The sequence below is a fragment of the Duganella fentianensis genome, from assembly GCF_964031615.1.
In the GTDB taxonomy this organism is placed as follows: Bacteria; Pseudomonadota; Gammaproteobacteria; order Burkholderiales; family Burkholderiaceae_D; genus Rugamonas; species Rugamonas fentianensis_A.
Genome location: NZ_CAXIQN010000002.1, coordinates 1 through 57,671, shown reverse-complemented (window position 1 = coordinate 57,671; position 57,671 = coordinate 1). Strand labels below are relative to the sequence as shown.

Annotated in this window: 42 protein-coding genes, 2 tRNA genes and 1 pseudogene (1 of these 45 running past the window's edge); 32 read left to right on the top strand and 13 right to left on the bottom strand. The window is 61.3% G+C overall.

All coding sequences use genetic code 11. The features are described 5' to 3' along the window. From ABNT42_RS00285 to ABNT42_RS00270, 4 genes are all read left to right on the top strand, one after another. Nucleotides 1–41, top strand: partial view of an EAL domain-containing protein gene (locus ABNT42_RS00285; protein WP_348692472.1) — the 3' portion only. Its footprint begins 2,776 nt before the window's first position; only the last 41 of its 2,817 coding nucleotides appear in the window; the start codon falls outside the window, past its left edge; its stop codon occupies nucleotides 39–41. 194 nt (nucleotides 42–235) lie between these two features. Continuing rightward, nucleotides 236–799, top strand: coding sequence for an alkyl hydroperoxide reductase subunit C (ahpC, locus tag ABNT42_RS00280; protein ID WP_155435771.1), 564 nt, complete (start codon nucleotides 236–238; stop codon nucleotides 797–799). A gap of 94 nt (nucleotides 800–893) precedes the next feature. Next, entirely contained in the window at nucleotides 894–2,483 is a 1,590-nt protein-coding gene (ahpF, locus tag ABNT42_RS00275) for an alkyl hydroperoxide reductase subunit F (protein ID WP_348692469.1), read from the top strand. Nucleotides 2,484–2,629: 146 nt separating this feature from the next. Beyond that, the gene (locus tag ABNT42_RS00270) at nucleotides 2,630–4,309 is read left to right on the top strand and encodes a methyl-accepting chemotaxis protein (RefSeq protein WP_348692466.1); all 1,680 of its coding nucleotides are present in this window, start codon (nucleotides 2,630–2,632) and stop codon (nucleotides 4,307–4,309) included. 24 nt (nucleotides 4,310–4,333) lie between these two features. Here the strand turns inward: ABNT42_RS00270 and ABNT42_RS00265 are convergent, their stop codons facing one another. The 5 genes from ABNT42_RS00265 to ABNT42_RS00245 form a co-directional block, all read right to left on the bottom strand. Further along, a complete protein-coding gene (locus ABNT42_RS00265) occupies nucleotides 4,334–5,461 on the bottom strand; it encodes an AI-2E family transporter (protein WP_348692464.1) in 1,128 nt (375 codons plus the stop codon). Continuing rightward, complete coding sequence (locus ABNT42_RS00260) at nucleotides 5,458–5,940, bottom strand: cyclic nucleotide-binding domain-containing protein (RefSeq protein ID WP_348692461.1); 483 nt, start codon at nucleotides 5,938–5,940, stop codon at nucleotides 5,458–5,460. The genes ABNT42_RS00265 and ABNT42_RS00260 overlap by 4 nt, the downstream gene beginning before the upstream one ends. 181 nt (nucleotides 5,941–6,121) lie before the next feature. After that, nucleotides 6,122–6,198: transfer RNA gene (locus ABNT42_RS00255), tRNA-Asp, on the bottom strand. A 23-nt stretch (nucleotides 6,199–6,221) separates the two neighbouring features. Beyond that, nucleotides 6,222–6,297: transfer RNA gene (locus tag ABNT42_RS00250), tRNA-Val, on the bottom strand. 142 nt (nucleotides 6,298–6,439) lie between these two features. Beyond that, the gene (locus ABNT42_RS00245; RefSeq protein WP_348692459.1) at nucleotides 6,440–7,258 is read right to left on the bottom strand and encodes a transporter substrate-binding domain-containing protein; all 819 of its coding nucleotides are present in this window, start codon (nucleotides 7,256–7,258) and stop codon (nucleotides 6,440–6,442) included. 144 nt (nucleotides 7,259–7,402) lie between these two features. Here ABNT42_RS00245 and dinB point away from each other — a divergent pair, with 144 nt between their 5' ends. The 3 genes from dinB to ABNT42_RS00230 all read left to right on the top strand — a co-directional run bounded on the left by dinB (nucleotide 7,403) and on the right by ABNT42_RS00230 (nucleotide 17,374). Further along, nucleotides 7,403–8,554 carry a DNA polymerase IV gene (dinB, locus tag ABNT42_RS00240; protein ID WP_348692456.1) on the top strand — a complete coding sequence of 384 codons (1,152 nt, stop codon included), beginning with the start codon at nucleotides 7,403–7,405 and terminating at the stop codon, nucleotides 8,552–8,554. Between the two features lie 69 nt (nucleotides 8,555–8,623). After that, on the top strand, nucleotides 8,624–9,520 hold the full coding sequence (locus tag ABNT42_RS00235) for a recombination-associated protein RdgC (RefSeq protein ID WP_348692453.1): 897 nt from the start codon (nucleotides 8,624–8,626) through the stop codon (nucleotides 9,518–9,520). Between the two features lie 177 nt (nucleotides 9,521–9,697). Continuing rightward, nucleotides 9,698–17,374: a hypothetical protein gene (locus ABNT42_RS00230; RefSeq protein WP_348692451.1), complete on the top strand. Its 7,677-nt coding sequence runs from the start codon at nucleotides 9,698–9,700 to the stop codon at nucleotides 17,372–17,374. Between the two features lie 46 nt (nucleotides 17,375–17,420). Here ABNT42_RS00230 and ABNT42_RS00225 read toward each other — a convergent pair whose 3' ends face one another. After that, complete coding sequence (locus ABNT42_RS00225) at nucleotides 17,421–17,906, bottom strand: asparaginase domain-containing protein (RefSeq protein ID WP_348692448.1); 486 nt, start codon at nucleotides 17,904–17,906, stop codon at nucleotides 17,421–17,423. Between the two features lie 128 nt (nucleotides 17,907–18,034). Here ABNT42_RS00225 and ABNT42_RS00220 point away from each other — a divergent pair, with 128 nt between their 5' ends. Then, nucleotides 18,035–18,859 carry an L-asparaginase gene (locus ABNT42_RS00220; protein ID WP_348692445.1) on the top strand — a complete coding sequence of 275 codons (825 nt, stop codon included), beginning with the start codon at nucleotides 18,035–18,037 and terminating at the stop codon, nucleotides 18,857–18,859. Nucleotides 18,860–18,882: 23 nt separating this feature from the next. Here ABNT42_RS00220 and ABNT42_RS00215 read toward each other — a convergent pair whose 3' ends face one another. Then, the gene (locus ABNT42_RS00215) at nucleotides 18,883–19,887 is read right to left on the bottom strand and encodes a D-2-hydroxyacid dehydrogenase family protein (RefSeq protein WP_348692442.1); all 1,005 of its coding nucleotides are present in this window, start codon (nucleotides 19,885–19,887) and stop codon (nucleotides 18,883–18,885) included. 314 nt (nucleotides 19,888–20,201) lie between these two features. Here ABNT42_RS00215 and ABNT42_RS00210 point away from each other — a divergent pair, with 314 nt between their 5' ends. Both ABNT42_RS00210 and ABNT42_RS00205 read left to right on the top strand, forming a co-directional pair. Next, entirely contained in the window at nucleotides 20,202–22,067 is a 1,866-nt protein-coding gene (locus tag ABNT42_RS00210; RefSeq protein WP_348692439.1) for a phosphoenolpyruvate carboxykinase (GTP), read from the top strand. A gap of 253 nt (nucleotides 22,068–22,320) precedes the next feature. After that, nucleotides 22,321–24,123: a DUF885 family protein gene (locus tag ABNT42_RS00205; protein WP_348692436.1), complete on the top strand. Its 1,803-nt coding sequence runs from the start codon at nucleotides 22,321–22,323 to the stop codon at nucleotides 24,121–24,123. A 69-nt stretch (nucleotides 24,124–24,192) separates the two neighbouring features. Here ABNT42_RS00205 and uvrA read toward each other — a convergent pair whose 3' ends face one another. Beyond that, entirely contained in the window at nucleotides 24,193–27,039 is a 2,847-nt protein-coding gene (uvrA, locus tag ABNT42_RS00200) for an excinuclease ABC subunit UvrA (RefSeq protein WP_348692434.1), read from the bottom strand. A 235-nt stretch (nucleotides 27,040–27,274) separates the two neighbouring features. On the opposite strand from uvrA, the gene ssb reads away from it, so the two are divergent. The 5 genes from ssb (at nucleotide 27,275) to hmpA (ending at nucleotide 32,049) form a co-directional block, all read left to right on the top strand. Beyond that, complete coding sequence (gene ssb / locus ABNT42_RS00195; RefSeq protein WP_348692432.1) at nucleotides 27,275–27,778, top strand: single-stranded DNA-binding protein; 504 nt, start codon at nucleotides 27,275–27,277, stop codon at nucleotides 27,776–27,778. Nucleotides 27,779–27,845: 67 nt separating this feature from the next. Beyond that, nucleotides 27,846–28,583 carry a DUF6088 family protein gene (locus ABNT42_RS00190; RefSeq protein WP_348692429.1) on the top strand — a complete coding sequence of 246 codons (738 nt, stop codon included), beginning with the start codon at nucleotides 27,846–27,848 and terminating at the stop codon, nucleotides 28,581–28,583. Beyond that, on the top strand, nucleotides 28,580–29,620 hold the full coding sequence (locus ABNT42_RS00185; RefSeq protein WP_348692427.1) for a nucleotidyl transferase AbiEii/AbiGii toxin family protein: 1,041 nt from the start codon (nucleotides 28,580–28,582) through the stop codon (nucleotides 29,618–29,620). The genes ABNT42_RS00190 and ABNT42_RS00185 overlap by 4 nt, the downstream gene beginning before the upstream one ends. Before the next feature lie 213 nt (nucleotides 29,621–29,833). Further along, nucleotides 29,834–30,781: a polysaccharide deacetylase family protein gene (locus ABNT42_RS00180; RefSeq protein WP_348692424.1), complete on the top strand. Its 948-nt coding sequence runs from the start codon at nucleotides 29,834–29,836 to the stop codon at nucleotides 30,779–30,781. 89 nt (nucleotides 30,782–30,870) lie between these two features. Continuing rightward, on the top strand, nucleotides 30,871–32,049 hold the full coding sequence (gene hmpA, locus ABNT42_RS00175) for an NO-inducible flavohemoprotein (protein ID WP_348692422.1): 1,179 nt from the start codon (nucleotides 30,871–30,873) through the stop codon (nucleotides 32,047–32,049). 83 nt (nucleotides 32,050–32,132) lie between these two features. Here hmpA and ABNT42_RS00170 read toward each other — a convergent pair whose 3' ends face one another. The 3 genes from ABNT42_RS00170 to ABNT42_RS00160 form a co-directional block, all read right to left on the bottom strand. Then, nucleotides 32,133–33,767 (bottom strand): PQQ-binding-like beta-propeller repeat protein, encoded by a 1,635-nt coding sequence (locus ABNT42_RS00170; protein ID WP_348692420.1) that lies wholly within the window; start codon nucleotides 33,765–33,767, stop codon nucleotides 32,133–32,135. Between the two features lie 119 nt (nucleotides 33,768–33,886). Then, on the bottom strand, nucleotides 33,887–34,444 hold the full coding sequence (locus ABNT42_RS00165) for a TMEM175 family protein (RefSeq protein WP_348692418.1): 558 nt from the start codon (nucleotides 34,442–34,444) through the stop codon (nucleotides 33,887–33,889). 2 nt (nucleotides 34,445–34,446) lie between these two features. Next, nucleotides 34,447–35,313 carry a helix-turn-helix transcriptional regulator gene (locus ABNT42_RS00160; RefSeq protein WP_348692772.1) on the bottom strand — a complete coding sequence of 289 codons (867 nt, stop codon included), beginning with the start codon at nucleotides 35,311–35,313 and terminating at the stop codon, nucleotides 34,447–34,449. A 93-nt stretch (nucleotides 35,314–35,406) separates the two neighbouring features. On the opposite strand from ABNT42_RS00160, the gene ABNT42_RS00155 reads away from it, so the two are divergent. After that, the gene (locus tag ABNT42_RS00155) at nucleotides 35,407–36,285 is read left to right on the top strand and encodes an SDR family oxidoreductase (RefSeq protein WP_348692415.1); all 879 of its coding nucleotides are present in this window, start codon (nucleotides 35,407–35,409) and stop codon (nucleotides 36,283–36,285) included. Nucleotides 36,286–36,314: 29 nt separating this feature from the next. Here the strand turns inward: ABNT42_RS00155 and ABNT42_RS00150 are convergent, their stop codons facing one another. After that, on the bottom strand, nucleotides 36,315–39,773 hold the full coding sequence (locus ABNT42_RS00150; protein WP_348692413.1) for an EAL domain-containing protein: 3,459 nt from the start codon (nucleotides 39,771–39,773) through the stop codon (nucleotides 36,315–36,317). A 261-nt stretch (nucleotides 39,774–40,034) separates the two neighbouring features. Here ABNT42_RS00150 and ABNT42_RS00145 point away from each other — a divergent pair, with 261 nt between their 5' ends. The 15 genes from ABNT42_RS00145 (at nucleotide 40,035) to ABNT42_RS00075 (ending at nucleotide 54,240) form a co-directional block, all read left to right on the top strand. Next, a complete protein-coding gene (locus ABNT42_RS00145) occupies nucleotides 40,035–40,787 on the top strand; it encodes a transporter substrate-binding domain-containing protein (RefSeq protein ID WP_348692411.1) in 753 nt (250 codons plus the stop codon). 134 nt (nucleotides 40,788–40,921) lie between these two features. Beyond that, the gene (locus ABNT42_RS00140; RefSeq protein ID WP_348692408.1) at nucleotides 40,922–42,979 is read left to right on the top strand and encodes an ATP-binding protein; all 2,058 of its coding nucleotides are present in this window, start codon (nucleotides 40,922–40,924) and stop codon (nucleotides 42,977–42,979) included. 77 nt (nucleotides 42,980–43,056) lie between these two features. Then, nucleotides 43,057–43,452 carry a hypothetical protein gene (locus ABNT42_RS00135; protein ID WP_348692405.1) on the top strand — a complete coding sequence of 132 codons (396 nt, stop codon included), beginning with the start codon at nucleotides 43,057–43,059 and terminating at the stop codon, nucleotides 43,450–43,452. Between the two features lie 168 nt (nucleotides 43,453–43,620). Further along, nucleotides 43,621–45,003 (top strand): AMP-binding protein, encoded by a 1,383-nt coding sequence (locus tag ABNT42_RS00130; RefSeq protein WP_348692402.1) that lies wholly within the window; start codon nucleotides 43,621–43,623, stop codon nucleotides 45,001–45,003. A 32-nt stretch (nucleotides 45,004–45,035) separates the two neighbouring features. After that, nucleotides 45,036–45,809 carry an SDR family oxidoreductase gene (locus ABNT42_RS00125; RefSeq protein ID WP_348692399.1) on the top strand — a complete coding sequence of 258 codons (774 nt, stop codon included), beginning with the start codon at nucleotides 45,036–45,038 and terminating at the stop codon, nucleotides 45,807–45,809. A 1-nt stretch (nucleotide 45,810) separates the two neighbouring features. After that, nucleotides 45,811–46,941, top strand: coding sequence for a ketoacyl-ACP synthase III (locus tag ABNT42_RS00120; protein WP_348692396.1), 1,131 nt, complete (start codon nucleotides 45,811–45,813; stop codon nucleotides 46,939–46,941). Nucleotides 46,942–46,957: 16 nt separating this feature from the next. Beyond that, entirely contained in the window at nucleotides 46,958–47,590 is a 633-nt protein-coding gene (locus ABNT42_RS00115) for a NeuD/PglB/VioB family sugar acetyltransferase (RefSeq protein ID WP_348692393.1), read from the top strand. A gap of 12 nt (nucleotides 47,591–47,602) precedes the next feature. Beyond that, a complete protein-coding gene (locus ABNT42_RS00110) occupies nucleotides 47,603–47,827 on the top strand; it encodes an acyl carrier protein (RefSeq protein WP_348692391.1) in 225 nt (74 codons plus the stop codon). 1 nt (nucleotide 47,828) lies between these two features. Continuing rightward, the gene (locus tag ABNT42_RS00105) at nucleotides 47,829–48,062 is read left to right on the top strand and encodes an acyl carrier protein (protein ID WP_348692388.1); all 234 of its coding nucleotides are present in this window, start codon (nucleotides 47,829–47,831) and stop codon (nucleotides 48,060–48,062) included. 2 nt (nucleotides 48,063–48,064) lie between these two features. Next, nucleotides 48,065–48,538: a 3-hydroxyacyl-ACP dehydratase FabZ family protein gene (locus ABNT42_RS00100; protein WP_348692385.1), complete on the top strand. Its 474-nt coding sequence runs from the start codon at nucleotides 48,065–48,067 to the stop codon at nucleotides 48,536–48,538. Then, complete coding sequence (locus ABNT42_RS00095) at nucleotides 48,535–50,307, top strand: thiamine pyrophosphate-binding protein (RefSeq protein WP_348692383.1); 1,773 nt, start codon at nucleotides 48,535–48,537, stop codon at nucleotides 50,305–50,307. The genes ABNT42_RS00100 and ABNT42_RS00095 overlap by 4 nt, the downstream gene beginning before the upstream one ends. 9 nt (nucleotides 50,308–50,316) lie before the next feature. Next, complete coding sequence (locus ABNT42_RS00090) at nucleotides 50,317–51,342, top strand: N-acetylneuraminate synthase family protein (protein WP_348692380.1); 1,026 nt, start codon at nucleotides 50,317–50,319, stop codon at nucleotides 51,340–51,342. After that, entirely contained in the window at nucleotides 51,339–51,935 is a 597-nt protein-coding gene (locus tag ABNT42_RS00085) for an alpha/beta hydrolase (RefSeq protein WP_348692377.1), read from the top strand. The genes ABNT42_RS00090 and ABNT42_RS00085 overlap by 4 nt, the downstream gene beginning before the upstream one ends. Next, on the top strand, nucleotides 51,935–53,020 hold the full coding sequence (locus ABNT42_RS00080) for an acyl-protein synthetase (protein ID WP_348692375.1): 1,086 nt from the start codon (nucleotides 51,935–51,937) through the stop codon (nucleotides 53,018–53,020). The genes ABNT42_RS00085 and ABNT42_RS00080 overlap by 1 nt, the downstream gene beginning before the upstream one ends. Continuing rightward, complete coding sequence (locus tag ABNT42_RS00075; protein ID WP_348692372.1) at nucleotides 53,020–54,240, top strand: acyl-CoA reductase; 1,221 nt, start codon at nucleotides 53,020–53,022, stop codon at nucleotides 54,238–54,240. The genes ABNT42_RS00080 and ABNT42_RS00075 overlap by 1 nt, the downstream gene beginning before the upstream one ends. A 30-nt stretch (nucleotides 54,241–54,270) precedes the next feature. Here the strand turns inward: ABNT42_RS00075 and ABNT42_RS00070 are convergent, their stop codons facing one another. Then, complete coding sequence (locus tag ABNT42_RS00070; RefSeq protein WP_348692370.1) at nucleotides 54,271–55,386, bottom strand: DegT/DnrJ/EryC1/StrS family aminotransferase; 1,116 nt, start codon at nucleotides 55,384–55,386, stop codon at nucleotides 54,271–54,273. Between the two features lie 822 nt (nucleotides 55,387–56,208). On the opposite strand from ABNT42_RS00070, the pseudogene ABNT42_RS00065 reads away from it, so the two are divergent. Next, nucleotides 56,209–57,671, top strand: a pseudogene (locus tag ABNT42_RS00065) (heme utilization protein); the annotation flags it as partial.

Below are 57,671 nucleotides of genomic sequence, written 5' to 3'. Positions count from 1 at the left end.
CGGAATTCGATACCATGCTGCGCCTGCAGCGCCTGGCCTGAATCGGATCTGTCCCGTCTGATCCGCCCCGTAGCGGGCGTCATGCAGTTGTCGCTTGAAACAGTGATAATGGCTATCCGCTATGACGGCTTGATAGCTAAAACAAATTGATTGTATTGGAACAATCAATTTTCCTAATAGCCGGAAAACCCGTACACTGGCGTCTCAATGATTCACAACCCAAGAGGAAACCACCATGTCTCTGATTAATACCCAAATCAAACCATTCAAAGCAACCGCCTACGTCAACGGCAAATTCATCGACGTTAGCGATGAATCCCTGAAAGGCAAATGGTCGGTTCTGATGTTCTACCCAGCCGACTTCACCTTCGTCTGCCCAACCGAACTGGAAGATCTGGCGGATCACCAGCCTGAATTCGCCAAGCTGGGCGTGGACGTGTACGGCGTTTCGACCGACACCCACTTCGCCCACAAAGCCTGGCACGACACCTCGGACGCGATCAAGAAAGTGAACTACCCACTGATCGGCGACCCAACCGGTACCCTGTCGCGCAACTTCGAAGTGATGATCGAAGAAGAAGGCCTGGCACTGCGCGGTACCTTCGTGATCAACCCAGAAGGCCAGATCAAAGTGATGGAAGTGCACGACAACGGCATCGGCCGCGACGCTTCCGAACTGCTGCGTAAAGTCAAAGCCGCCCTGTACGTGGCTTCCCACCCAGGCGAAGTTTGCCCAGCTAAATGGACCGAAGGCGCTGCGACGCTGACCCCATCGCTGGACCTGGTCGGCAAGATCTAAGTCTTGAAGACTGCAGCACCATTACAGTAATACCGCGATGCCGGTCCGGGCGTCCGGCCCGGCATACGCCTAAATATTTGTAAGGAAAAGAATCATGTTAGATGCATCGCTCAAAACCCAGTTGAAAGCCTACCTCGAAAAAGTCGTGCAACCGATCGAACTGGTCGCCGCGCTCGATAGCAGCGCCAAGGCGCAAGAGATGGAAGCACTGCTGCAGGACATCGTCTCGCTGAGCGACAAGATTACGCTGGTCAAGCGTGCCGATCCCGGCGTGCGCCTGCCTTCGTTCAGCATCAACCGTGCTGGCAGCGATATCGGCGTACGTTTCGCCGGCGTGCCCATGGGCCATGAATTTACTTCGCTGGTACTGGCCCTGCTGCAGGTAGGCGGCCACACCATCAAATTTGACGACGCCGTGATCGAGCAGATCCGCAACCTCGACGGCGATTACGAATTCGAAACCTTCATCTCGCTGAGCTGCCACAACTGCCCTGAAGTGGTGCAGGCCCTCAATGCGATGGCGGTGATTAATCCACGCATCAAAGTGACCACCATCGACGGCGGCGTGTTCCCGCAGGAAGTGGAAGCACGCCAGATCATGGCCGTGCCCATGATGTTCCTGAACGGCGAGCATTTCGGTCAGGGCCGTAGCAGCGTGGAAGAGATTCTGGCCAAGCTGGACACCAATGCCGGTGCCCGTCAGGCCGCAGAAATGAACAAGAAAGAGGTGTTCGATGTGCTGATCGTGGGCGGTGGCCCGGCCGGTGCCGCCGCCGCCGTGTACGCTGCCCGTAAAGGCATCCGTACCGGTGTGGTGGCGGAACGCTTCGGTGGTCAGGTACTGGACACGCTGGCGATCGAAAACTTCATTTCCGTGAAAGAGACGGAAGGGCCGAAGTTTGCCGTGGCACTGGAACAGCACGTCAAGGAATACGCCGTCGACATCATGAATACCCAGCGCGCCGCCAAACTGGTGCCCGGTAAACTGATCGAGGTGCAGACGGCCAGCGGCGCCACGCTGAAAGCCAAGTCGGTGATACTGGCCACCGGTGCACGCTGGCGCGAAATCAACGTGCCGGGCGAGAAGGAATACCGCAACCACGGTGTGGCCTACTGCCCGCACTGCGATGGCCCCCTGTTCAAGGGCAAGCGCGTGGCCGTGATCGGTGGTGGTAACTCGGGTGTGGAAGCGGCCATCGATCTGGCCGGTCTGGTCCAGCACGTAACGCTGATCGAGTTCGGTGCCGAACTGCGGGCTGACGCGGTACTGCAGCGCAAGCTGCGCAGCCTGCCGAACGTGACCGTGATCGTCTCGGCGCAGACCACGGAAATCCATGGCGACGGCAAGATCGTGAATGGCCTCAGCTACAACGACCGGGTGTCGGGCGAGGCCAAGCGTATCGATCTGGAAGGGGTGTTCGTGCAGATCGGCCTGGTGCCGAATACGGAATGGCTGAAAGGCACGGTTGCCCTGTCGCGTCACGGCGAAATCGAAATCGATAGCCGTGGCCAGACTTCCGTACCGGGTGTGTTTGCCGCCGGCGACGTGACCACCGTGCCGTACAAGCAGATCATTATCGCCACCGGCGAAGGTGCCAAAGCCGCCCTGTCGGCCTTCGACCACCTGATCCGCGCCGATGACGACAGCGCTGCCGCACCGGTAGCACAGGCGGTTGCTGCCTAAGTCCGGCCATCAGCATTCACGTAAAGGGGCGCCATGTGCGCCCCTTTTGTTTGCCTGTTGTTGGCTTGATCTAACAAAAATCTTGCGTTGGAGTACAGAATTACGTGACACTGTAAGCGTCTCATTTTTTATTGGATCATCATCAAATGAATTTGAGTAATCTTGGCATCCGTGCCCGCATCACTGGCGGTCTGGCGTTGATTCTGTTGCTGTCCGTGCTTAGTACCGCGTATTCCCTGTACCGTAACGTCGTCACGAAATATGAGGCTGGTCAGGTCAGTACTTCCTGGGTGCCCGCGATTGAAAACCTCGGCCACATGAAAGGCCACCTCGCGGAGCATTATTTTGCCGTCAGCGAGCGCATGGCAGGTCAGGATGCATCGAGTCCTGCCGAATTTGCACGCCGGCTGGCTGATATCGAAGCGGCGCTGGTTAAAACCACGGACGTCTATGCCAAGACGATAGATGATTACCTGCCCGATGATCCGCAAGGGCCCATCGAGCGCGCCATGTACAAGGATTATCAGGCCAAGCGCGATGCCTATTTCGCCATGGCGCGGCAAGGATTGAAGGGGCTGGAGGCGGAAGCGGGGGCTTCCAGCGAAACCGTGCAGAATTACATCGCCAATGGTCCGGCACGGTTCCGCGCAGCCTATGGCGAAATGGAAAAGATCCTCAAGTTTAATCTGGACGGCACGGCCAAGTCGGCCGACAAGGTGCTGGATTTTGTGAGCGCCACCGAGCGTGCCACCATCGCTGTTCTGATCGGCATTATTGTGATCGGCCTGCTGCTGATCATGCGGGTTCCCAACAGTGTGATCGCACCGGTGGAACAAGCGGTGGAGATGGCGCAAAGCATTGCCGACGGTGATCTGACGCGGGCGGTGCACGTGCAGCGCACCGATGAACTCGGCCATCTGCTCAACAATCTGGAAGGGATGCGGGTGAAACTGGCCGGTGTGGTGGCGCATGTGCGCAGCGGTTCGGAAGGGGTGGCTACGGCCAGCGCCGAGATTGCGCAAGGCAACCACGACCTGTCCTCGCGCACGGAACAGCAGGCCGGTGTGCTGGAAGAGACGGCTGCCAGTATGGAACAGTTAAGTGCGACCGTGAAACAGAACGCCGAGTCGGCACGTCAGGCCAACCAGCTGGCAGCCAGTGCTTCGGCCGTGGCGATACAGGGCGGCGAAGTGGTGGGTGAAGTGGTGGAGACGATGAAAGGCATCAATGAGTCGAGCCGCCGGATCAGCGACATCATCAGCGTGATTGACGGCATCGCCTTCCAGACCAATATTCTGGCGCTGAACGCGGCCGTGGAAGCGGCCCGTGCCGGCGAACAGGGACGGGGTTTTGCCGTGGTTGCCAGCGAAGTGCGCAGTCTGGCTGCGCGCAGTGCCGAGGCGGCGCGCGAAATCAAACACCTGATCAATGCCAGCGTGGAGCGGGTGGAAAGCGGTACTGCGCTGGTCGACAAGGCCGGTACTACCATGACGGAAACCGTGGCCAGTATTCAGCGGGTGACGGCCATCATGGGCGAGATCAGCAATGCCAGCTCGGAACAGGCGCAAGGTGTGGCGCAGGTCGGTGAAGCAGTGACCAGCATGGACGAGGTGACGCAGCAGAATGCGGCCCTGGTGGAAGAAATGGCCGCTGCAGCCAGTACCCTGAAGGATCAGGCCTACGATCTGGTGCAGGTAGTCGCCACCTTCCGGCTGGACGAGCGTGACGCCCGCCAGCAAGCTGCGCCGACCTTGGCTGCAGCGCCGGCCCGGGTCGCGCTGGCGCGTCCGGCCAGCAAGCAATCGGAAGAATGGGAAACTTTCTGACGCGAGACCGCAGCCGCCAGTGGCTTAGCTGACCAGATCGGCACTGGCCTGGCGGGTACGCAGGTGGATGGCGTTGCGGTGGCGTGCACGCAGGCGGGGGTCGGTAATCAGGCGGCCCAGCGTTTCGCCCACCACCATCACCACGCCTAGCAGGGGCAGCACCAGCATCAGGCCGGCCACGCCGGCCACCGAGCCGCCGATAAAGATCATCAGCACCGTGATCAACGGGTGGATGTGCAGGCTGCGCCCCAGCGTTAGCGGCATGAAGACGAAATCATCCAGCAGGCGTACGGCGATGAAGACGCCGATCGCCATGTAGGCCATGGCCGGATCGGCCGGCGCATCGGTCGACGCCACCATCACCACCAGCATGCAGCCGACGATGGAGCCCACATACGGCACCCATGCCAGCATGGCGGCGATCAGGCCCAGTACCAGCGGCGAAGATACGCCGATGGCCCACAGCCCCAGCGCCAGTACGATGGTATCGAGCACCGTCAGTTTTATCAGGCCCTGAAAATAGCGGTGCGCCGTCTGGTCCACTTCATGCAGCAGATACAGGGCCCGTTCGAAGAAGGCATTCGGCACTGCGCGCGCCAGAAACTTCTTGAAGCGCGAACCGTCGCGCAGGAAGAAGAAGGCGAGGAAGGGCGCCAGCAGCAACGACGGCAGCCAGCCCGCCACCGATACCAGGATCTCGGTCAGATGCTGCTGGATGAAGGTGCTGGTGAAGCTGCTCATGCGTGCGTTGACGGTGCGCGCCAGTTTCATCTGTTTGAGAATGGGGAACTGGCGTTCCAGCGAGGCCATGGTGTGACGGATGAAATCCAGCCCGCCGCTCAGATATTTGCCCAGCATGGTTTGCCACGATTCCGACGGCCCTGCTTCCCAGTAGATCGCCACCATGGTGGCCAGCATCAGGACCAGCAGGAATAGGCTGCCGACGATCAGGGTGGCGGCGTTATGGCTGATGCCGAGCCGGATCAGGCGCTGCATGGGTGGCTGCAATATGTAGTACAGCACGATGGCCAGCAAAAAGGGGATGGCCAGAAACAGCATCTGCTGCAGCAGGAATAGCAGCACGCAGGTGGCGGCGATGATGCCGCTCCAGACGATGGGGCCGGCATGCTGCTGGGCGGGCAGACGGGTCATATGGCCTCGATTTGCGGCTTGCCGCTCATCCATTCGCGCAAACGGCTGCCGATGTGGCGTGCCAGTGCCAGCGAAATCTTGTAGCCGATCACGGCATCGGTTTCCATCAGCCCCATGAAGTCGGCGCGGAAGAACACCGCCAGTTCGCAGTTGTCGAGTGCGCGGGTCTGGGCATTCCGGGGCGAGTTATCGAGCAGGGCCAGATCGCCGAAGAAGGCACCCGGGCCCATTTCCGCCACCACTTCCCGCCCCTGCGGGCGCAGCCGGCTGATGATCACGCGGCCGGACATGATCAGATACAGCGCCTGTCCTTCTTCGCCTTCATCGAAAATGATTTCATCGGCCAGATAGCGGCGCTCGTGCAGCAGATCGTCGACGATCTTCAGCTCGAGCGGCGTGAGCGAGGAAAACAGGGCCGAATCTTTCAGCCGTTGCAGGCGCGGCGACAGTTCGGGCGATTTCAGGAAGCCGAATAACAAGGGAACCCCCGAGCTAGGTGTGAAATTGAAAGATGAACAAGATCATAACGCAAACAAGGCCTTAGCTGACGGGTCTGGCTGTCATGGCGTGGCGAGTTTGCAGCGCCGTAGAAGATGATGCTAAGGACACGGCGCAGAAATGAAAAAAGCCTGATGCAAGCATCAGGCTTCTCTCGGAATTTGGCGGAGCGGACGGGACTCGAACCCGCGACCCCCGGCGTGACAGGCCGGTATTCTAACCAACTGAACTACCGCTCCAAATTCGTTCGTCTATGTTTTACTGGTGGGTGCTGAGAGGGTCGAACTCCCGACCTACGCCTTGTAAGGGCGCCGCTCTACCAACTGAGCTAAGCACCCAGAAAACATATCAGCTTGTCGCTACTACTTTGCTACAACTGCTGAACGAGGCCGTATTCTACAGGGCGGCTTTGGCAATCCGCAAGGGTTTTTCCAAATTATTTTAAAAATTATTTGAATAATTTGTGGAAGCGGCATTTTTTCACGGTTCGCGCGGCATGGCGTCGAGGATATCCTGTACGCCGCCCAGAAACATCTGGCGGCTGATCTCTTCACCCAGATAGTGGGCGTTGTAGCGCTGTACGCTGCCATCGCTGATGATGCTGCGCAGGCTGTCGACGTAACGGCGCCGAATGGGCGGGGGCACCTGCTTCGAGATATACAGGCCGACGATGGTGCGCGGCGATTCGGCAAAGAAGCTGGCGCGCATCTGCCCCAGTAATTGGTGCTGGCGCTGGTAGCGCAGGTGGATGGTGGGCGAGGCCAGTGTACCTTCGGCGCGGCCGGCGACGATTTTGCGGAATACGGCCTGATAGTCGTTGACGAATTCCAGCCGGCCTAACTGTTGCAGGCGCTGCATCTGCACCAGCGTGGCGGGCGAGTAGGAGATGCCACGCGGCACATTGAGGCGCGCCTTGCTGTGCTCGACGAATTCGGCCAGCGAGTGGAATTTACCCGCGCTGTCATTGCGCAGCACCAGTTCGAACTGGGTATAGGTGTAGGGCAGCCAGATGCCGTAGCGATCGCGTTCGGGCGTACGCAGCGAGGCGCCCGTCAGTTCCAGCTGGCCGTCGTAGAACTGGGCATACAGGCGGCCATGGGGAAACCAGATCAGTTCGATGGGGCAGCCGGTGCGGCGCTGCAGTTCGCGCAGCAGGTCGACATTGCTGCCGCCGAACTGGCCGTTTTCCTGATAGGCAGTGAAGCCCAGATCGCTAATGCCGGCGCGCGCTGGCGGGCAAGGCTCCGTAGCGGCGGCCGAGGCCGAGGCGCAGGCCAGACAGAACAACACTAGGGTCACAGCACGCAATACCGTCATGATGGGCCAGTTGTCGAATCGTTATCAGCTCAGTGTAGCACCGTCGCGGCAGAATAAAGTTCGACTACTTGCATAGCGCAATGTTTCGTTAGATACTGTATGGATTCACAGTAATTCTGTTTTGCCATGTCCGAAGCCCCGCGCCGCATAGCCCACCTCGATATGGATGCGTTCTACGCATCTGTCGAGCTGTTGCGCTATCCCGAGCTGCGCGGCTTGCCCGTGGTGATCGGCGGCGGGCGCGATGCCCATCCCGTACGCCAGCCGGATGGTAGCTACCGCTTTGCCCGCCTGCGCGACTATGTGGGGCGCGGGGTGATTACCACGGCGACCTATGAAGCACGGGCGCTGGGCGTGGGCTCGGCCATGGGCATGATGAAAGCGGCCAAGCTGGCGCCCGACGCCATCCTGCTGCCCGTGAACTTTGATGCCTACCGGCAGATTTCGCGCCAGTTCAAGGCGGCCGTGGCCAGCATCGCGCCCGATTATGAAGACCGCGGCATCGATGAGATCTATATCGATCTGACCCATGTGGAGGGGGAAAGCCGCGAACTGGCCCTGCGCATCAAGCAGGCCGTGCATGCCGCCACGGGGCTGACCTGTTCGATCGGCGTGACACCCAACAAGCTGCTGTCGAAAATCTGCTCCGATCTGGAAAAGCCCAACGGCCTGACCATACTCGGCTATGAGGATATTCCGGCCCGTATCTGGCCGCTGGGCGTGCGCAAGATCAATGGCATCGGCCCCAAGGCCACTGACAAGCTGGCGGCGCTGGGCATCGACACCATAGGTCAGCTGGCGGCGGCCGATGCCGGCCTGCTGCAGGACCATTTCGGTGGCCACTACGCGGCGTGGCTGGCAGCGGCAGCACGCGGCATTGACCAGCGCGCCGTGGCCACCCGCACGGAAAGCAAATCGATCAGCCGCGAAACCACGTTCGAGCGCGATCTGCATGCCCGGCAGGATCGCGCCGTGCTGTCCGGCGTGCTGACGGCGCTATGCGAGCGGCTGGCCGAGGATTTAAAACGCAAGGGCTATGTCAGCCGTACCATCAGCGTCAAACTGCGCTACGACGATTTCCAGATCGTCAGCCGCAACCTGACCCTGCCCCAGCCCGTGGTGGATGGCGCTGCCATCCTGCACGCGGCGCGCGAATGTCTGAAACGGGTGCCGCTACAGCGCCGGCTGCGCCTGCTGGGAGTGCGCGCCAGCACGCTGGAGCCGCCCGGTGCAGCGACGTTGTTGCGCGTTCCCACTCAGGGCGAATTGTTCGCCTAGAACGGTGCGGCGCCGCCGTCACCGTGTAAAATGGCGCTCCCCTGGCATTACTGAAACAAGGCTCAACACATGTGGTTCAAGAATCTACAGATCTATCGTCTGCCGGCCCCTTGGGCCTTTACTCCGGAACAACTGGAAGAGGCGCTGGCGCCCCATTCCTTCACGCCTGCCAGCAGTAACGAACTGCTGCGTCAGGGCTGGGATCGCCCCCGTCCGAACGGCGGTCTGGTGCACGTAGTCAATAAGCAGATGCTGATCCTGCTGGGCACGGAAAAGAAGCTGTTGCCGAATACCGTGATCAATCAGGTGGCCAAGACCCGTGCGGCCGAGCTGGAAGAAGCCCAGGGCTTCGCTCCCGGCAAGAAAGCCATGAAGGAACTCAAGGAACGGGTGGCTGATGAGCTGCTGCCACGCGCATTCTCGATCCGCAGCAATGTCTGGACCTGGATCGATCCCGTGAATGGCTGGCTGGTGGTGGATGCGGCCAGTCCTGCCAAAGCAGACGAAGTGATCAAATTGCTGCTCAAGGCCGTCGATAAATTGCCGTTAGAGAGTTTACGGGTACAGCGTTCGCCAGTGGGCGTGATGACGGAATGGCTGCAGGCTGACGATGCGCCGGCCGGCTTCACGGTGGATATGGATACCGAACTGCGCGCCACGGGCGAAAGCAAGGCGGCGGTGCGCTATGTGCGCCATACGCTGGAACCGGAAGAAATCCGCCGCCACATTGCGGCGGGCAAGCAGTGCACGCGTCTGGCCATGACGTGGGATAGCAAGATTTCCTTCGTGCTCACCGAATCGCTGGCCATCAAGGCCGTGAAAGCGCTGGATGTGATCAGCGAGAAGGAATCGAGCACCAAGAACGATGAAGAGCGCTTCGATGGCGACTTCATGCTGATGACGGGTGAACTGGCCAAGCTGATGGCCGACGTGGTGGAAGCGCTGGGCGGCGAAGCCAAGGCCTGAGTTGCCGACGCTGCGCCGGCAGCTTTGCTCCCGCTTGAGTAGTTTGACAAGAATGCCGCAAAATCATTGATTTTGCGGCATTTTTACGCTGTATTTCGACGAAAATATCGCAGTTTCCGCGAGGAAATTGTGGCTTTTTCTGATATATTAAGAGACGTTGCCAATCTAGGAACTAGCATGCCCTCGTCCGTCCCCTCCCTGACTACTTTGCAGATCGTCGGCCTGACGACGGCGCAGGTAGCGGCGTGGACGACGGAAGATATCCAGGCGCTCAGCACGGCCCAGACTCAGGTCCTGCGTACCCAGCAGATGGCCGCGCTCAGCACCTTGCAGCTGAGCTACCTCGATCCCCTCAATGTGGCGGTCATCAGCACGCAGGATATTGCCGCGATTGCCCCCGCCAGACTGGATGCCGTAGGCGTCGCGAATAGCGATTTTCTGGCCGCCCTGACCAGCCGCCAGATCGTGGCGCTGACCACAGCCCAGAGTGCTGCGCTCAGTAGCGCTGCGTTCCGCACACTGGCCACGCAAGCCATCGCTGGCTTCGAAACGGCCGACTTTGCCGCGCTGGCGACAGCCAGCATCGCCAGCCTGTCTACCGATCAGGTAGCGCTGCTGGCAACCGGCCAGCTGGCCGCACTTTCTACCCGCCAGCTGGCTGCGCTGACGGCCGGTGCGCTGGCTGCCATCGGCACGCGCGGGGTGGCGGCACTGAGTACTGCCGACATTGTGGCGCTGAGCACGGCACAGCTGACGGAACTGAGTAGCGCGCAAGTGACGGCGCTCTCCACCCTGCAGGCTGCACAGCTGGGCAGCAACCAGCTGGCGGCGCTGTCTACCAGCCAGCTGACGGGGCTGGAAGGGGCCGATCTGGCCGTGCTGCGCACGGCCAGTCTGAATGCGCTGAACAGCCAGCAGGTCGCTGCACTGGGCAGTACCCAGTTGCAGGCGCTGACCACGGCACAATTTGCCAGCCTGCGCAGCGCCCAGCTGCTGGCACTGAATACCGACTATCTGGCGCTGCTGTCGACCCAGGATATTGCTGCGCTGAGCGGGGCCACGCTGAATGCCGTCGGTGCTAGCCAGAGCAGCTTCATGGCTGCACTGGCGAGTCAGCAAATCGCTGCCCTGACCACGGCGCAGGTGGCAGCGCTGGGCACGGATGCCTATACGGCGCTGGGCAGCGCCGCCATAACGCGCTTGAACACAGCCCAGTTTGCGGCACTGGGCACGCAGAATATTGCAGTACTGTCGACCGAGCAGGCTGCGCTGCTGAACACAGCGCAATTGCAGGCACTGGCTACGCGCCAGCTGGCAGTGCTGGCCAGCGGTGCACTGGCAGCCATCGGCACGCGCGGCATTGGCGCCCTCAGCACGCAGGATATTGTTGCGCTGAGCACCAGCCAGCTGGGCGAACTCAGTAGCGCACAGATCACTGCGCTGAGCACGCAGCAGGCGGCCCAGCTGGGCAGCCATCAGCTGAATGCACTGAGCAGTAGCCAGCTGGCCGGACTGGAAGCGGCGGATCTGGCTGCCGTGCGCACGGCCAGCCTGAATGGGCTCGATACGCGCCAGCTTGCCCTGCTAGGCAGTCATCAATTGGCCGCGTTGACGACGGCCCAGTTCGGCAGCTTGCGCAGTGCCCAGTTGCTGGCGCTGAATACGGCCATGGTGCCGGCGCTGAGCACGCAGGATCTGGCAGCGCTGTCGGCCAGCGTGCTGAATGCCGTGGGCGTGGCCCAGACGGATTTCATGGCGGCGCTGGGCAGCCACCAGATCGCTGCTCTCAGCACCGCCCAGATTGCCGGCCTGAGTACCACCGCGTGGCTGGCATTGCGCAGCAATGCCGTGCAGGCACTGGGCACGGCCAGCGTGGCGGCGCTGAGTACGGCGCAACTGCAGGCTTTGTCCACCGAGCAGATTGCCCTGCTCAGCAACAGCCAGCTGGCCGCGCTGGGTACGCGCCAGTTGCTGGCGCTGCCTAGCGACGATCTGCTGGCGCTGGGCACGCGCGGCGTTGCGGCGCTCAGCACACAGGGTATTGCGGCATTGAACTCGGCTTTGCTGACGGCGCTGACGACGGACCAGCTGGTTGCCCTGACGACGGCGCAGGCCGCCGCTCTGAATAGTGCGCAACTGAACGTACTGACGCTGGACCAGCTGGCGGCCATGGAAGCGCAGGATCTGGCGGTGCTACGTTCGAATGCCATCGTCGGTCTGAATACCGACCAGATGGCGGCGCTCACCAGTAACCAGATCCGCGCCATCAGCACCTCCGCCTTCATCGCCCTGACCAGCCGCCAGCTTAGTGCACTGACCAGCGACACGCTGGCCGCCGTGCCGCTGGCCGATCTGGCCGCTGTCAGTAGTAGTTCGGTGGCGCAACTGGTGCCGGCCGTGCTGGCGCTGCTGGGCAGTGCCCAGCTGGGGGCGCTCAACAGTGCTGCGCTGGCAGCGCTGAGCAGTGCGCAGGTGGCAGCGCTGAGTACCGAGCAGATCCAGGGCTGGAGTGCCAGCCAGTATGCCGTGCTGGGCAGCCGCCAGCTGAGCGGATTGACGACCGACGATTTTGCCGCGCTGACTAACGCGGCCTTGCTGGCGCTAAATACGGCCGCGCTGACGGCCTTGAATTCGGCGCAACTGGCGGCCATCCGTGCCAGCCAGTTCGGCCAGCTGGGAACTGCGCAGATTGCTGCGTTGCGGGCAGCAGCGCTGGCCGGTCTGAGTAGCGATCAGGTAGCAGCGCTGACGCTGGCGCAGGCTGGCGCACTGAGCACAGGACAGCTGGCCGCGCTGAATACGGATCAGATGCAGGCCCTCAGTGGCGCCGATCTGGCGGCCCTGCGCAGCAATGTGCTGGCTGCCCTGAGCACCCAGCAGGCACGGGTGCTGGGCAGCGCCCAGCTGGCCGCACTGGGCACTAGCCAGCTGGGCATCCTCAGCAGCGCGCAACTGAATGCACTGGCCACGGATGCGCTGGCGGGACTGTCCAGCAGTGCCTGGCCGGCGCTGCATACGGCCAGTCTGGCCCAGCTGAATACGGCCAGCATGGCGGCACTCTCGCTGAGCCAGCTGGCCGGTTTCGGCACGCGCCAGATCGCGGTGCTGAGTACGGCTCAGCTGAATGCCCTGAGCAGCGACCAGTTCGCCAGCCTGAATGCCGTCCAGATCGGCACGCTCAGTTCGCAGCAGCTGGCTGGCCTGTCGCTGGCGGAAGTAGCGGCACTGGGCACGGCCACGCTGTCGTCGTTGCGCACGGCGGCGCTGGCGGCGCTGAGTTCGGCTCAGCTGGCGGTGCTGGCCGCGAATAGTGGCAGCAATGCCATCCAGCAGCTCAGCACTGCCCAGATTGCCGTGCTGCGCAGTGCCACGCTGGCCGGACTGACGCCGGACGAAGCGACTGCCCTGACGGCGACCCAGACATCCGTGCTTACCAGCAGCCAGCTGCGCGCCCTCAGCACGCAGGCGATTGCGGCCATCGATCCGCTGGATATTTCCGCGCTGCGTACGGCCGCTGTGGTGGGCCTGAGTACGGGCCAGCTGGCCGCGCTCACTCCGGAACAGCTGGCGGCGCTGACCATGGCCCAGTATCTGTCGCTCAGCACGGCGCAGTTGCAGGCCTTGCCGGCCGACGTGATAGCGGCCTTCACCACGGCCAATATGGCGGCCTTCAGCACCGCCTATATCGCCGCCCTGAGTACCGATGCCTTGCGTGCCATGCCGGCCGCCCAGCTTTCCAGCTTCAGCTCGCGCCAGTTTGCCGTGCTGAGCAGCGAACAGCTGGCGGCGCTGCGCAGCGAGCAGGTGGCGGGTCTGGGCGCTACCCAGCTGGTGGGCCTGAATTCGCGCAATGTGGTCGGCCTGACGCCCGAGGATGTGGGCGCCATCAATGCGCTGGGCTTGCGCGCACTGGGGACTTCGGCACTGGCCGCGCTCAATTCGGACCAGCTGGCGGCGCTCGGTGCCGACCCCATGGGTAACCAGATCGCCGTGCTCAGCACGGGCCAGTTTGCGGTGCTGTCCACGGCGGCGCTGACGGGTTTGACGGTGGAACAGACCATTGCCCTGAGTACGGCGCAGGCGGCTATGTTCAACAGCGCCCAGCTGGCCGCGCTCAGCGTGGACGATATCGCCGCCATGGAAACGGCCGATCTGGCCGCACTGACTACCCGTGCGCTGAGCGGCATGAACACTGCACAGGCCGCAGCACTCGATGCTGCACAGGTAACGGCGCTGGGCAGCGCCCAGGTGGCTTCACTGTCCAGCGATCAGGTGCTGGCGCTCAGCGCGAGTGCACTGACCGGACTGGAAACGGCCGACGTGGCAGCACTTTCCACCGCCGTGATGGCGGCTCTGCCGACGGCCATGTTGCTGCAGCTGAGCGGGGCACAAGTGGCTGCGCTGAGCACACGGCAACTGGCGACGCTGAGCGATGAGCAGTTGAACAGCCTGGACGACAGCCAGTTCGAGCGGCTGGGCTCGGCCCAGCTGGCTGCGTTCGGTTCGCGCCAGATCACCGCACTCACCGTGGCGCATCTGGCGGCGCTGAATGTGGCGGCGCTGGTGGGGCTGAAGACGACGGCGATCGCCGCGCTCAGTTCGGACCAGCTGGCAGTACTGGCAACGGACCCCAACGGCGCCAGCCGGATCGATCTGCTGAGCACCCAGCAGATCGCCTCGCTGAGCACGCTAGCACTGACCGGACTGGGCGCCGAACAGGTGATCGCCCTGAGCACGGCGCAGGCGGCAGCGCTGGGCAGCGCGCAACTGGCGGTGTTCAGCACGGTCGATATCGCCGCGCTGGAGCTGGGCGATCTGGCCGCCATCCGTACGCTGGCCTTGCGCGGCCTGAACGAAGCACAGATGCGCGCCCTCAGCGCGGAACAGCTGGCCGTGCTGGGCAGCCAGCAGATGGCCGCACTCAGCAGCACCCAGCTGGGTGCCCTGTCCGATGAAGCACAGGCGGCGCTGACGAGTGCCCAGCTGGCCGCACTGAGCACGGGTGCCCTGCAGGCGCTGGCCCCGGCCGCGCTGGCGGCGCTGACGCCAAGCCAGCTAGCGGCACTGAATACACGCCAGCTGGCTGTACTTAGCAGCGACCAGTTTGGCGCTTTGCAGCCGCAGCAGGTGGCCAGCTTCAGTTCGCAACAGCTGAGTGCACTGGGCACGCGTCAGATGGTAGGCCTGAGTGCTGCGGCCATTGCTGCGCTGGGCAGTGCCAGTCTGGCGGGATTGACGCCGCTGGCCATGGCGGCGCTGAGCGCCGAGCAGCTGGCCGCACTGGGCGGCGATCTGGCAGCTGGCCAGCTGGCCACGCTGCGTACGGCCCAGCTGGCAGCGCTGAGTACGGCAGCCTTGCCGGGTCTGACCATCGCCCAGCTGAATGCGCTCAGTACGGCGCAGGTGACGGCCTTCAGCAGCCGCCAGCTGATGCTGCTGGACCCGTCCCTGATCGGGGCGATGGAAACAGCCGATCTGGCGGCACTGCGCACCGCGGCCGTGATCGGCCTGACGACGGACCAGATCGGTGCGCTCGATGGCGAGCACATGGCGGCGCTGAATACCGCGCAGATCAGCATATTGAATACGGCGCAAATGGCGGTGCTGGCCAATTATCAGGTAGCGGCGCTGGGCACGGCGCAGGCCGCGGCGCTGGGTTCGCAGCAGCTGGTGCGCATCGCCACCGAAGCACTGATTGCACTCAGCGATGCCGGCATGGCGGCACTGAAAACGGCGGCACTGGCTGGCCTGTCGACCGAGCAGGCCAGCGTGTTGCGCAGCAACCAGCTGGTGGCGCTACGTACCGCCCAGCTGTCCGTCCTGCGTAGCCAGCAGCTGGCCGCACTGGGCAGCGATGTGCTGGCCGCGCTGGGCAGCGGCAGTCTCGCGGCGCTGAATACGGCCGCCATGGCGGGCCTGACAGGCAGCGTGCTGGCCAGTCTGAGTACGGCCCAGCTGGCGGGACTAGGCACGGCGCAGATGGCGACTCTGCGCAGCGGCCAGCTGGCCGCACTGGCCACCAGCCAGATCGCGGCGCTGACCGCACGTCAGGTCGGCGCACTGACGTCGGCACAGATGGCGTATCTGCCTGCCAGCGATATCGCGGCCCTCAATACGGCTGCCATGCTGGCGCTCAGTTCGGGCGCGCTGGCGGGGCTGAGTTCGGCCCAGCTGGGGCAGCTGGGGGCAGATCCTTTCGGTAGCGGCGTGCAGACATTCGGCCTGCTATCGACTGCGCAGGTGGCGGTGCTGCGCACGGCTGCCATGCAGGGACTGACGACGGCCCAGCTGATCGCGCTGAGCACGGCGCAGGCGGCCGCGCTGGGCAGCGCGCAAGTGCAGTCGCTGCAGACCGCCCAGTTGGCAGCGCTGGAAACGGCCGATCTGGCGGCCCTGAAGACGGCGGCCATCGCCGTGCTGAAGACGGCCCAGCTGGCAGCCCTGAATGCGGCGCAGGTGGCGGCGCTGAGCGGCCAGCAGGTGGCCGGCATGAACAGCACCCAGTTGACGGCTCTGACCAGCACCCAGGTGGCGGCGCTGCGCACGGCCGCCGTAGCGGCCATCAACCCGCTGATGCTGAATGCGTCGGGGCGCGATGGCAGTCTGCTGTCGGCCATGAGCAGCGAGCAGCTGCGGGCGCTGACGGGCAGCCAGTTTGCGGCGCTGGGTTCGGCTGCCATGGGGCAGATCCAGACCGATATGATACGGGGCATCGATGCTGCCGATATTGCCCAGCTACGTACCGAAACTTTCCGCGCCCTGCGCAGCGACCAGTTGCTGGCGCTGAATACGGCGCAGGTAGCTGCCATCACGCTGGCGCAGATCAGCGTGATGCAGCCGAATGGCAGCGGTGGCAGCCAGTTCACCACCGAGCAGATGGTGGCGCTGTCGTCCGGCCAGCTGCGCGCGCTCAGTACCGGCATGATTGCCGCACTCAGTGCGCGCGACATGGGTGCCATCGAGACGCGCGATATCGGTGGCTTCACTACCCGCCAGATTACCGTGCTGTCGACCACCCAGCTGGCCGGCTTGCAGACCGCCCAGCTGGCGGCCCTCACTACGGGACAGATGCGGGCGCTGTCCGTTACCCAGTACAACGAACTGAGTGCGGCACAGAAGGCGGCCTTCAGTCCGGCCCAGATTGCCGCGCTGACCTTCATTACGCCGCTGGCGCTGGATCTGGATGGGCAGGGCGTGCAGACGCTGGCTGCCAGCGCCGGCGTGCAGTTCGATCTGGCCGCTAGCGGCCAGCCGCAGGCCACGGGCTGGATTGCGTCCGGTGATGGTTTGCTGGCGCTGGACCGCAACGGCGACGGCGTGATCAACGATGGCAGTGAACTGTTCGGTATGGCCACGCCGCTGGCCGATGGTGGCCGCGCGGCGGACGGTTATGCAGCGCTGGCTACGCTGGATGACAACCATGATGGCCAGATCGATGCGCAGGATGGCGCGTTTGGCGACTTGCGGGTGTGGGTGGATGGGAATAGCGATGGCCGTAGCGCAGCCGGCGAACTGTACGCGCTGGGGCAGCTGCAGATCCGCAGCCTGTCGCTGGCGGCGCAGATTACGGCCACGCTGGATCAGGGTAATCTGATCGCTGCCAGCAGCAGCTATACCAGCACGGATGGCAGCAGTCATGCGCTGGTCGATGTCTGGCTGCAGCAGGGGAATCAGGTGCCGGCGGCGGTTACGCTGAACCTGCAGGCCAGCCGCATGGCGCAGGCGCTGCAGCAGTTTGCCGCCACGGGCGGGCTGACGAGCGGCCATATGGCCACGGCCAGCGCTGCCGACGTGGCGCAGCCAACCTGGCCACAGCCGGCGGACCCAGCGTTGCTGGCTGTACCGCGCCGCTAGCCTTATTACTAGTGCGAGTGCCGGCGCGCTTGCGAGCGCTTCAGGCTTACAGCGGCTGGAACACGCCGGCCGCTTTGTTCTTCTGCACGTTATCCCAAGCGAAGATCTTGCCGTTCATGGCCACGTACACGCCGGCCGGCAGGGTCTGCGCCACGGCGCTGGCAAAACCCAGATTGAACATGGCATCCGAATTCGCGATTTCATACGGAATCATGGCACCCGTCAGCACGATGGTTTTGCCCAGCTGGGCGGGGCCCAGTACGGCAGCCGTCTGCGGCATGGTGTCAGTGCCGTGGATAATCACGATGGCTTGTTCCGGCGCGGCCGTGCAGCTGGCCAGAATGCGGGCGCGGTCGGCATCCACCATGTCCAGCGAATCCATCAGCGGCAGCTGTTCCAGTGCCACTTCCACGGTCAGGCGGCAGCGCGCCAGCAGGGCAGGCAGGTGGCTTTCGCCAAAGCCCAGCTTGCCGTTGATTTCGTCATAGTGTTTATCGAAAGTGCCGCCGGTGGCGAGGATGCGCAAAGTCATGGTGAGTACTCGGTGTCGGTAAAATGATGTGCATCATAACCTAAACCGACAGGGCACCGTCACCGCGCCAGCCACTGGCAATCTGCCCCGACTATGTCTACACTGGTTTCTTTGTCTGCGCGCCGCCCATGACCAACCTCGCTCCCGGTACCGTGATTTTCCACCGCCATCGCGGGTATGGCGTGATCACGGCCGTCAATCTGCTGACGGGCTGGATTGCCGCCCGTTTCGGTAGTGAGGCGCGCACGCTGGACCTGAATCTGTCCACCGACGAAGTGCAGACGGCGGACGGCGTGCCGATTTTGTTCCGCCGCGCCCCGCCCGACCGCATGCCGCAGGCCCGTCTGATGGCTGTGGTGCGGGCGCTGCATAGCGCCGGTTACCAGCGGCTGTATCTGTATGTGTGGCCCAAGGCCTCCGGCCTGCACTGGCGCTGGCATCTGTTCACGGGGCGGCGCGACTGGATGCAGCGTGCGTGGCGCGAAGGCTGGTATGGCTCGGGCGCCGATTACAACGTCAACCCCGTGATGGGCTGGGGCGACAAACCGGGAGCCAGCACGGAAGAACTGATCGCTGCGCTAGCCCGTTTCGACCCGCACGGGCTGGCGCAGGCGCTGGGCCGCGACGAAGACCATACGGCATGGTTTGCCGGCATCTGCGATGCCCTGCTGCCCGGTTATATGTACAGCCTCGATATGGCGCGTCCTGCTCACGGTCCGCTGACGGACATGCCGCCGCTGCCCGTGGTACCAGTGCGTGCATCGCTGCCGCCGTATGCGGGGCCGGCGCTGCCGTGGCCACCCGGCTGGCAGGGGCTATGGAGCAAAGTGCATGCGCTACCTGCCCCGCGGCTGGAGCTAGGCCCCATGCTGGCGCCGCTGTCAGCCTCGGCCAGCACGCAATCGGATGCCGACGAGGAACCGGATGCCGAACAGGCACCCGCGGCCGAATAGCGCGCCGCCTAGCCCTTATCTCTTCAGCCTAGCGGCCGTGCCTGCGCAAGATAGTCGGGGTTGTGGATGGTCTGGCACTGGCCGGCCGCGAAATCGACGATATTCTGGAACGCGTGACGGAAATACAGCTCGTAGCTGTCGCGCTCCACATAGCCCAGATGGGGCGTGGCCAGCACGGTGGGAATGCGCAGCAGCGGGCTATCTGCACCCAGCGGTTCCGAACTGAAGACATCGAGTGCCGCATAGCCGGGGCGGCCCCGTCCCAGTGCCTGTTCCAGCGCGTCGGGCTGTACCAGTTCGGCGCGGCTGGTGTTGACGAACAGCGCCTCCCGTTTCATCAGCGCCAGATCCTCGGCCGTGACGATGCCACGGGTATCCGCATGCAGACGCAGGTGCAGGCTCAGTACATCGGCCTGCCCGAACAGCGCTGCACGCGAGTCCGCCGCCTGAAAACCGTCGGCCACGGCCTTGGCGCGGCTGTTCTCGCTGCCCCATACCAGCACCTGCATACCGAACGCGCGACCATAGCCGGCCACCAGCTGGCCGATCTTGCCATAGCCCCAGATGGCCAGCGTACGGCCTTTGAGCACCATGCCCAGCCCGTTGAGCTGCGGATTGACGGAAGCGGTCTGCCATAGCCCGTCCTTCAGATTGGTGGCATACGGCACGATCTTGCGCGCCGCTGCCATGATCAGCGCCCACGTCAGCTCGGCCGGTGCGGTAGGCGAACCCACCCCTTCGGCAATCGCGATGCCCAGTTCGGTGGCGGCGGCCACATCCACATGGCCGGCCAGCTTGCCCGTCTGGGAAATGACTTTCAGATTCGGCAACTTGGCCAGCAGCGCACGATTGAGCGCCGTGCGTTCGCGGATCAGCACCAGCGCATCGTAGGGCGCCAGCCGGATGGCCAGCTGACCCAGCCCGCGGGTGGTATTGTTGAACACTTTAACCTCATGATCGCGCAACAGATCGAAGCAGGCCAGGCTCGGAGTTGCGTTCTGGTAATCATCAAGAATTGCGATTTTCATGGTAGATGCACGAATTTAATAGATATTGCGTAGGGAAATAACGGTCTGGACAGAAAGCTGAATAGCCTACTACATTAGTCAACCAATTCTCCTACATTTTTGTCGGAAATGGGGATAGTCAGGTGTACAATCGCCGGACAAAAATAAAACGGCCCCCCATCATACAGGGCTGCCCACCCGTCTGTACGGGTGCTTTCCGACAAGACCGCCGTACCCGCCGACCCATATCGTATGGGCTTCCGAGCGCAAGCCACAAGCTGACGACGATCCTGCCGCGCAGGGACACAGAATTCTTACATTGCATTGGAGGTCTTATGAATCAACCCGTGATGGGTGGCGTTGCAGCATTGAACGTCCCGGCTTACGTTAAGCAGCAGAAACTGATCAACTGGGTAGCAGAAATCGCCGCCCTGACCAAACCGGCCCGCATCTACTGGTGCGACGGCTCGCAGGAAGAGTACGACCGCCTGTGCGGTGAAATGGTCGCCGCTGGCACCATGAAAAAGCTGAATCAGGAACTGCGTCCGAATTCCTATCTGGCCTGCTCCGATCCGAGCGACGTGGCGCGCGTGGAAGACCGCACCTTCATCTGCTCGAAAACCAAGGAAGAAGCCGGCCCGACCAATAACTGGATGGCGCCTGCCGAAATGCGCGCTACCCTGAACCCGCTGTTCGATGGCTGCATGGCTGGCCGTACCCTGTACGTGGTGCCGTTCTCGATGGGCCCGCTGGGTTCGCCGATCGCCCACATCGGCGTGGAACTGTCCGATTCGCCTTACGTGGCCGTCAACATGCGCATCATGACCCGCATGGGCAAAGCCGTGTACGACGTGCTGGGTACGGATGGCGAGTTCGTGCCCTGCGTGCACACCGTGGGCGCACCGCTGGCCGCTGGCCAGAAAGATGTGGCATGGCCTTGCAACGCCACCAAATACATCGTGCACTTCCCTGAGACCCGCGAAATCTGGTCGTATGGTTCGGGTTACGGCGGCAATGCGCTGCTGGGCAAAAAGTGCTTCGCGCTGCGTATCGCTTCCAACATGGGCCATCAGGAAGCCCAGAACGGCGGCATGGGCTGGCTGGCAGAACACATGCTGATTCTGGGTGTGGAATCGCCAGAAGGCAAAAAACACTACGTAGCAGCGGCCTTCCCTTCGGCCTGCGGCAAAACCAACTTCGCCATGCTGATCCCGCCAGCGACCTTCAAGGGCTGGAAGATCACCACCATCGGCGACGACATCGCGTGGATCAAACCGGGTGCCGATGGCCGCCTGTATGCGATCAATCCGGAAGCCGGCTACTTCGGCGTGGCACCGGGCACCAACACCCGTACCAACTCGAACTGCATGGCATCGCTGGGTTCGGACACCATCTTCACCAACGTCGCGCTGACCGATGACGGCGACATCTGGTGGGAAGGCCTGACCAAGGAAGCACCCGCCCACCTGATCGACTGGCAGGGCAAAGACTGGACCCCGGCTTCGGGCACCAAAGCAGCGCACCCGAATGCGCGCTTCACCGTGGCGGCGACCCAGAATCCCGTAATCGATCCGGCATGGGACGATCCTGCTGGCGTGCCGATTTCGGCCTTCATCTTCGGCGGCCGCCGTTCCACCACCGTACCGCTGGTGACCGAAGCCCGTAACTGGATCGAAGGCGTGTACATGGCTGCCACCATGGGTTCGGAAACCACCGCTGCTGCTGCTGGCCAGATGGGCGTGGTACGCCGCGATCCGTTCGCCATGCTGCCGTTCATGGGCTACAACATGAGCGACTACTTCCAGCACTGGCTGAACATGGGCGAGAAACTGGGCAAGATCGACGGCGCCACCCTGCCGAAAATCTTCTGCGTCAACTGGTTCCGCACCGACGAGCAAGGTCACTTCGTCTGGCCTGGCTTCGGCGACAATATGCGCGTACTGAAGTGGATGCTGGAGCGTATCGAAGGCACGGCCGGCGGTATCGAGAACATCTTCGGCACCACCCCGCGCTTCGGCGATCTGAAGTGGGACGGCATTCCGTTCTCGCCGGAAGAATTCGAAACCATCACCTCGATCGACAAGGATGCATGGCGCGAAGAACTGGTGCTGCACGAAGAACTGTTCACCAAACTGGCCTACCACCTGCCGCAGGAACTGCGCGACGTGAAAGCCGAACTGGAAAAGCGTCTGGCACGCTAATCCGCACAACGGGGCCATTGGCCCCGTTTTCTATTTTGGGGTCAGGTCGGGCAAAGTGTAGGTGTCAGGTCGGGCAATGGGGCAACGGCCGAGGCTGCACCAATGCCCGACCTGACCCCAGCACTTTGCCCGACCTGACCCCTCGGTTTTTTGCAGCTCATACCGCGAAATTTACATTTCGTCATATATTGGGGGCATGCGCCGGCCGGCTCGCATACAGTAGAGGCTCACCACTTTACCGATAGGTCCGACTATGATGAATGTAACTTCCCGCATCGGCGTTGCCAGCGCCCTGCTGTTCTCTCTGATGCTGGGCACGGCCCACGCCGAAGCGCCTGATCTGGCCGCGCGCCGCGATGCGCTCAATCAGCTGATCAAGGAGCAGTGGGAATATACGATGAAGAATAGTCCCGAGTGGGCTTCGCTGCTGGGCGATAAGCGCTACAACGATAAATGGTCGGACTTCTCGCAGGCCGGCATCGAGGCCGATCTGAAAAAATCGGCCGATTTCCTCAAGCGCTTCGAAGCCATCGATACCACCGGCTTCCCCCTGCAGGAACAGCTGAACCGCGAACTGATGCTGCGCCAGTTGCGCGACAGCGTGACCGGTGCCCGCTTCAAGGACTGGGAGATGCCACTGGCGCAGAACTCCGGTATCCACATCGATCTGCCACAGATCGTCTCCGCCCTGCCGTTTGAAACCGTCAAGGACTACGAGGACTACATCACTCGCCTGAACACGCTGCCCAAGCTGTTCGAGCAGACCCGCGTACAGATGGAAAAAGGCGTGCAGGACAAGCTGATGCCGCCCAAATTCCTGATCCCGAAAATCGTCAAGCAGTGCGAAGATGTGGCAGCCATGAAGCCGGCCGATTCGCCGTTTGCCCAGCCTATCAAGACCTTCCCGAAAGATTTCTCCGAGGCTGACAAAGCCCGTCTGAGCAAGGCTATCTTGGGTGCGATCGAGAAGAACGTGACGCCGTCCTACAAGAAGCTGGCACAGTACACCAAGACCCGCTACCTGCCGCACGGCCGCAAGGAAGTGGGCATGTGGTCGCTGCCGGATGGCGCTGCGCGCTATACCTTCAAGGCTAATTCTTCGACTACCACCACCATGACGCCGGAACAGATCCATCAACTGGGTCTGGCCGAAGTGGCCCGTATCGAGGGACAGATGCTGGCGACCGCGCAGAAGCTCGGCTACAAGGATCTGAAGACCTTCAACAAGGCAGTGGAAGAGAATCCTGAACTGCATCCGAAATCGCGTCAGGAAATCATCGACCTGTATCAGAAATATACCGACCAGATGTACACCCAGCTGCCGCAGCAGTTCGGCATACTGCCGAAAGGTAAAGTGGAGATCCGTCCCGTCGAGGAATTCCGCGAGAAGGGTGCTTCCGGCGCTGCCTACATGCCCGGTTCGCCGGACGGCAAACGTGCGGGCCGCGTGATGGTGAACACGGGCGACTTCGAGAAGCGCTCCACCATCGGTATCGAGACCACGGCGCTGCACGAAGGCGTGCCCGGTCACCACATGCAGCTGACCATTGCGCAGGAAATCGACGGCCTGCCTAACTTCCGCCAGCAGGGTAATTACACGGCCTATGCGGAAGGCTGGGCACTGTATTCGGAACGTCTGGGCGAAGAACTGGGCTTCTTCAGCAACCCGTACAGCTACTACGGCCATCTGCAGGATGAAATGCTGCGCGCGATCCGTCTGGTAGTCGATACGGGTCTGCACTACAAGAAGTGGAACCGCCAGCAGGTGGTGGACTTCTTCCATGACCACTCCGGTATCGAGGAAGTGGAAGTGCAGAGCGAGACGGACCGCTACATCGTCTGGCCCGGTCAGGCACTGGGCTACAAGATCGGCCAGCTGAAGATTCTCGAACTGCGCGACTACGCCCGCAAGGAACTGGGCAAGGACTTTGACATCCGCCAGTTCCACGATCAGGTGCTGGGCGCCGGTGCACTGCCGATGGATGTGCTGGAAAGCCATATCAAAGGCTGGGTCAGCACCGAGAAGGCCAAGCAGAACCGCGTCAGCATGCAATAAGCTGAAGCGCGCATAGAAAACGCCCGCGCTGCATTCTGCAGGGCGGGCGTTTTTACTGGGGGCTTGCGCTTATTTCAGCAGCGGTACCAGATACTTGCCGGTCACGCTGGCCGGATTGGCGGCTACCTGCTCGGGCGAACCGCTGGCGATGATCTGGCCACCACCGGCACCGCCTTCCGGCCCCAGATCGACGATCCAGTCGGCCGTCTTGATCACGTCCAGATTGTGCTCGATGATGACCAGCGTATTGCCCTGATCGCGCAGGCGGTGGATCACCTTCAGCAGCAGGTCGATATCGTGGAAGTGCAGGCCGGTGGTCGGTTCATCGAGGATGTACAGCGTGCGCCCCGTATCGCGCTTGGACAATTCCAGCGACAGTTTGACGCGCTGCGCTTCGCCACCGGACAGCGTGGTGGCGCTCTGCCCCAGTTTGATATAGCCGAGACCCACATCGAGCAGGGTTTGCAGCTTGCGCGCGATCAGCGGCACGGGTTTGAAGAACTCGTGCGCGTCTTCCACCGTCATGTCCAGAATCTCGGTGATGTTCTTGCCCTTGTACTGCACTTCCAGCGTTTCGCGGTTGTAGCGCTTGCCGTGGCAGACATCGCACGGCACGTACACGTCCGGCAGGAAGTGCATTTCCACCTTGATCACGCCATCGCCCTGGCAGGCTTCGCAGCGGCCGCCCTTGACGTTGAACGAGAAACGACCCGCGCTATAGCCGCGTTCCTTGGCTGCCGGTACGGTGGCAAACAGTTCGCGGATAGGCGTGAACAGGCCGGTGTAGGTGGCCGGATTCGAGCGCGGCGTACGGCCGATCGGTGCCTGATCGACCGCGATGACTTTATCGAAGTGTTCCAGACCGCTGATGCTGTCGTGCGGTGCCGGTTCCGTCTGCGAACCGTAAAGATGGCGCGACAGGGCCGGATACAGGGTATCGTTGATCAGCGTCGATTTGCCGGAACCGGACACGCCCGTGACGCAGGTCATCAGGCCGACCGGCAGCTTCAGATCGACTTTCTTCAGGTTGTTGCCGGTCGCGCCGCTGATGATCAATTGGCGATCAGGATCGGCCTGATGGCGCTTGGGTGGCACGGCGATTTTCAGCGTGCCGTTCAAGTACTGCGCCGTCAGCGACTGCTTGTTTTTCAGGATTTCCTTCAGCGTGCCCTGGGCGATCACATCGCCGCCGTGCACGCCGGCGCCCTTGCCCATGTCGACGATGAAGTCGGCCGTGCGGATAGCGTCTTCGTCGTGCTCCACCACCAGCACGCTGTTGCCGATATCGCGCAAGTGCTTGAGGGTTTCGATCAGACGGTCGTTATCGCGCTGGTGCAGACCGATGGATGGTTCATCGAGCACATACATCACGCCCGTCAGGCCGGAGCCGATCTGCGAGGCCAGACGGATACGCTGGGCTTCGCCACCGGACAGGGTGTCAGCACTGCGGTCGAGCGACAGATAATCGAGGCCGACGTTGTTGAGGAACTGCAGACGCGAGATGATTTCCTTGACCACGCGGTCGGCGATTTCCTTTTTCGCGCCTTTGAGTTTGAGCTGCTGGAAGAACGACAGCGAATCGCGCAGCGGTTTCTGGGCGATTTCGTAGATAGCTTTTTCCTGCTTGCCGCTGCCCACCTTGACGTAGCGCGCTTCCTGCCGCAGACGCGCACCGTGGCAGGACGGGCACTGCTTCTCGTTGATGAACTTGGCCAGTTCTTCCTTGACCGCCATCGAATCGGTTTCGCGGTAGCGTCGCGCCAGATTGGTCACCACGCCTTCGAACGCATGTTCCTTGATCACGGTGCGGCCACGCTCGTTGACGTAGGTGAACGGGATCATGGTTTTGCCCGAGCCGTGCAGAATCACTTCCTGCGCCGTCTTCGGCAGCTGCTCGAATGGCAGATCCAGATCGAACTCGTAGAACGCGGCCAGATTCGACAGCATCTGGAAGTAGAACTGATTGCGTCGGTCCCAGCCCTTGACGGCGCCGGACGCCAGCGACAGATTGGGGAAAGCGACGATGCGTTTCGGATCGAAGAACTCGATGTGACCGAGGCCATCGCATTCAGGGCAGGCGCCCATCGGGTTATTGAACGAGAACAGGCGCGGTTCCAGTTCCTGCAGCGAGTAGCCGCAGGTGTTGCAGGCGAACTTGTTGGAGAAGACGTGCTCTGTGCCCGTATCCATTTCCAGCGCTACCGCGCGGCCATCGGCCAGCCGCAGTGCCGTCTCGAAGCTTTCGGCCAGTCGCTGCTTGATCTCGCCATTCACCTTGACGCGGTCGATCACCACATCGATGGTGTGCTTCTCGGTCTTTTTCAGCTTGGGCAGTTCGTCCACTTCGTAGATCTTGGCGTCGTGGGTGCCGCTCTGCACGCGGAAGCGCACAAAGCCCTGCGCCTGCATCTGCTCGAACAGGTCGCTGTGCTCGCCCTTGCGGTTGGCCACAACAGGCGCGAGGATCATCAGCTTGGTGCCTTCCGGCATAGCCAGCACGGCATCGACCATCTGCGATACGGTCTGCGCTGCCAGTGCCTGATCGGGGTGGTTGACGCAGTAAGGTGTGCCCACGCGCGCATACAGCAGACGCAGATAGTCGTGAATTTCGGTGACCGTGCCGACGGTAGAACGGGGATTGTGCGAAGTGGCTTTCTGCTCGATCGAGATGGCCGGCGACAGACCTTCGATCAGATCGACATCGGGCTTTTCCATCAGTTGCAGGAACTGGCGCGCGTAGGCCGAGAGCGACTCGACATAGCGGCGCTGGCCTTCCGCATACAGCGTATCGAACGCCAGCGAGGATTTGCCGGAACCGGACAGGCCGGTAATCACGATCAGCTGGTTGCGCGGCAAATCGAGATTGATGTTTTTGAGATTATGCGTGCGTGCGCCGCGGATACGGATTTGTTCCATGTTCTGCCTTTCGGGGTCAACCCGATACTATAGCTGGGTTTGATTATCTGCGCCGACCTTGCGCCAGATCGACCGTGGACTATGCGATACTGTATATAATACCAGTATTTTCTTGCGCTGTTTCAATTCCGCGTTGCGAGATAGTTGAGGCGCAGGGGTAGGTGGTGTTCTATAATCGTCGTTTAGCTAAAATTTGCCCGAAAGTCAGGGCGGTCGAACTTCAGGAGTTTTATACATGGCATCTGTCAACAAAGTGATCATCGTCGGCAATCTGGGTCGCGATCCGGAAATTCGCTACATGCCTAGCGGCGATGCGATTGCGAACATCGCAGTGGCAACGTCCTACCGTTCGAAAGACCGCAACACGGGCGAGCAGAAAGAGTTGACGGAATGGCACCGTATTTCCTTCTTCGGCCGTCTGGCCGAGATCGTTGGCCAGTACCTGAAAAAAGGTTCCTCGGTGTACGTGGAAGGCCGTCTGCAAACCCGTAAATACACGGACAAAGACGGTGTAGAACGCTACGCAACCGACATCATCGCCGAACAGATGCAGATGCTGGGTGGCCGTCAGGGCATGGGCGGTGGCGACAGCATGGACGACGGCGGCTACGATGCGCCGCCACAGCGTCAGGCACCGGCACCACGTCCGCAGATGGCGCCACCGGCACCGGCTGCACCACGTCCGGCGCCACGCCCAGCGCCGAACTTCTCGGATATGGATGACGATATTCCGTTCTAAGGTACACCTCAGAACGAGTTGTAAACAAGGCCCCGTAACTCTTTGAAGTTGTGGGGCTTTTTATTTTATGATGGCTTTCTATTTGTCAGAAATTTCGATGACTTTTTCTGACGAAAAGTCAGAAAAACATGCTACTATTTCTGACATGCCTCTACCATCCCACGCCGTCAGGAAGCATCCCTCCATTCCTCTCAAGGGAGGGGTTGAGGCGTCGATACGTCAACTGGTACAGAGGTCAGACCCTGGAAAAGTGTTTACCCCAGCTGATTTTCTGCACCTTGGCAGCCGGGCAGCTGTAGACCAAGCCTTATCACGTCTTGTTCGAAACGGCGCATTAAGGCGGCTCCGTCGCGGCTTCTACGATAAACCCAGAGAACATGCGACTTTCGGCAGACTGCTCCCTGACACTACCAAGATCGCCGAAGCTGTTGCCGAGAAATTGCAGTTGCGCATACAGCCTTCGGGTGCATACGCAGCTAATTTACTTGGCTTAAGCGAGCAAGTCCCTTTGAAACTAACATTCCTGACCGACGGGCCGTCCAGAACAGTCACGGTTGGTAAGCAAACGGTGATATTGAAGCACACCACACCGAAAAACATGGCTACAGCAGGCCGCATCAGTGGCCTATTGATTCAGGCATTGCGGCACATGAAACAAGCACAGATGGATGTGAAGACAATTTCAAAACTCCATCAAACCTTGAGTGATACTGACAAGCTCATTTTGCGTCAGGATGCGCATCTGGCGCCCGCGTGGATTGGAAAGATCATGCAAGAGCTAAGTAATGCAGAGAGGATCGAATGAGTCATTTTTGGCTTCTGGATGCTGAACAGCGCCGCACAGCCTTTGAGCAAGCTGGTGCGCAAAAAGGATGGGTGGCATCAAGCGTCGAAAAGGACTATTGGGTGTACTACGCATTGCGGCATTTGTTTAACATGCCTGAATTAGCGGGCCACCTGACGTTCAAAGGCGGCACATCGTTATCGAAGGCGTGGACGTTGATCGATCGGTTTTCGGAAGACATTGATCTAACCATTGGGCGTGAGCTGCTGGGCTACGTTGGTGATAAAGCTCCGGAGCAGGCACAGACATCCAGCAAACAAGGTAAGCTGCTAAAGGCGCTACGCAAAGCTGCAGGTGAATATGTCCGCAATACCGTATTTCCGAGTCTCGCAGAGCGGATTAGCGGAGAACTTGGGACGGGGACGTGGGCGTTGTCGCTTGATGCCGAAGACCCGGATCAACAAACAATCCTGTTCGAATACCCAACTTTATTTGAAAACAGCGTAAGTCGGTACCTTCGGCCCCGAGTGAAAATTGAGTTTGGGGCACGTGCTGACCCTTGGCCCGCATCGACGTGCGCGATTACTCCAATTGTCGGTGAGATGTTCAATCAGCTTGCGATACCTTCGGTGGACGTACAGGCGCTTGCCGCCGAACGAACCTTTTGGGAAAAGGCTATGCTGTTGCACGAAGAGCGATTTCGCCCTCCGGAAAAAGTACGCGGGTTGCGTATGGCACGGCATTACTACGATGTCTATTGCCTCATTCAGAAGGGTGTGGCGGCCGCTGCTGCCAAGGATCTGAATCTGTTCAGCCAAGTGGCCGCACATCGGCAGGTTTTTTTTGAGCAAAGCTGGGTTGACTACACAACGTTAAAACCCAATTCTTTGGAAATCATGCCGACGACCGATCAGTACAAAGCCTGGGAACAAGACTATGTCGAAATGCAGGCGGAAATGTTCAGTGAATCTCCACCAGCCTTTGATGTCATCCTATCCGCTGTTCAGCAGTTCCAGTCTGAATTTCGAGAACAAGTCGATCGGCAGACCAAGCTTTGATCCCCGAATTCTTATTGACAATACAGCGACCAAATGCACTCATGGGTTGACCAGAGCGCCTTCAGCCGTGGGATCCGTGCATTTGTTGACATCGCTATTTACGTTGGCAGGTATACACAACCCGACTAATTCTGACTCAGCGTCAGTTGCGCAATTTCCGAAAAACTCTGTAGGTCACTGATCTAGAGGGTTTTTTATTTTCCGGTGATTTCTATGTCTAATTTCATGCTCAAAACGCTGGTGCGTGCCACGCTGACTGTGGCGGTTGCCGCCTGCTGTGCGCTGGCTGCCAGCGCACAGGCACAATCGGTGGCGTTGACTTTCGATGACGGCCCCCGACTAGAGCAGACTCCGCTGCTCAGCCCGCAGCAGCGCAACGCCGCCCTGCTGGCAGCGCTGGCCAAGCATCAGGTGAAAGCTGCGCTGTTTGTCACCGCCGGCAATGGTGCCGACCGGCCCGAGGGCTATGCGCTGGCGCAGGCGTGGGGGCAGGCTGGCCATGCGGTGGGCAACCACACCATGACCCATCCCGATCTGCACAGCAGCCAGCTCACGCTAGCCCAGTACCAGCAGGAAGTGCTGGACTGCGACCGTATCATCGCCACGCTGCCCGGTTACCAGAAGTGGTTCCGCTACACCTATCTGCGCGAAGGCAACACGCCGGAGAAGCGCGACGGCATGCGCGCTTTTCTGCAAGCGCATGGCTATCGCAATGCCTATGTGAGTCTGGATACGAGCGACTGGCGGCTCGATGAAAAACTGGTCACAGTGTTGCGCGCTAACCCGAAGGCAGACCTCAGTGCCATCAGGCAGGCTTACCTTGGCCACTTGCGCCAGCGTGCGCTGGCCTATCGGGCGCTGGCGCAACAGTTGCAGGGACGCGATATCCCGCAGGTGATGCTGCTGCACCATAACCTGATCAATGCGCTGTGGCTGGACGATGCCATCGCCCAGTTCAAGGACATGGGCTGGACGATTACCACGCCCGCGGCCGCGTTTGCCGATCCCGTCTACCAGCTGATGCCGGAACGCGCGGCGGCAGGACAAAGCCTGCTGCTGTCGATGGCGCGTTCGCTGGGCGTGGGCAAGTTCGCTGGCTGGGAACGGCTGGTGGATGATGGCGATTTCGAAATCGAGGCGCTCAAAGCACAGGGTTGGTAATGGCTTAGTCGGACTTTGGCAGCGTCTGCAGATAAAACAGGTATCTGATATACTTCTTTATCTCATCACTTCAGAAAGTCGTCATTCCCATGCTGAGCAAAGAACACAAAGCCATTATTAGCGCCACCGTCCCGATACTGGAACAGGGCGGCGAAGCCCTGACGCGGCATTTTTACCAGACCATGTTCCGCGATTACCCGCAGGTGCAGCCGCTGTTTAACCAGTCCAATCAGCTGGAGGGCAAGCAGCAGCGCGCGCTGGCCAATGCCGTGCTGATGTACGCGAAAAATATCGAACGACTGGAGGCGCTGGGGCCGCTGGTTTCCACCATCATTAACAAGCACGTGTCGCTACAGATACTGCCCGAGCACTATCCCATCGTCGGCGCCTCGCTGTTGAAGGCGATCCGCGAAGTGCTGGGAGCGGAAGTGGCGACCGACGACGTGCTGGCCGCATGGGGTGCGGCGTATGGCCAGCTGGCCGATATCCTGATCGGCGCGGAGGAGCAGATCTACCAGCAGAATGCGGCGGCCGAAGGCGGCTGGCGCGGGGCGCGCTCGTTCAAGGTAGCGCAGAAGACGGTGGAAAGCGAAGAAATCACGTCCTTCGTGCTGGTACCGGCCGATGGCGGCAAGGTGGTGCGGCATCTGGCGGGCCAGTACATCGGCATCGAAGTCGAGGTGGCGGGCAGCCCGCTGCGGCGCCAGTATTCGCTGTCGGCCGAAGCCAATGGCATTGATTACCGCATCAGCGTCAAGCGCGAAGCGGGTGGTGCGGTGTCGAACTATCTGCACGATCAGCTCGATGTTGGCGGCAGCTTGCAGGTGTTCCCGCCCGCGGGTGATTTCGTGCTGACGGATAGCGACAAGCCGCTGGTGCTGATCAGCGGTGGCGTCGGCATCACGCCGACGCTGGCCATGCTGACCACGGCATTGCGCACCAAGCGTCCCGTGCACTTCATCCATGCGGCGCGTCACGCCGGTGTGCATGCCTTCCGCCAGCAGGTGGATGCGCTGGCAGCACAGCATCCGCAGTTGCAGCGCTTCTATTGCTACGAAACGGCGGACACCTCCGAAGACGCCCATGCCACCGGCTATCTGACGGCGCAGCAGCTAGCGGCATGGTTGCCTGCAACGCGCGATGTGGATGCCTATTTCCTCGGCCCTAAGCCATTCATGAAAGCCATCCGCCAGCAACTGGCTGAACTGGGCGTGCCGGAGGCGCAAGCCCGTTACGAGTTCTTCGGTCCTGCCGAAGCGCTGGCCTGACGCGTCGTTCGGCGGTTGCGGCAGCTCTACTCGCCGCCGCGCCGCCTTCCACGCGCGCACTGGCGTTAGGTGTTAGCGCTATGTTATTTGAGGTTGACGGTGACGAGCGCATCCGGACTCTGGATGTACAGCAGGCCGCTGGCACTGATGGCCAGATAGCCCACCGCCGGATAGCTCCACACTACTTTGCGGGTTTTCAGATCCAGCGCATAGGTATTCAGGTTGGTGCTGATGAACAGCAGGTTTTTCGTCACCACGGGCGAGGCATGGAAGCTCACCTCGCCGCCGAGCGGCGGCACCCATGACCACAGCAGTTTGCCATCCGCTTCCGCACGGGCTTCCAGCCGGTAGGGATTGAAGTTAGGGGCGTACAGCACGCCGTCGGCATAGGCCGGCGTGACGCGGTAGACGCCGGCCACACGCCAGTCGAGGAAACCTTTGGCCGTATCGAAGCGCATCAGCGTATTGCCGATGCCGCCGCCGTTCAGATAGCCATTGGCGTAGGCCGCCGCATACACGCCACCGTTGGCGCCCACCACGGCAGCGCCGCCCACTTCGTAGACGTAATTGGTGAAGTTGCTATCGCGGATAGTGGTTTGTACAGCGCCCGTCTTGGGCTCGAAGATGGTCAGTGCATCGCCTGTGTAGGCAAAAATACTGCGCCCATCCGAGGCTGGCGACCAGGTGGAAGTTTGCGACAGGCTCTGGAAAAATAGCCGGTCGCCGCTGCTGGCGAAGCCGTAAATGCCGCCATACGTGCCGGAGTTGGCATAGATGGCACCGTCCTGCACGATAGGCGGCAGGTAGTTGCTCCATTGCGAACTCATGGCGGACTTCATGCGCACGCTGCCATCCAGCGCATCCAGTCCGATCAGATAGGTGGAATCCTGCTGGCCGGCGGCGAAGTACACCACGCCTTTATCGATGGCTGGCGGATTGGCATTGGGGTAGCGCAGGCCGCTGGTATCGTAGGACCACAGCGCCTTGCCATCGCTTTCCTGATAGGCGGTGAGCTTTTTGTCGCCGCTGGCATAGTAGCGGCCATTCGCGGTGACCAGCGGCGAGATGCCGGCGTTGTAACCGCTATTGCTGTTGTTGATGGCGCCGCGCTTCCAGCGCAACTGCATCTGGTCGACTTTGATTTCGACCGGCACATAGCCGGTGTGGGCGTTATTGCCCTGGAAGGTGGACCAGTCGGCCACGCCATCCCACGGCACCAGCGCGGTCAGCTTGTCGCCGGGCCAGGCGTTGTCCATACCGTGCACGGTCACGTCGTAAGGCACGCTGATGGACGGCACGGCCAGTGCCGTGGCACAGGCGGCATCGCTGCACAGTTTGATGGTCAGCTTGCCCGTGTAGTGGCCGCTGGCTTTGGTGGCCTGCGTGTCGAGCGCAAAAGTGTAATTGCCATTGCTGCCGGCCGTCACCGCCACGGCGCTTTGCATCAAGCCGTCGCTATCGCTGGCGCTGGCATACGGCGTGCCTGCCGGAGTGAAGTTGGCCGTCTGTGCCGAGACTTCGATGTGCAGGCTGGTATTGACTGCCTGCACGCGGTTGATATTGCCGGAGGTAACGGTGACAGTCGGTGCAGGTGGCACCGGCGGAACAGGGGGAACGACGGGCGTTGACGGGCTGCTGCTAGCGCCGCCACCACCGCAGGCGCTAAGTACCAGACTGCTGATGGCGAGTACCAGTCCGGTTCGGTAAATTCCCTTCATGCCGCACTCCGATCTTGTCTAAAAAGCACATTGTACGGAGTGTTGCGCGGGGATAACAAGATAAAAATGCTTTTTTGTTAATTGCATCCTGCAACTAGCGAGCGTTGCTGATCTGGTGCTCAGGCTGGCTCGAAGCGCCGGTCCGGGATGAACCATAGCAGGGCCACGCCGACATACACAGCGAAGCCGGCCATGGGCTGGATGAATGAGAGAGCAATACCGGCCGCGTACAGCAGGGTCGACAGCTTGCCTTTGCGGTCTTTACCCAGTGCCTGTTTGAGGGCAGGGTTATGGCTGGCGAGGCTGCTGGCAAGGATGAAATAGGCCACGCTGCACATCAGCAGCACCAGCCCGTAGGCGGCCAGCGGCAGCGCGGCGAAATGGTTCTCGCCCATCCAGCCGGTGACAAACGGCAGTAGCGAGAGCCAGAACAGCAGGTGCAGATTGGCCCATAGCGCCGCGCCTGTCACATGGCTGACGGTGTGGACCAGATGGTGGTGGTTATTCCAGTAGATGCCCACGTAGATGAAACTGAGCACATAGCTGAAGAATACGGGCCAGAGCGGTTCCAGTGCCGCCAGACTGGTGCCATGCGGTACCTTCAGTTCCAGCACCATGATGGTGATGATGATCGCGATGACGCCATCGCTGAATGCTTCCAGTCTGCCTTTGCCCATGTCTATCTGCTTTCTTCGTGTAATGCCGGGGTTAATCGTTGCTCGCTGCGATCCATCAGCGCCTGTATGCGGCTAAGGCTGCGTGGGTCGGCGGGCGTGTAGACCAGCAGTGACAGGTCGGGCCGGCCATCGACGGCAAAGGTCGAGTATTCCAGTGCCAGAGTGCCGGCCAGCGCGTGGTTGAGCTGCTTCTGCCCTTCGCCGAATTCCAGCACTTCGTTGGAACGCCACAGGGTAGCAAATTCGCTGCTCTCGCGGCACAGTTCATCTACCAGCGCGCGGGTGGTTTCGGTGGCGCCGGCGCGGGCGATATCGGCACGGAACACGGGCACCACGTAGCGCGCCACAGCGTGCCAGTCCGGCTGGGCTGCGCGCACGGCCGGATTGAGGAAGAATAGCCGCAGCATATTGCGCTGCGCAGGGGCCAGCGCCGCATAGTCGACGAACACGGCGCAGGCCGCGCGGTTCCACGCCAGCACATCCCACGTGGCGCTGCGGATCAGGGCCGGACTGCTAGCTAGCGCATCGAGCACTTTCTGCAGGCGCGGGGTAATCCCGTCCTGCGGCTGGTAGCGGATTTCCGGGGCATGGCCGAAGGCCAGCAGAAACAGGTGCTCGCGCTCCACTTCGGTCAGCAGCAATGCCGCCGCCAGCCGTTCCAGCACGGCGCGTGAAGGCGCTCCGCCGCGCCCCTGTTCCAGCCAGGTGTACCAGGTAGCGCTGATGTGGGCGCGCTGCGCTACTTCTTCACGGCGCAGGCCGGCCGTGCGGCGCCGGCTGCAGCCATAGCCCAGTGCCACGGCATCGAGCCGCTGGCGCCGGTCTTTCAGATAGGTCCCTAGCGTGAGCTGGTCGGTCGGCATGGCGATCCTGTTAATGGTTATACCTGTATAAAGTCTCTTATTTACCAGCATAAGAGAGCCAGCGATAGTACACCCTTCTACGATTTGAAGGGAAATATCATGCAGGTACTGGTAACGGGAGCAAGCGGCTGGGTAGGTTCGGCGGTGGTGCGCGAATTGCTGCATGGCGGTCATCAGGTGACGGGGCTGGTACGCAGCAGCGCGGGCGCTACCGCACTGGCGGCGATAGGCGCGGGCAGCGTGCTGGGCACGCTGGATGATCTGGCGCTGCTGCAGCACAGTGCAGCGCAGGCCGATGCGGTGATCCACACGGCCTTTAATCACGATTTCTCGCGCTTTGCGGACAACTGCGCACAGGATCAGCGCGCTATTGCCGCGCTGGGCGCCGGTCTGGCCGGCAGCGACAAGCCGCTGCTGGTGACGTCGGGCGTGGCCCATCTGGCCCAAGGACGGCCCGCCACGGAGGCCGATCTTCCGGCCGATCCGCCCGGCTATCCGCGCCGCTCCGAGGCCGCCGCGCGCGAACTGGCACAGCAGGGTGTCCGCGCCGCCACGGTGCGGCTGGCCCCCAGCGTACATGGCGTGGGCGATCAGGGCTTCATGCGCATCCTGATCAATCTGGCGCGCCAGACCGGCGTGTCGGCCTATCTGGGCGATGGCCAGAACTGCTGGCCCGCCGTACACCGTGAAGATGCGGCGCTACTGTACCGGCTGGCGCTGGAGAGTGGCGTGCAGCAGCCGGTCTACCATGCGATCGACGAAAGCGGCATTCCGTTCCGCCAGATCGCCACGGCCATCGGACAGGGGCTGGGCCTGCCTGTGGCCGAACGGGGCCCCGAACACTTCGGATGGTTTGCCGGCTTTGCCGGCTTGCACATGCCCACCAGTAGCGCCCGTACCAGCGCGCTACTGGGCTGGCACACGGCGGCGCCCGGCCTGCTGGCCGATCTGGCCTTGCCCGCCTATTTCCAGTCCTGAGTGTAGTGCGATAGCGTCGGCCGGTGATGTCAGGCGGCCGGCGACCATGCGGGCAGGCGGGTCCAGGCCTGTTCCTGCTGCCAGCGCGCCAGCCAGTCGAATAGCTGGTCGGCCGGCATGGGGCGGGCGATGCCGTAGCCCTGCGCCAGTTCGCAACCCAGCTGTAGCAGGGCGGCGCCATGTTCCAGCGTTTCCACGCCCTCGCCGATCACGCTGCGGTGGCAGGCGCTGGCCAGCCGGATGATGCCTTCGACGATGCCGCGGTCATCGGGATCGATCAGGATGTCGCGAATAAAGCTCTGGTCGATTTTCAGCAGATCGACGGGCAGCTGGCGCAGATAGGTCAGCGAGGAATAGCCGGTGCCGAAATCGTCCAGCGCGAAGTGCACCCCCAGTTCGCGGCAGCGTAGCAGGATGGCGATGGCTTGTTCCATATCCGCCAGTGCCGCCGTTTCCAGCACTTCCAGTTCCAGCAGTTCGGGCGGCATGTCGGTATGTTCGGCCAGCAGCGCTTGCAGATGGCTGACGAAGCCGCCATGCAGCAGGTGGTCGGCGCTGATGTTGACGCTGATGCTGGTAGGGCAGCCGGCCCGCGCCCAGCGGGCGCCCTGTGCCAGTGCCGCGCGCAGTACCCATTCGCCCACTGGCTGCTCCAGCGGACTGCCATCGATGGCAGGCAGGAACTGTGCCGGCGCTAGCAGGCCTTGCTCCGGATGCTGCCAGCGCAGCAGCGCTTCCACGCCCACTAGCTGGCCGGTACGCAGGTGTACTTTGGGCTGGTAGTGCAGTACCAGTTGGTCGTGTTCCAGCGCCTGCTGGATGGCATCGAGCACGCGGCGGTGTTCCTGCACCTGCCGGTCGGCTTCCGGATCGAACAGGTGGTAGCGGTTTTTGCCTGCTTCCTTGGCCAGATACATGGCCTGATCGGCGTGGCGCAGCAGCGCATCGGCATCGGAGTTATCGGTCGGGTACAGGCTCACGCCTATGCTGGCGGTGACGCTGATGGCCTCGCCCTCCAGTTGTACCGGGCGGGTGATCGCCTGCAGCACACGGTCGAGTATCAGCATGCATTCTTCCGGCGTGGCGATATCCGACAGCAGCACCACGAACTCGTCGCCGCCCAGCCGCGCCAGCGTGTCTTCGCTGCGCAGCATGTGCTGCAGATGATGTGCCACGCCTACCAGCAGGGCGTCGCCGGCTGCATGTCCCAGCCGGTCGTTGACCTGCTTGAAGCCGTCGAGGTCGATAAAGCACACGGCCAGCGTGCGGCCGCTGCGGGTGGCGCGGGCGATCGCCTGTTCCATCCGGTCGGTCAGCAGGCGGCGGTTGGGTGTGCCCGTGAGGGGATCGTAATGGGCGATGCGGTCGAGCTCCGCTTCGTGCGCCTTGAGCTGGCTGATATCGGAGAACACGCCCACATAGTGTTCGATTTCTCCGCCGCTATTGCGTACGGCGGTAATCGACAGCAGTTCCGCATACAGCTCGCCGTTCTTGCGGCGGTTCCAGATTTCGCCGCTCCAGAAGGTTTTCTGCAGCACGGATTCCCACATGGCGCGGTAGTAGGCCGGGTCCTGCTGGCCGGACGAGAGGATGCTGGGCGAGCGGCCGATGACTTCCCCGGCCGTATAGCCGGTAATGCGGGTGAAGGCGGGGTTGATCTTGGTGATCAGCAGTTCCGCATTGACCACCATGATGCCTTCGTAGCTGCTTTCAAAGACTGTGCTGGCTTCACGCTGGGCCAGTTCGAACTGCTTGCGGTCGGTAATATCGGTATGGGTGCCGGACATGATCAGGGGCCGGCCGTCGGCACTGTGCTGGACGATGCGGCCACGGGTCAGTATCCAGCGCCAGCCGCCCTGCTTGGTACGCATGCGGAATTCGGCCTCGTGGCTGGTGCTGGCGCCGCTCAGATGGCGCTGGATCGAGGCCATCGCACGCGGCAGATCATCGGGATGTACCAGCGTGCTCCAGTTGTCGAGCCCGACGTTCATTTCACCGGGACGGTAACCCAGCATTTCTTCCCAGCGTGCGCTGACTTCGAAGTGCTGGGTCTGCACATTCCAGTCCCAATAGCCCTGATCCGAACCTTCGATCACGCGCGACAGGCGTTGCTGCTGTTCGCGCAGGGCCGCCGCTGCGTGTTTCTTGTCGCTGATATCGGACAGGATGCCGACGATGCGGGCCGGCGTGCCATCGGCGTTGAACTCGGTGGCGCGGCCGCGCGTATGCATCCATTTGATGTCGCCGCTACGGGTCTGCAAACGGAATTCGAAATCGATTCCGGCCGCATGGCCGGTCCGGTGGGCATCCACGGCGGCCATGGCATGGGGCAGATCGTCCGGATGGATCAAGCGCTTGAAGAAGGCCAGATCGTGGGTATCTTCCGCCGCCACATAGCCGGTGACGGCATAGTACTGGGGTGAACGGTAGACTTTGCCGGTGCGCAGATCCCAGTCCCACAGGCCGTCACTGGTGGCTTCGATGGCCATTTCGAAGCGCTGCTGGTTGAGCCGGTTCTGCAGCTCCGCCTGCTTGACTTCCGTGATGTCGCGCGAAATGCCGAACAGGCCGCCGATCTGGCCCAGATGGTTGAGGATAGGGCCTTTGGTGACGGAGAAGTCGCGCACGCTGCCGTCCGGCAGCGTGAGATGTTCCTCGTGCGACTGGATGGCGCCGCTGGCCATGACGGCGTGGTCCTTGTCCTTGATCACCTGCGCCGAGGCGCTATCGAGCAGGGCATAGTCGTCCTGTCCTAGAATCTGCTGCACGGGGCGGCCGAGAAAACCGGCCGTGGCCTGATTGGCCAGCAGGTAGCGGCCCTGCAGGTCCTTGACGAAGATGGCGTCGGACGTGCCGGAAATCACCGCATCGAGCAACTGGCGCTTGGCTTCCGCGCGGTTGATGGCCTGCTGCAGCATTTCGCTCAGCAGGCTGACGGCGATCCCGTTGACCAGCATGAAAGCCCATTGCAGCAGGATGTCGGGATTGCCCACATGCCAGTCGAAGGTGGGCGGGATCAGATAGTATTCCGTGCTGATGGCGGCCAGCGCCGTGGCCAGCAGGCCCGGCCCCATGCCGCCCAGTGTGGCGCTCAGTACGATGGGCAGCATGAACAGGATCAGCATGGGATCGCGCTGGGTGGCCAAGGCCAGATGCAGGGCCAGCGTGCTGAGCGTGATGGTGGCGGCCACCAGATACATGGGCCAGCGGCCCCGTTGCATGCTCAGGCCACTGGTCAGGGCATTGATCAGGGTCAGGTTGGCGGGCGCGTCGCTGGCCGGTACCGACTTCAGGCCCCAGAAGAACAGCGCGGCCGTGGTGACCACAAAGAACACCCCTTTGGCGGTGGACAGCCAGACCAGCGCCTGGATGTCCGTGAAGGCCGCGAGCAACTGGTCGGACAGGAATATCCACAGCAGTGCGCCGACGACATACAGTGTCGTGACCGAGAGGATGAAACGCTGACGGGCAGAGGTGATCAAACGCATGGAATCTCGCTGTATGCAATTACACCGGCGGGGCAGCATATCGCAAGCTCGGGGCGATACCAGCGCAGGCCCATCCAATCTGACGGGTTTGGCGCGATTTGTCCACCAAAATTGCCGCCGCAGCGTTGTAGCCGCGTCAGACTTGCAGCGCGCATGGCACTTGGCGCGGGCAATTTACGCTACCATGACCGCATGCTAAATCGCGCGCGTCATTTGTTGCAAACTGGTGTTTCCCTATATGGGCGGAGCAGGCTTGCGCTCATGCCGGCGCTGGCGCTGAGCTTAGGGCTAGGGCTGGCCGGTCTGCCGGCGCGGGCTGCCGCCCCCATCGAGATCATGGTGGAAGATGCGGCCTCGCCCATGTCCAATCCGGACGGCAGCGGCTATGCCAACGAAGTGGTGCTGGCGGCGTTTGCTGCCGTGGACACGCCCGTCAAGCTGACGGTGGTGCCATATGCCCGCTGCAAAAAATATGTCATGTCGGGTGCCGTGGCAGCCTGCCTCAGCATGTCCGATGCGCCCGAACTGGCCGGCAAGGTGCGTCTGTCCGGCCTGCCCCTGTTCTATGCCTATCCGCGCTTCTTTTACCATGCCAGCCGTCCGGTGGCAGCGAAATCGCTGGCCGAGCTGAAACCGGGCCTGCGCGTGGGCATCGTCAATGGCTATGAATATCCGGCCGAAGTGCGCCAGTTGACGCAACGCGGCATCCATCTGCTCGAAGCCCGTTCGGAGGAAACTAATCTGAAAAAGCTGGCAGTGGGCCACATCGATCTGGTGGTCAGCATGATGGATGAATTCAAGAACGATGACGCCCTGATCGCCAGAGCCGGGGTGCAGCAGGTGGTGTTCGGCTTTGCCAGCACGCCGCAGGGTTCCTACATCGGCTTCAGCAGCCTGCATCCGCAGGGCGAGCAGGCGCGCCAGCTGTTCAACCGGGGCTTTGCTGCCATCGTCCTGAATGGCACCCGTGCCGCCCTTGAGCGCAAGTGGAGAAGCCCTAAGCCCTTGTCCTGAAAGACATTTTGCCGATTTGCTATGTTAGCTGCGAAATAGCAACACTGGCCTAGCTGGCAGGCGCATGGCTGTTTGGTTGCAAGCCACTTCATGGGATACTCGATCCAGGCGCCAGTGCGCTACAGGGTCTTGTCATGTCAGCTTCTGAAATCCGTCCACCGCAAGTGACTGCCGCCTCTGCTGCGGCAGCCGCCGGAGCGGAGTTGCAGTTGCGCAAACTGCGTGAATGCCTGTCCGGTCATGAAATGCTGCATCTGCGTCCCGTGCTGCAGCAGTTGCAGACGGAGAAACTGAACGCGGCGCAGAAGCTGGAATTCGAGGCTTTCCAGTTGCTTAACCGCGCCGCCAATCTGGAAAACGTAGCAGAAGCGCTGCTGATGCCGGCCAAGTCGCTGCAACTGCAGGCCCAGACCGAGCAGCATCCGCTGGCCCAGGCCGCGGCCTTCCGTGCCCTGCACTGGGTGCAGATGCGCATGCGCTTACACCATGCGGCACTCGATAGTCTGGCGCGCGCGGCCGAGCTGTACGAGCGCTGCGCGCTACCGGCACTGGTGGTGCAGATGAAGGCGGCGCGCTGCCGCGTCATGCTGAGCGCGGAAATGCACGAGGAACTGCGCCAGTTCTGCGCCAGCATGCTGGCCCACAGCGATACCCTCAGCCCTGCCATCTATACCACCCTGCTCGATTACTCGGCTTCGGCGTCCTACTATCTGGCGCTGGAAGAAGGTGATCCCGTCAAGGCTGACCAGCACTGGAGCGAATGCCTGTCGCGCCGTGTGCAGGTGCTGCAGTGCACCCGCAAATTCGGGCTGGAATCGCAGGAATGCGTGGCGCTGCTGAATCTGGCCGTGGTGTCGGCCACGCGCGAGCAGACCAGTGACAGCCGCCATTACATGCAGCAGGTGTACGACAAATACGGCAACGATGGCTACTGGGAACCATGGCTGCACCTGTGCCGTTTGCTGATCCAGTGTGCCGAAGGCGAACGCCAGCAGGCCTGGCAGGATCTGCTGGCCTATGACGCCACGCTGGCGCGCGAATCGCTGCACCCCAGCCGGCTGCGCGAAATCAGCCTGTATGCGATCCGCCGCTATGGCCGGCGCTGGGGCCATCTGGAACAGGCGCTGCAGGCTACCATCGATCAGGTGGCGATGGAGCGCTATTACAAGCGCGAGCTGTCCACCTCGCTGGGCGAAACCCTGACGGCTGTGATGGAACGGCCCCAGCTGCTGTACCAGAATGCGCTGCTGGCCCAGCATGGCACGGTGCTGGAGAATTCGCTGGTGCAGCGCAATCAGGAATTGCAGCAGACCTTGGACAGCCTGCAGCGCGAAGTGGCCGTGCGGCAGGCCGCCGAAACGGCCCTGCAGGCGGCGCACGACCGGCTGGAGCAGGAAGTGCGCGAACGCACGGCGGCGCTGGAGCAGGCCATGCATTCGCTGATGCAGCAGGAAAAGCAGCTAGGACTGTCGCGGCTGGTGGTGGGCATGGCGCACGAGCTGAATACGCCGCTGGGCAATGCGCGGGTGGCGGCCAGCGCCATTACGGCACAGGCGGCTAATTTGCAGCAGACCATGAGCACAGGCAGCTTGCGCCGCAGTCAGCTCGATGGCCTGCTCGATGATGTACTGCAGGGTGGTGCACTGGTGGACCGGGCGCTATGCCAGATCAGCCAGCTGGTGGATCGCTTCAAGAGCCTGTCCGGCGAACCGGCGCAGGAAGTGGCCAGCCGTTTCGACCTGAGCGACCGGCTACGCTACTGTGCCGACAACTGGCGCCCGCAGTTGCAGGCACGGGGCATCACCCTGACGCTGGCCATACCCGAGCAGCTGTGGCTGGTGGGCTATCCGGGGGCCTGCCAGATCGTGTTCCAGCATTTGCTGGATAACTGTCTGATGCATGCGTTCGCCCGCCGCAGTAGCGGCAATATCGTGGTGCGTACGGCGCTGCAGGAGCAGACCGTGGTGATCGACTGGATCGACGATGGCTGCGGCATCGCCGCCGAGCACCTGTCGCATGTGTTCGAACCCTTCTTTACCACCCAGCTGGGCCTGACGGGCACGGGGCTGGGGCTGGCCAGCGTGCACAGCATGGTGGTGCGCATGATGCGCGGTCAGGTCATCCTCGACAGTACGGCCGGCATCGGCAGCCATTTCCAGCTACGCCTGCCGAGCGGACTGGAGCCGGTTTGACACGCTTGTGCCTGCTAAGGGATGATGGGCGCCGTTGATGGCGCACACATTGGGCAGAGAGCAGGGAGCAGGCAGGCATGATGGAAGAATTCGAAAAATGGCTGGCACGCGTGCTGGTACTCAACAGCGGCCTGACTTTCGGTGTCTGCCTCGGCTTGCTGGGCACGCCGCAACCGGCGGCGGATCTGCCGTGGCTGTACGGGGCGGCGCTGCTGGGGCTGGTGTCGGGTCTGCTGGCGCTGCGCGGCAAAGCGCTGGGCTGGGCCGGTGCGCTGCTGTACTACGGCGCACAGGTGTTGAGCTACTATCCGCTGGGGCCGCAGGGCGGCACAGGCTGGTCGCTCAAGGCGGGCCTGAGCATAGGCTGGGTGCTGCAGTTTGCCAGTGCCGTGCTGGTGATCAATATGCTGGCGCTGGTGCTGCTGGCCGCCAGCGGCTGGATGCTGTGGCGCCGGCGGCATAGCCGGAACTGAGGCGGATTTCCCGCCCTACTCCAAGTTGGAGATTTGCGGTGGCCGATGTACTATGGCTCAGCAGTCAGAGCGGCCAGAGCAGCAAACCCGCCCCGGTGACTGTGGCGGAAGCTGGCGAGCGGACGCGAGATCCGTACCTTTAGACCAAACAGTCCCATGTTCGATTTCATGAAATTTGCGTCCCATCCCTGCCTCGAAGGCGATGGTCAGCGCTATACCTATCAGCAAGTGCATCAGACCCTCGCGCTGATGCAGCCGCATTTCATCGAACGCCAACTGGTGCTGTGCCTGTGCGAAAACACCCCCTCCGCGCTGCTGGCCTATTTGTCCTGCCTAGAATTTAATCAGGTAGCCATACTGGTGGATGCGGCCCAGAAAACCGCGGCCCTGCAAAGCATTATCGACCAGCATGATCCGGCGCTGATCTGGCTGCCCGAGCGGCGCTGCGCCGAATTCGGCGCCGGCAGCGTGGAATACCGGCTGGGCAGCTATGTGCTGTGGCGCCGCACTGCGGCCCCGCTGGCGCTGCATCCTGAACTGCAACTGCTGCTGACCACTTCCGGCTCTACCGGCAGCAGCAAGTTTGTCCGCTTGAGCCGGCAGAATCTGCTGGCCAATGCCAGTGCGATCTGCCGTTATCTGGATATCCGTGCCAGCGACGTGGCTGTGACGACCTTGCCGTTCAGCTATTCCTTCGGCCTGTCCATCATTCATACCCATCTGCTGATGGGTGCGTCCATCCAGCTGACCGAGCTGACTCCGCTCAGCCGCGATTTCTGGAATCTGCTGCAGGACAAAGCCGTCACTTCCCTGTCCGGCGTGCCCTACACGTTCGACATGCTGAAGCGGGTCAAACTCGAGCGTTTCGAGCTGCCTGCCCTGCGCTATCTGACACAGGCGGGCGGTAAACTGGGACCGGACGGACTGGCCTATCTGCTGCGGCTGGCGCAGGAAAAACACTGGTCCTGCTACGTCATGTACGGCCAGACGGAAGCCAGCGCACGCATGGCCTATCTGCCTGCCGAATGGCTGGAACGCAAGCTGGGCAGCATAGGTCAGGCGATTCCCGATGGCCGTTTCGAGCTGGTGGATGAACAGCGCCAGGTCATCGAGGGCGCTGCTGTCAAAGGCGAACTGGTGTACTACGGACCGAATGTGGCACTAGGCTATGCCACTTGCCGCGCCGATCTGGCCAAGGGCGACGAATGGCAGGGGCGCTTGTACACAGGCGATGTAGCTTATCGCGATGCCGACGGCTGCTACTACATCGCCGGCCGGCTCAAGCGCTTCCTGAAGATCTTCGGCAACCGCGTGTCGCTCGACGAAGTGGAAGCCCTGCTGGCGCAAGCTTATCCGGCTCACGAATTCCTCGCCTACGGTCAGGACGATGCCTTACGGCTGGCCTATGTGGGTGCGCAGCCGGCGGAAGAACTGACTGCCTTCCTGGCGCGCCAGCTGGGTCTGCACCGCACGGCGATCCGCTGCCATGCACTGGCAGCGCTGCCGCGGCTGGGCAATGGCAAGATTGATTATGCGGCGCTGGCAGTGTGAAGCGCTCCCGATAAGGAAAGAATTCCAGCACCATGACTAAGCGAGCTAACCCAGCTAACCCAGCCGGCCAGAAGACCATACTGGTGACGGGAGCCACTTCCGGCATCGGGCTGGCGCTGGTGCGTCAGCTCGATCAGGCGGGCCACCGGCTGCTGCTGGTAGGCCGTTCGGCCGAAGCACTGGCACAGCTGCAGGGCAGTTTGCAGCAGCCCGGCACGGTGCTGCCGGCCGATCTGGCCGATAGCACCCAGCTGGCAGCGCTGGTGGCCCAGCTGCCCGAGCGTATCGATGGTTTTGTCCATGCGGCCGGGATGGAATCGGTGGTGCCGCTGCGCATGGTGAATTACGACAAATTCGATTATCTGATGCGCTTGCATCTGTACTCCTTCGTCGAGATTGTGCGCCAGATCGAGCGCAACAAAAAGAAGGATGCCGATTACCTGACCAGCGTGGTGGCACTGTCCTCGGTCGCTTCCGATGGCGGTGGCGTGGGCCAGACCATGTATGCCGCTTCCAAGGCGGCGCTGGAGGCGGCAGTGCGGGTGCTGGCGAAAGAGCTGGCGCCCAAGCGTATCCGCCTGAATGCCATCAAGCCCGGCATCGTCGATACCGCCATGACGCGGCGCTGGATGCGCCGTATTGGCATCGCCGATGCAGCGGAAGTGGATAGCCTGCAGCTCAATGGTATGGCCCAGCCTGAAGAAATCGTGGCACTGATCGAGTTCCTGCTGTCGGACCTGTCGCGCCACATCGTTGGTACGCAAATCAAGATAGATGGTGGTGGACCCACTGGAAAGGTATTCTAATATGGCTAATCTGTCGTTCGACCAGTACCGCATCGTGGCTATGGCCAGCAGCGTGCCCACGCCGGTGCGTACCAGCCAGGATTTCGCTGACCAGTACGGCCAGGATGTGGTGGACAAGATCATCAAGAACGTGGGCGTGGTACAGGGCCATCTGTCCGATGAGCACACCACCACGGCCGATCTGTGCCTGCACGCCGCCAACACCATCATCGATGGCATGGGCATAGACCGCGCTTCCATCGATGCCCTGCTATTCGTCAGCCAGACGCCGGATTATGTGGCACCGTCCACCGCCTGCGTGCTGCAGGACCGGCTGGGCCTGTCGGTGGACTGTCTGGCTTATGACATTAATCTGGCCTGTTCCGGTTTTGTCTACGGCATCAGTGCGGCGCTGTCGTATCTGGCCAACCCCGGCATCCGTCGCGTGCTGCTGCTGTGCGGCGACACGGTCAGCAAGCACTGCTCGCCGCAGGACCGCGGGCTGGTGATGCTGTCCTACGATGCCGGCTCGGCCATCCTGATCGACAAGGATGCGGCTGCCAGCGAGCGGGCTTATTTCAAACTGCGCACCAACGGTGCCGGCTACCGCAGCCTGATCGTGCCTTACGGCGGCTACCGCCACCGCATCGGTTCGGCCGAGCGCACCGAGCGCGAGCCTGACGTGTCGCGCTGCGATTACGATGGCTATATGAATGGTGCCGACGTGTTCCGCTTCTCGATCACGGAAGTACCCAAGCTGGTGAAGGACTTCAAAAATGATTTCGCCATCGACTATGGCCAGATCGACCGCCACATCCTGCATCAGGCAAATATCTTCATCATGAAGAATATCGCCAAGCGGGTGGGTATCACGGAAGACAAGATGCCGGTCAGTATAGATCGCTACGGCAATACGGGCGCCGCCACCATTCCGCTGACCATCTGCGACCACTATGCCCGCAATGGCGATGCCGAGGTCAGCGAAACCGTCTCTGTGTGCGGCTTCGGCATCGGCCTGTCGCTGGGGGTGGGCGTGCTGACCATGCGCCATACCAAGGTATTCCAGGTCCGGCTGTGCGGTGATTATTTCGACGATAATATCGACAATCTGCACAACGAGACCAAGAGTCTGGTGAACACCGAAGCAGCTTGATAGTACAGGACAGAATATGGATGTAGTGATTTTCGGGGCTGGCGGTCTGGGGCGGGAGATTTATGACACGCTGCTGACCATCAATGCCGGCGGCCAGGGTACGCAGTACCAGGTGCTGGGCTTTATCGATCAGGTAAAAGCCCCCGGCACGCTGGTGAACGGTGTGCCCGTGCTGGGCGGCAGCGAGGCGCTGGCGGCCTTGCGCGGACGTGCCGCCATGATTATCGGCATCGCCGATGCGGGCGTGCGCAAGAAGCTGCACCAGCAATACCGCGCCGACTTTGCCTTCCCCAACATCATCCATCCGACGGCGCAGGTGTCGGGCTTTGCCCGGCTCGGCTCCGCCATCCTGATTCAGGCCTATTGCATCGTTGCAGCGAACGCCAGTCTGGGCGACGGGGTCATGATGAATGCCCACTCCGGCGTCGGCCATGATGCACAGGTGGAAGACTATTGTGCCATCATGAGTTATTGTGATCTGGCCGGCGGCAGCCAGCTCGGTACGCTGAGCTTTGTCGGCACGGGCGCGAAAGTGATACCTTCCACCCGCATCGCGGCCGAAAGTTATCTGTGTGCAGGAACCGTAGTGTTTAAAGATGTGCTGGAAAAATCTAAACTGATGGGCAACCCGGCAAAAATCATAGGATAAAAGGGGAAAACAATGGATATCGCAGAAAAAAGCCAGTTACTGGCAGAAATGCTCGAAGTCGATGTGTCGGAAATCCAGCCGGAAGCGGAGCTGACGTCCTTCGATATGTGGGATTCGATGGCCGCGCTGTCGCTGATCGCCCTGCTGGAAGAACACTTCGGCCGTGCCGATGTGGATGGCGGCTTGATCCGCAAAATGAAGAAAATCGCAGACGTTTTTAATGTAATGGAAAAATAAGATGAGCAACCTCGACAAATACCAGCAAGTTTTCAAAGAATCCTTCCAGTACACGGGTGATCTGGAGCAGCTCGAATATCAGGGCATCGCCGAATGGGATAGCGTGGGCCATATGCAGCTGATGGCGGCACTGGAAGATGTGTTCGGTATCGAACTGGACGTCGACGACATCATCGACTTCTCCAGCTTCAAGAAGGGCATCACCATACTGGCCAAGTACAACGTGACGATCTGATCATGACTGAACCCCTGAATTTCGATATCAACGGGATCAAGGCTTGCCAGCGCAACCGCCATCCCCTGTTGTTTGTGGACCGCGTGTTTGATGTGGTACCGGGCGAAAAAGCTTCCGGCGTCAAATGCTTCACCTACAACGAATGGTTCTTCCCGGCCCATTTTGACGATGAACCCAATGTACCGGGCTTCATCCAGGTGGAATCGCTGGTGCAGACCTTTATCATGACGTTCCTGTCGAAAGAGGAATTACGGGGCAAGAAGACCAACTTCCTTGGCATTAATAATGTCAAGTTCAAGCGCAAGATCGTGCCCGGCGATACCCTCACCGTGCACGCCACGCTGCAATCGTACCGGCGCGGGATTGCCACCGGCTCGGCGGTGAGCTTTGTCGGCGACGAGCCGGCCTGCTCGGCCGATTTTGTGGTGGCCGTGCCCGATGTCCTCGACCAGTTCAAACCCAAGAGTGCAGCATGAGGCTGGCAGATTTCGTTTTTGAAAAGCTGGCCGACCATGGCGCCGACACCGTGTATCTGGTGACGGGGCGGGGCGCGCTGTTTCTCACCGATGCGGTGGCCAAGTCCAAGCGCTTGCGCCCGGTCTGTACCCACCACGAACAGTCGGCCGCGTATGCGGCGGCGGCGCGCGCGCAGTTGCACAACGCCCTGTCCGTGTGTCTGGTATCGACGGGTTGCGCTTCGACCAATACCGTCACGGGCGTACTGAGCGCCTATCAGGATGGCTTGCCGGTGGTGTTCATCTCGGGCCAGAACGTGCTCAAGGAAACCACTTACTACACGGGCCACAAGCTGCGCACCTATGGCCAGCAGGAAGCCAACATCATCGAGATCGTCAAGTCGATCACCAAGTATGCGGTGACGGTGACGGACCCGCGCCAGATCCGCCAGCAGCTGGAACAGGCCATCTATCTGGCCAATGAGGGCAAGAAGGGGCCAGTCTGGATCGATATTCCGCTCGACCTGCAAAGCGCCCAGATCGAACCGGACGAGCTGGCAGCTTTCGTCGCGCCGGACAGCCCCGTGCAGGCGCCGGCCGCCGAGATCGATTATCTGCGCAGCGCACTGGCACAGGCCCAGCGTCCCGTGCTGCTGATCGGTTCCGGCATACGCTCGGCCGATATGCTGGCTCCGTTTGCCGAGTTTGCCGAAACCAACCAGATTCCCGTGGTGTACACCCCCAGTTCGGCCGATTGCTATCCGCTGGGCCGCCCTCTCTCGGTGGGTTCGCTGGGCAGCATGGGCTGTTCGCGCGCCGGTGCTTTCGCGGTGCAGAATGCCGATTGCGTGGTGGTGCTGGGCAACCGTCTGTCGTCCATCACGACGGGCGTGGACCTGTGCAAATTCGCCCGCAATGCCCGCCTGATCGTGGTCGATCTGGATCAGGACGAGCACCAGAAAAATGAGCTGAAGATAGATCGTCTGATCGTGCAGGATCTACGTTTCCTGTTCGAGCGGCTGGGTCCGCAGCGCCTGAGCGGCGATACGGCGGCGTGGGTGGCCCGCTGCCAGCACTGGAAAACCGTGTTCGCGCGCGAGCCGTATTTTGCCTCGGACGAGCGTATCGACCTGTACGATCTGATGCCGGCGCTGTCTTCGGCGTTAGCCGATGATGCCATCGTGATTACCGATTCCGGCCTGATCGAAGTGATCCTGCCGTCGAATCTGGACTTTGCCGGCCAGCGCCGCGCCATTCATCCCGTGTCGCAAGGGGCCATGGGCTTTTCCATTCCCGCCGTGCTGGGCGTGGCCGATGCGGGTCGCCAGACCGTGGTGGTGGTGGGCGATGGTTCCTTCATGATGAATATGCAGGAACTGGAAACCATACGGGCGCACAAGATTCCACTCAAGCTGCTGGTGGTGAATAACAATGTGTATTCGATTATCCGCCGGCGCCAGCAGGAGCTGTTCCGTAACCGTACCATCGGTACCGATCCCGGCAACGGCGTCACCGTGCCCAGCTTCGAAAAAGTGGCCGCCCTGTTCGACTTCGGCTATGTACGCATCGATACGCTGGAAGGCTTGCAGGCCGGTATAGCCCAGGTGCTGCAAAGCGAGGGGCCGGTGCTGTGCGAAATCATGGGCAAGGACACGCAGGAATATGTGGAAGTGTCACACGCCAAGAATAGCGCCGGTAAATTCGTCCGCCGTCCGCTGGAAGACCAATGGCCTTTCCTGGAAAGGGAACAATTCCTTTCTGAAATGCTCGTCGAACCCATAGATCAGTAAGAGGTAATCGTGAAATTAAATAACGGCGTGGTGATCGAGAACTACGGTAAGCCGTATTTCATCGCTGAACTCAATACCAGCCATTTCGGCAAGCTGGAAACGGCCAAGGAAATGATCATCGCGGCCAAGCAGGCGGGCTGCGATTGCGTCAAATTCCAGTCGTGGTCGGCCAACACGCTGTACTCGAACACCTATTACCGCCAGAACCCGGTGGCTAAGCGCTTTGTCGACAAGTTTTCCTTCGCGCCCGAGCAGCTCAAGGAACTGGCCATGTTCGCCAAGCAGCAGGGTATTTCGTTTGCCTCCACGCCGTATTCGAACGAAGAAGCGGATTTCCTGATCGAACAGTGCGAAGTGCCGTTCATCAAGATCGCTTCCATGGAAATTAATAATTTCCCGTATCTGGAACATGTGGCACGCACGGGTTCGGCCATCATCCTGTCCACCGGCATGGCCGATCAGGAAGAAATCAGCCGTGCGGTACAGACCATACTGGCGGCGGGCAACCCGAATGTGTGCGTGCTGCATTGCGTGTCCATCTATCCGGCCGAGGCGGATACTATCCACCTGAACAATATGCTGACTTTCCGTCAGTTGTATCCGCAGCAGCCGATCGGCTATTCCGATCATACGCTGGGGCTGGCCACGCCCGTGGCGGCGGTAGCGCTGGGCGCGCCCATCATCGAAAAGCATTTCACGCTCGATGCCAAGAAAATCGGCATGGATAACCAGATGGCCATGGAACCGGATGAATTCGGCGCCATGATCACGGCCTGTAACGCCGCCTGGCAATCGCTGGGCTCTGCCACCCGCACTGTATCGCAGGCCGAACTGGCGCAGCGGGCCAATATGCGCCGCAGTGTGGTCAGCAAGCGGCTGATTCCGGCCGGCAGCGTGATCACGCTCGACGATCTGACCTTCAAGCGGCCCGGTGACGGTTACAGCCCGGCCCAGGTGGATGCCGTGGTCGGCAAAGCGGCGCTGGTGGAGATCGCGGCGGACGAAGTGATTTACCCGGCCATGCTGGGCGCATGATCCGTGTCACCCTGCTCAACCGCTCGCGGCCCCGCACAGTGCTGCTGGTGCACGGCTTGTTCACCAGTTCCGGTTACTGGCTGCCGTATCTGGCCAGCCTGAAAGCCTACCGCCTGCTGATTCTCGATATCGATTATCGCCAGATCGGCCAGAGTGGTCAGATCGACGCGTATGTGCAGCAGGTGCAGGAGATTATTGCGCAGCAGGCTGAGGGGCAGGTGGCCGCGGTGATTTCCCATTCGCTGGGCTCACTGATCGCCAGCCGGCTGGCGCCTTCCTGCCGCCAGCTCAGCATAGAAATCTGTCCCGTGCGTTGTGCCACGCGGCGCAATCTGGCCCAGTTTATTGACACCATAGGCGGGCGTATCAAGGCTGCCAACGCGCGCGAGCAGGTGGTGCAACAGTTGCAGGATGCGGATCAGGCCATCGCCCGCCATGCGCGCGAAGTGCCTGCGCCGGCCTCCACCATCATCTATCTGCCGGACGCTGACCCGTTTTTCTCGTATCATCCCGATACCGACTATGTGCAGTTCAGTGGCGACCATTTCGAGATCGCTGCCGCCATGGACGGGATAGGCACAAGGATTTCCTGATGAGTTACTACGATCATTTTGCCGCGCTCGATCCGGAACAGCCGTATGGCTTGCCGGCGGCAGAAAAAAGCCGCTTGCAGCTGGCCCTGCTGAACGAGCTGGGCGCACACCATCGCCAGCATTCGGCTGAATATGCCCGTATCGTTGCCAGTCTGGGTGCACCGGCACAGGCCCAGCGCATGCAGGATCTGCCTTTCCTGCCGGTGCGCCTGTTCAAGCATCTGGACCTGATGAGCATTCCGCGCGAGCAGGTGTTCAAGACCCTGACCTCTAGCGGGACTAGCGGCCAGAGCGTGTCGCGCATCTATCTGGGGCGCGATAATGCGGCCATGCAGACCAAGGTGCTGGGTGCCATCATGACCAGCTTTCTGGGCAAGCAGCGTACCCCCATGCTGGTGATCGATGCGGAAGATATCCTCACCGACCGGCGCAAATTCAATGCCCGCGCAGCCGGTGTGCTGGGCTTTTCCATGTATGGCAAGGAACACGCCTACGCGCTCGACCCGGCCATGCAGCTCAAGGTGGAGGCTGTGCAGGCCTTCTGCGACAAGTACCGCGACAGCGGCATTTACGCGTTCGGCTTCACTTTCGTGGTGTGGAAGTTTCTCTGTCAGGCTTTGCAGCAGCAGGGACTGAAGTTCGATTTCGGTCCCCGCAGCGTGCTGGTACATGGCGGCGGCTGGAAAAAGCTGGTGGAGGAGAGCGTCTCCAACGAAGTGTTCAAAGCCACGCTGCAGGAAAGGGCCGGTCTGGCCCATGTGCACAATTACTACGGCATGATAGAGCAGACTGGCTCCATCTACATGGAATGCGAGCATGGCCACCTGCATACGTCGAATTATTCGGATGTGATCATCCGCGATCCCATCAGCTACCAGCCGTGCGGCGTGGGCGTAACGGGGCTGGTGCAGGTGCTCAGTCTGCTGCCGTATAGCTATCCGGGGCACAGTCTGCTGAGCGAGGATCTGGGCGTGCTGCTGGGCGAGGATGACTGCCCGTGCGGACGGTTGGGTAAATACTTCCACGTACATGGCCGGCTGGCGTCGGCCGAACTGCGTGGCTGCAGCGATGTAAGGCAGCTCTGATGAAACTACAGTTTTTCCTTCCGGCCCGCAGCGAGGCCGAGTCGCTCGAGGTACTGCTGCAGGAGGCCGCAGCGCGTACCGTGATGACGCCGTTCGATCCCGTGCTGGTGCGCTTCGTGGCGGATTTTGCCAAATCCATCCTGCTCGATCCGGCGGCACGGGCCTATCCCGAACTGATCGTGCTGGCGAATTTTTTCAAGTCCGGCAATATTGGCAAACTGCAGCAGGAACTCAGCGGCGCGCCCACTGCGGTGTTTCAGGGACGGGGGCTGGTGTTCCACATGGCGCCCTCGAATGTCGATTCGGTCTTCCTGTATTCCAGTCTGCTGTCCCTGTTATGCGGCAACATCAATCTGATCCGCATCTCACGCGGAGCGGGGCCGCAGATACGCTTCATCATCGACAAGCTGGCCCGTACGCTGGAAACGGCCGGTCTGTCCGAGCGCTTTTTCGTCTTCACCTACGAACATGACGATGCGATCACCAGCCTGATCTCCAGCTACTGCCATCTGCGCGTGGTGTGGGGCGGCGATGCCACCGTCAACAAGATCCGTGCGCTGCCGTTGCGCCCTACCGCCAGCGAACTGTGCTTCCCGGACCGCTTCTCCGCTGCCATGCTCGATGCTGCGGCGGTGTGTGCACTGGCGCCCGAGGCGCTGGCCCAGCTCAGCACCCAGTTCTATAACGACACCATCTGGTTCTCCCAGCAAGCCTGTTCTTCGCCGCGACTGGTGGCATGGATAGGTTCGGCCGAACAAGGCGCGGCTGCGCGCGAGCGATTCTGGGCTGCGTTTGCTGCCCAGCTGGCACATAAAGAGTATGAAAACTCGGCCGGCATGGTAATGGACCGGTTTGTCGCTGCCTGTATGGTGGCCACCACGCCGCAGCACCGGGCCACGCCAGCGCTGGACTTCCCTACCCGCATCCTGCTGGAAAATACACCGTTATCGGCGCTCAAGCACTATCACTGCGGTAATGGCCTGTTCTACGAGCAGGAGTTTGCCGATGTGCCGGCTTTCTTCCGTACCCTGAGCGATCGCGAACAGACGCTGTCTGTGTTCGGCTATGACGGGGCGCAGCTGGCGCCCCATCTGGCGGCCTTGCCGATGCGCGCGCTGGACCGCATCACCCGCATCGGTCATGCGCTGGACTTTAGTCATGTGTGGGATGGCGGCAACCTGCTGCAGTCGTTCACCCGCCAGATCGATATCCGCCTGTAACGAGGGCCAGCCCGGCGCCGGCGCCGGGCTTCAGGCGTAGCGGGCGCAGACGGCGATCACGCGCTGCACATCTTCGCTCGATAGCGTGGGGTAGATAGGCAGGCAGATCACTTCGGCCGCAGCGCGGTCGGCTTTCGGCAGCAAATCTTTGCGTGCCGAAGGCAAGCCGCGGTACATGGGGAAATCCGTAATCAGCGGATAGAAGTAGCGCCGCGCAAAGATGTTCTCTTCCTTGAGCTTGTCGTACAGGGCGTCGCGCGACAGCCCATACTCGCTACCCACCAGTATCGGGAAATAGGAATAGTTGGCTTGCACGTCAGCCATGGGGGCAGGCAGGTGAATACCGCGGATGCCTTGCAGGCCGCTGCGGTAAGCCTGATCGATGATCTGGCGGCGCGCAATGGCCTGATCGACATGCTTGAGCTGCAGCAGGCCGAAAGCGGCGTTCATCTCGCTCATCTTGGCGTTGATGCCGGGCGCCACCACGGTGGTTTCGTTGACGAAGCCAAAGTTCTTTAGCTGGTCAATGCGGGTCTTGGTCTTGGCATCTTTGCAGATGATGGCGCCGCCCTCGAAAGTATTGAAGACTTTGGTGGCGTGGAAGCTCAGTACCGACAGGTCGCCGAAATTCAGTATGCTGCCGCGTTGGTCGCGCACGCCGAAGGCGTGAGCCGCGTCGTAGATCACTTTCAGGTTGTAGTTATCGGCGATCTTCTGGATGGCGTCCACATCGCACGGGCGGCCATAGCAATGCACGGGCAGGATGGCGGTGGTCTGCGGCGTAATCGCAGCTTCGATGTTGGCCGGATCGAGATTGAAGCTGTGCGGATCGATGTCGACGAACACGGGACGGATGCTATTCCACAGCATGGCGTGGCTGGTGGCCACGAAGGAATACGGCGTGGTGATCACTTCGCCGGTAACGCGCAAGGCTTGCAGCGCAGTCAGCAGCGCCAGCGTGCCATTCGAAAACAGCGCAATGTGCTCGACACCCAGATAGTCACACAGAGCCTGTTCCAGTTGCTGGTGGAAGGGGCCGCCGTTAGTCAGGATCTTGTTTTCCCAGATCTGCTCCAGATACGGCATAAATTCCGCCAGCGGGGGCAAGGAAGGCTGGGTGACAAAAATCGGTTCCGCTTTCTTCATGCTGTCCTTTTGACCTGAAAGATCTGCGCGCCTTGCCCGGTCGGCAGCCACGCTGAGTAGTGGGGGAATTTTACGTCATCACTGTTGCGCCCGTGGGACTTTATCGGCACCGGTAAGGACGTGCCGCCACTATAGCGTGGCCGCGCTGTATTCAAACAGGCGAGCAGGGTGGGAAAAGACGGGTATTTGCCTGCATGAAAATTACTAATTTTCTAATTTGGCGCGGAAAAGCCTCGCATTTCCGCAGTTCAACTTTTGCCTCGCCACGGCACAATGTATCAGGGTCACTGTTAGGCCGGGTTTGCGGTCATTGATGTGCGCTTGCGCAGTTTGCCATTCATAGTATTTATGGCAATTCTGTAGGCAGATACACATCATATTGGGAGATAGTTTTCGAAAAAATAATCATTATATTTCAACAGCTTGCGTGATTTTTCTCCGTAAAAATATTTTCTCTTGGAAAGTTTTGAGGATATAATTTACGTGTGGAAACTGTTGCTGGGTAAGGCAGAAAAGGCCTAGGTAAGCGGGTCGGCAAATATTTTAGGCGCGGATCAAAAGTTTACTTAATGAAAGTCGAAATTCAGCCGTTATACCGAAGACGACAGGTAATTTTGCCCGCTGAAGCAGCCAAGTTTCTTTATGGCAAGGCAAGATGACCGGCTTGGTGAGTGCTGCGCTACCCTCGGGAAATGCAGTGATGCAAGCCAGCAAGATGAATTTTTTGAAATATAACCAATAACAGAATTCCGCAAGCAGGCACGGCCTGTTACCGGATTGCTCGATGAGCAGAACGCAGCAGTGCCCTTCAGGAGATTGAGAATGCCAAGCCCATTTATTGCTTTCAGCACCCAGCAAATAGCCAATCTGGATACGAGCCAGATTGCCTCCATTGCGACCGCTGATCTGATCGCGCTGAGCACGGACCAGATCCGGGCATTCTCGACTGCCGCCATTTCCGTGATGAGCACGGCCCAGCTGGCTTACGGCCTGAATTCTCAGCAGGCTGGCGCCCTCACTACCTCGCAGGCAACTGCGCTTTCTTCGCGCCAGCTTGGGGCGCTGACTACGCTGAATGTTGCCAGTCTCGCCACGGCAGATGTGGCCGTGCTGCAGACCTCGGCGTTGCTGGGTTTGAACTCGAACCAGATCAAAGGCCTGACGACCAATCAGGTGGTGGCGCTGACCAGCACGCAAGCCGGCGCACTGACATCGGCACAGATTGTTGCACTGAGCGCCAATGCGGTGGGTGCGCTGGAAACAGTTGATCTGAATCAATTGGTGACCGCAGGTATAGCTGCGCTGGCGACGGCGCAGGTGGCTGCGCTGAGCACCAGTCAGGTCACTTCGCTGGCCACCGCTTCGCTGGTGGCGCTGAATTCGGTCGCTGTGGGTGCGCTGAGCACGGCACAAGTGGCCGCGCTGACCTCGGCGCAAGTGGGGAGTCTGGCCACGGCGCAAATCGTTGCGCTGGGTAGTAAGGCTATCGGCGCTATCGAGACGGCGGATCTGGCCGGTCTGACCACGACCCAGGTAGCCGCCATGCGTACGACGCAGGTGCTGGGTCTGAGCGCCGATCAGGTGGCCAATCTGTCGAGCAATCAGGTGCTGGCGCTGAGCTCGACGGCGCTGAATGCCTTCAGCACGGCGCAGATTGCTGCGCTGACCACGGAGCAGGCTTCCGGCTTCGGTTCGGCCCAGATTGCTGCGCTGACTACCAATAACGTGGGCGCGATTGAAACGGTCGATCTGGCTGCGATGAGCACCCGTGCCATTGCTGCACTGAATTCCGCTCAGGTCAAAGCGCTGAGCACCAATCAGGTGGTGGCGCTGACCAGCAATCAGGCTGGTGCGCTGGGCTCGGCACAGGTGGCGGCCCTGACAGCCAATGCGGTCGCTGCACTGGAAACCGTCGATATGAATCAACTGGCGACGGCTGGTATCGCCGCCTTCGGTACAACGCAAGTGGGCGCTCTAAGCACCAATCAGGTCACTTCGCTGGCCACCGCTTCGCTGGTGGCGCTGAACTCGGTCGCTGTGGGTGCGCTGAGCACGGCACAAGTGGCCGCGCTGACTTCGGCGCAAGTGGGCAGTCTGGCGACGGCGCAAATCGTTGCGCTGGGTAGCAAAGCCATCGGCGCTATCGAAACGGCGGATCTGGCCGGTCTGACGACTAACCAGATGGCGGCCATGCGTACGACGCAGGTGCTGGGTCTGAGCGCTGATCAGGTGGCCAATCTGTCGAGCAATCAGGTGCTGGCCCTGAGCTCGACGGCGCTGAACGC

Excerpts from the sequence above, each read along its gene's own strand:
- ABNT42_RS00115 (WP_348692393.1), top strand. The coding sequence starts at position 46,958 with ATGGATGTAGTGATTTTCGGGGCTGGCGGTCTGGGGCGGGAGATTTAT.
- ABNT42_RS00105 (WP_348692388.1), top strand. The coding sequence starts at position 47,829 with ATGAGCAACCTCGACAAATACCAGCAAGTTTTCAAAGAATCCTTCCAG.
- ABNT42_RS00130 (WP_348692402.1), top strand. The coding sequence starts at position 43,621 with ATGAAATTTGCGTCCCATCCCTGCCTCGAAGGCGATGGTCAGCGCTAT.
- ABNT42_RS00170 (WP_348692420.1), bottom strand. The coding sequence starts at position 33,767 with ATGAAGGGAATTTACCGAACCGGACTGGTACTCGCCATCAGCAGTCTG.
- ABNT42_RS00235 (WP_348692453.1), top strand. The coding sequence starts at position 8,624 with ATGTGGTTCAAGAATCTACAGATCTATCGTCTGCCGGCCCCTTGGGCC.
- ABNT42_RS00190 (WP_348692429.1), top strand. The coding sequence starts at position 27,846 with ATGATGGCTTTCTATTTGTCAGAAATTTCGATGACTTTTTCTGACGAA.
- ABNT42_RS00095 (WP_348692383.1), top strand. The coding sequence starts at position 48,535 with ATGAGGCTGGCAGATTTCGTTTTTGAAAAGCTGGCCGACCATGGCGCC.
- ABNT42_RS00140 (WP_348692408.1), top strand. The coding sequence starts at position 40,922 with ATGTCAGCTTCTGAAATCCGTCCACCGCAAGTGACTGCCGCCTCTGCT.
- ABNT42_RS00185 (WP_348692427.1), top strand. The coding sequence starts at position 28,580 with ATGAGTCATTTTTGGCTTCTGGATGCTGAACAGCGCCGCACAGCCTTT.
- ABNT42_RS00210 (WP_348692439.1), top strand. The coding sequence starts at position 20,202 with ATGAATCAACCCGTGATGGGTGGCGTTGCAGCATTGAACGTCCCGGCT.
- ABNT42_RS00270 (WP_348692466.1), top strand. The coding sequence starts at position 2,630 with ATGAATTTGAGTAATCTTGGCATCCGTGCCCGCATCACTGGCGGTCTG.
- ABNT42_RS00180 (WP_348692424.1), top strand. The coding sequence starts at position 29,834 with ATGTCTAATTTCATGCTCAAAACGCTGGTGCGTGCCACGCTGACTGTG.
- ABNT42_RS00230 (WP_348692451.1), top strand. The coding sequence starts at position 9,698 with ATGCCCTCGTCCGTCCCCTCCCTGACTACTTTGCAGATCGTCGGCCTG.
- ahpC (WP_155435771.1), top strand. The coding sequence starts at position 236 with ATGTCTCTGATTAATACCCAAATCAAACCATTCAAAGCAACCGCCTAC.
- ABNT42_RS00080 (WP_348692375.1), top strand. The coding sequence starts at position 51,935 with ATGAGTTACTACGATCATTTTGCCGCGCTCGATCCGGAACAGCCGTAT.
- ahpF (WP_348692469.1), top strand. The coding sequence starts at position 894 with ATGTTAGATGCATCGCTCAAAACCCAGTTGAAAGCCTACCTCGAAAAA.
- ABNT42_RS00225 (WP_348692448.1), bottom strand. The coding sequence starts at position 17,906 with ATGACTTTGCGCATCCTCGCCACCGGCGGCACTTTCGATAAACACTAT.
- ABNT42_RS00110 (WP_348692391.1), top strand. The coding sequence starts at position 47,603 with ATGGATATCGCAGAAAAAAGCCAGTTACTGGCAGAAATGCTCGAAGTC.
- uvrA (WP_348692434.1), bottom strand. The coding sequence starts at position 27,039 with ATGGAACAAATCCGTATCCGCGGCGCACGCACGCATAATCTCAAAAAC.
- ABNT42_RS00125 (WP_348692399.1), top strand. The coding sequence starts at position 45,036 with ATGACTAAGCGAGCTAACCCAGCTAACCCAGCCGGCCAGAAGACCATA.
- ABNT42_RS00070 (WP_348692370.1), bottom strand. The coding sequence starts at position 55,386 with ATGAAGAAAGCGGAACCGATTTTTGTCACCCAGCCTTCCTTGCCCCCG.
- ABNT42_RS00205 (WP_348692436.1), top strand. The coding sequence starts at position 22,321 with ATGATGAATGTAACTTCCCGCATCGGCGTTGCCAGCGCCCTGCTGTTC.
- dinB (WP_348692456.1), top strand. The coding sequence starts at position 7,403 with ATGTCCGAAGCCCCGCGCCGCATAGCCCACCTCGATATGGATGCGTTC.
- ABNT42_RS00100 (WP_348692385.1), top strand. The coding sequence starts at position 48,065 with ATGACTGAACCCCTGAATTTCGATATCAACGGGATCAAGGCTTGCCAG.
- ABNT42_RS00120 (WP_348692396.1), top strand. The coding sequence starts at position 45,811 with ATGGCTAATCTGTCGTTCGACCAGTACCGCATCGTGGCTATGGCCAGC.
- ABNT42_RS00085 (WP_348692377.1), top strand. The coding sequence starts at position 51,339 with ATGATCCGTGTCACCCTGCTCAACCGCTCGCGGCCCCGCACAGTGCTG.
- ABNT42_RS00165 (WP_348692418.1), bottom strand. The coding sequence starts at position 34,444 with ATGGGCAAAGGCAGACTGGAAGCATTCAGCGATGGCGTCATCGCGATC.
- hmpA (WP_348692422.1), top strand. The coding sequence starts at position 30,871 with ATGCTGAGCAAAGAACACAAAGCCATTATTAGCGCCACCGTCCCGATA.
- ABNT42_RS00155 (WP_348692415.1), top strand. The coding sequence starts at position 35,407 with ATGCAGGTACTGGTAACGGGAGCAAGCGGCTGGGTAGGTTCGGCGGTG.
- ABNT42_RS00150 (WP_348692413.1), bottom strand. The coding sequence starts at position 39,773 with ATGCGTTTGATCACCTCTGCCCGTCAGCGTTTCATCCTCTCGGTCACG.
- ABNT42_RS00145 (WP_348692411.1), top strand. The coding sequence starts at position 40,035 with ATGCCGGCGCTGGCGCTGAGCTTAGGGCTAGGGCTGGCCGGTCTGCCG.
- ABNT42_RS00215 (WP_348692442.1), bottom strand. The coding sequence starts at position 19,887 with ATGAAAATCGCAATTCTTGATGATTACCAGAACGCAACTCCGAGCCTG.
- ABNT42_RS00220 (WP_348692445.1), top strand. The coding sequence starts at position 18,035 with ATGACCAACCTCGCTCCCGGTACCGTGATTTTCCACCGCCATCGCGGG.
- ssb (WP_348692432.1), top strand. The coding sequence starts at position 27,275 with ATGGCATCTGTCAACAAAGTGATCATCGTCGGCAATCTGGGTCGCGAT.
- ABNT42_RS00265 (WP_348692464.1), bottom strand. The coding sequence starts at position 5,461 with ATGACCCGTCTGCCCGCCCAGCAGCATGCCGGCCCCATCGTCTGGAGC.
- ABNT42_RS00075 (WP_348692372.1), top strand. The coding sequence starts at position 53,020 with ATGAAACTACAGTTTTTCCTTCCGGCCCGCAGCGAGGCCGAGTCGCTC.
- ABNT42_RS00135 (WP_348692405.1), top strand. The coding sequence starts at position 43,057 with ATGATGGAAGAATTCGAAAAATGGCTGGCACGCGTGCTGGTACTCAAC.